51 protein-coding genes, 4 pseudogenes and 1 riboswitch (1 of these 56 running past the window's edge) are annotated in these 57,671 nt (G+C 40.1%); of the genes and pseudogenes, 43 read left to right on the forward strand and 12 right to left on the reverse strand.

Going from position 1 to position 57,671, the window contains the following annotated elements:
* The first annotated feature begins 50 nt into the window (after window positions 1-50).
* A complete protein-coding gene (locus UB51_RS04570) occupies window positions 51-1,025 on the forward strand; it encodes a phosphotransferase (RefSeq protein WP_044876278.1) in 975 nt (324 codons plus the stop codon).
* Between the two features lie 478 nt (window positions 1,026-1,503).
* Here UB51_RS04570 and UB51_RS27575 read toward each other — a convergent pair.
* The 3 genes and pseudogenes from UB51_RS27575 to UB51_RS04585 form a co-directional block, all read right to left on the reverse strand.
* Window positions 1,504-1,686, reverse strand: a pseudogene (locus tag UB51_RS27575) (IS110 family transposase); the annotation flags it as partial.
* A 585-nt stretch (window positions 1,687-2,271) separates the two neighbouring features.
* Window positions 2,272-3,162, reverse strand: a complete 891-nt coding sequence (locus UB51_RS04580; protein WP_044876279.1) for a GNAT family N-acetyltransferase — start codon at window positions 3,160-3,162, stop codon at window positions 2,272-2,274.
* Window positions 3,159-3,710 carry a GNAT family N-acetyltransferase gene (locus UB51_RS04585; RefSeq protein WP_052675756.1) on the reverse strand — a complete coding sequence of 184 codons (552 nt, stop codon included), beginning with the start codon at window positions 3,708-3,710 and terminating at the stop codon, window positions 3,159-3,161. Before UB51_RS04585 ends, UB51_RS04580 begins: the two co-directional genes overlap by 4 nt.
* A 217-nt stretch (window positions 3,711-3,927) precedes the next feature.
* On the opposite strand from UB51_RS04585, the gene UB51_RS04590 reads away from it, so the two are divergent.
* From UB51_RS04590 to UB51_RS04605, 4 genes are all read left to right on the forward strand, one after another.
* Window positions 3,928-4,305, forward strand: a complete 378-nt coding sequence (locus UB51_RS04590; RefSeq protein ID WP_044876280.1) for a YhjD family protein — start codon at window positions 3,928-3,930, stop codon at window positions 4,303-4,305.
* Complete coding sequence (locus tag UB51_RS04595) at window positions 4,302-5,570, forward strand: DNA polymerase IV (RefSeq protein WP_044876281.1); 1,269 nt, start codon at window positions 4,302-4,304, stop codon at window positions 5,568-5,570. Before UB51_RS04590 ends, UB51_RS04595 begins: the two co-directional genes overlap by 4 nt.
* On the forward strand, window positions 5,567-6,061 hold the full coding sequence (locus UB51_RS04600; RefSeq protein WP_044876282.1) for a YhjD family protein: 495 nt from the start codon (window positions 5,567-5,569) through the stop codon (window positions 6,059-6,061). Before UB51_RS04595 ends, UB51_RS04600 begins: the two co-directional genes overlap by 4 nt.
* Window positions 6,062-6,293: 232 nt before the next feature.
* Window positions 6,294-6,824 (forward strand): NAD(P)H-dependent oxidoreductase, encoded by a 531-nt coding sequence (locus UB51_RS04605; RefSeq protein WP_044876283.1) that lies wholly within the window; start codon window positions 6,294-6,296, stop codon window positions 6,822-6,824.
* An 84-nt stretch (window positions 6,825-6,908) separates the two neighbouring features.
* On the opposite strand, the gene UB51_RS04610 is transcribed toward UB51_RS04605, so the two are convergent.
* A complete protein-coding gene (locus tag UB51_RS04610) occupies window positions 6,909-7,268 on the reverse strand; it encodes a winged helix-turn-helix transcriptional regulator (RefSeq protein ID WP_044876284.1) in 360 nt (119 codons plus the stop codon).
* A gap of 367 nt (window positions 7,269-7,635) precedes the next feature.
* Here UB51_RS04610 and UB51_RS04615 point away from each other — a divergent pair, with 367 nt between their 5' ends.
* The 5 genes from UB51_RS04615 to UB51_RS04635 all read left to right on the forward strand — a co-directional run bounded on the left by UB51_RS04615 (window position 7,636) and on the right by UB51_RS04635 (window position 13,297).
* A complete protein-coding gene (locus UB51_RS04615) occupies window positions 7,636-8,553 on the forward strand; it encodes an SMI1/KNR4 family protein (RefSeq protein ID WP_044876285.1) in 918 nt (305 codons plus the stop codon).
* 262 nt (window positions 8,554-8,815) lie between these two features.
* Entirely contained in the window at window positions 8,816-9,712 is an 897-nt protein-coding gene (locus tag UB51_RS04620) for an aminoglycoside phosphotransferase family protein (RefSeq protein WP_044876286.1), read from the forward strand.
* A gap of 92 nt (window positions 9,713-9,804) precedes the next feature.
* Window positions 9,805-10,989 (forward strand): IS256 family transposase, encoded by a 1,185-nt coding sequence (locus tag UB51_RS04625; RefSeq protein WP_044876287.1) that lies wholly within the window; start codon window positions 9,805-9,807, stop codon window positions 10,987-10,989.
* A 278-nt stretch (window positions 10,990-11,267) separates the two neighbouring features.
* Window positions 11,268-12,155, forward strand: a complete 888-nt coding sequence (locus UB51_RS26855; RefSeq protein ID WP_234405544.1) for a VanZ family protein — start codon at window positions 11,268-11,270, stop codon at window positions 12,153-12,155.
* A 402-nt stretch (window positions 12,156-12,557) separates the two neighbouring features.
* Window positions 12,558-12,724, forward strand: a riboswitch (cyclic di-AMP (ydaO/yuaA leader).
* 117 nt (window positions 12,725-12,841) lie between these two features.
* Complete coding sequence (locus UB51_RS04635; protein WP_044876289.1) at window positions 12,842-13,297, forward strand: hypothetical protein; 456 nt, start codon at window positions 12,842-12,844, stop codon at window positions 13,295-13,297.
* Between the two features lie 42 nt (window positions 13,298-13,339).
* Here the strand turns inward: UB51_RS04635 and hmpA are convergent, their stop codons facing one another.
* The gene (hmpA, locus tag UB51_RS04640) at window positions 13,340-14,545 is read right to left on the reverse strand and encodes an NO-inducible flavohemoprotein (RefSeq protein WP_044876290.1); all 1,206 of its coding nucleotides are present in this window, start codon (window positions 14,543-14,545) and stop codon (window positions 13,340-13,342) included.
* Between the two features lie 321 nt (window positions 14,546-14,866).
* Between hmpA and UB51_RS04645 the strand changes: the two genes are divergently transcribed.
* The 3 genes from UB51_RS04645 to UB51_RS04655 all read left to right on the forward strand — a co-directional run bounded on the left by UB51_RS04645 (window position 14,867) and on the right by UB51_RS04655 (window position 17,559).
* Window positions 14,867-15,364: a Crp/Fnr family transcriptional regulator gene (locus UB51_RS04645; RefSeq protein ID WP_044876291.1), complete on the forward strand. Its 498-nt coding sequence runs from the start codon at window positions 14,867-14,869 to the stop codon at window positions 15,362-15,364.
* 336 nt (window positions 15,365-15,700) lie between these two features.
* Window positions 15,701-16,402 (forward strand): YitT family protein, encoded by a 702-nt coding sequence (locus tag UB51_RS04650; protein WP_044876292.1) that lies wholly within the window; start codon window positions 15,701-15,703, stop codon window positions 16,400-16,402.
* Between the two features lie 140 nt (window positions 16,403-16,542).
* Window positions 16,543-17,559: a S66 family peptidase gene (locus UB51_RS04655; RefSeq protein WP_044876293.1), complete on the forward strand. Its 1,017-nt coding sequence runs from the start codon at window positions 16,543-16,545 to the stop codon at window positions 17,557-17,559.
* Window positions 17,560-17,671: 112 nt separating this feature from the next.
* Here UB51_RS04655 and msrA read toward each other — a convergent pair whose 3' ends face one another.
* Both msrA and UB51_RS28715 read right to left on the reverse strand, forming a co-directional pair.
* Window positions 17,672-18,658: a peptide-methionine (S)-S-oxide reductase MsrA gene (gene msrA, locus UB51_RS28710; protein ID WP_044879891.1), complete on the reverse strand. Its 987-nt coding sequence runs from the start codon at window positions 18,656-18,658 to the stop codon at window positions 17,672-17,674.
* A gap of 219 nt (window positions 18,659-18,877) precedes the next feature.
* Window positions 18,878-19,402, reverse strand: a pseudogene (locus UB51_RS28715) (TVP38/TMEM64 family protein); the annotation flags it as partial.
* A gap of 64 nt (window positions 19,403-19,466) precedes the next feature.
* Here UB51_RS28715 and UB51_RS04665 point away from each other — a divergent pair.
* Both UB51_RS04665 and UB51_RS04670 read left to right on the forward strand, forming a co-directional pair.
* On the forward strand, window positions 19,467-20,402 hold the full coding sequence (locus UB51_RS04665) for a Gfo/Idh/MocA family protein (RefSeq protein ID WP_044876294.1): 936 nt from the start codon (window positions 19,467-19,469) through the stop codon (window positions 20,400-20,402).
* Between the two features lie 29 nt (window positions 20,403-20,431).
* Entirely contained in the window at window positions 20,432-20,743 is a 312-nt protein-coding gene (locus tag UB51_RS04670) for a hypothetical protein (protein WP_044876295.1), read from the forward strand.
* Between the two features lie 71 nt (window positions 20,744-20,814).
* Here the strand turns inward: UB51_RS04670 and UB51_RS04675 are convergent, their stop codons facing one another.
* Window positions 20,815-21,636 carry an AraC family transcriptional regulator gene (locus UB51_RS04675; protein ID WP_044876296.1) on the reverse strand — a complete coding sequence of 274 codons (822 nt, stop codon included), beginning with the start codon at window positions 21,634-21,636 and terminating at the stop codon, window positions 20,815-20,817.
* Window positions 21,637-21,781: 145 nt separating this feature from the next.
* Between UB51_RS04675 and UB51_RS04680 the strand changes: the two are divergent.
* The 15 genes and pseudogenes from UB51_RS04680 to UB51_RS04740 form a co-directional block, all read left to right on the forward strand.
* Window positions 21,782-22,428: pseudogene (locus UB51_RS04680) on the forward strand (Gfo/Idh/MocA family protein); the annotation flags it as partial.
* A 129-nt stretch (window positions 22,429-22,557) separates the two neighbouring features.
* Window positions 22,558-23,325, forward strand: a complete 768-nt coding sequence (locus tag UB51_RS04685) for a sugar phosphate isomerase/epimerase family protein (protein ID WP_044876297.1) — start codon at window positions 22,558-22,560, stop codon at window positions 23,323-23,325.
* Window positions 23,318-24,400 carry a Gfo/Idh/MocA family protein gene (locus UB51_RS04690; protein ID WP_044876298.1) on the forward strand — a complete coding sequence of 361 codons (1,083 nt, stop codon included), beginning with the start codon at window positions 23,318-23,320 and terminating at the stop codon, window positions 24,398-24,400. The genes UB51_RS04685 and UB51_RS04690 overlap by 8 nt, the downstream gene beginning before the upstream one ends.
* A 53-nt stretch (window positions 24,401-24,453) precedes the next feature.
* Window positions 24,454-25,422, forward strand: a complete 969-nt coding sequence (locus UB51_RS04695; RefSeq protein ID WP_044876299.1) for a sugar phosphate isomerase/epimerase family protein — start codon at window positions 24,454-24,456, stop codon at window positions 25,420-25,422.
* 191 nt (window positions 25,423-25,613) lie between these two features.
* Window positions 25,614-25,931, forward strand: coding sequence for a winged helix-turn-helix transcriptional regulator (locus UB51_RS04700; protein ID WP_044876300.1), 318 nt, complete (start codon window positions 25,614-25,616; stop codon window positions 25,929-25,931).
* A gap of 21 nt (window positions 25,932-25,952) precedes the next feature.
* Window positions 25,953-26,102, forward strand: a complete 150-nt coding sequence (locus UB51_RS28440; RefSeq protein WP_199924985.1) for a hypothetical protein — start codon at window positions 25,953-25,955, stop codon at window positions 26,100-26,102.
* Window positions 26,103-26,208: 106 nt separating this feature from the next.
* On the forward strand, window positions 26,209-26,733 hold the full coding sequence (locus tag UB51_RS04705) for a hypothetical protein (RefSeq protein ID WP_052675758.1): 525 nt from the start codon (window positions 26,209-26,211) through the stop codon (window positions 26,731-26,733).
* A gap of 80 nt (window positions 26,734-26,813) precedes the next feature.
* Window positions 26,814-27,548 carry a hypothetical protein gene (locus tag UB51_RS04710; RefSeq protein ID WP_044876301.1) on the forward strand — a complete coding sequence of 245 codons (735 nt, stop codon included), beginning with the start codon at window positions 26,814-26,816 and terminating at the stop codon, window positions 27,546-27,548.
* 142 nt (window positions 27,549-27,690) lie between these two features.
* The gene (gene ric, locus UB51_RS04715; RefSeq protein ID WP_044876302.1) at window positions 27,691-28,407 is read left to right on the forward strand and encodes an iron-sulfur cluster repair di-iron protein; all 717 of its coding nucleotides are present in this window, start codon (window positions 27,691-27,693) and stop codon (window positions 28,405-28,407) included.
* Window positions 28,408-28,581: 174 nt separating this feature from the next.
* The gene (gene nirB / locus UB51_RS04720) at window positions 28,582-31,023 is read left to right on the forward strand and encodes a nitrite reductase large subunit NirB (RefSeq protein WP_044876303.1); all 2,442 of its coding nucleotides are present in this window, start codon (window positions 28,582-28,584) and stop codon (window positions 31,021-31,023) included.
* 27 nt (window positions 31,024-31,050) lie between these two features.
* Window positions 31,051-31,365 carry a nitrite reductase (NAD(P)H) small subunit gene (locus UB51_RS04725; RefSeq protein WP_044876304.1) on the forward strand — a complete coding sequence of 105 codons (315 nt, stop codon included), beginning with the start codon at window positions 31,051-31,053 and terminating at the stop codon, window positions 31,363-31,365.
* Window positions 31,366-31,417: 52 nt separating this feature from the next.
* Window positions 31,418-32,203, forward strand: a complete 786-nt coding sequence (locus UB51_RS04730; RefSeq protein ID WP_044876305.1) for a formate/nitrite transporter family protein — start codon at window positions 31,418-31,420, stop codon at window positions 32,201-32,203.
* Window positions 32,204-32,606: 403 nt separating this feature from the next.
* A complete protein-coding gene (locus UB51_RS04735) occupies window positions 32,607-34,232 on the forward strand; it encodes a serine hydrolase domain-containing protein (RefSeq protein WP_052675759.1) in 1,626 nt (541 codons plus the stop codon).
* Between the two features lie 14 nt (window positions 34,233-34,246).
* Window positions 34,247-34,720 (forward strand): S-layer homology domain-containing protein, encoded by a 474-nt coding sequence (locus UB51_RS26225; RefSeq protein WP_052675760.1) that lies wholly within the window; start codon window positions 34,247-34,249, stop codon window positions 34,718-34,720.
* Between the two features lie 351 nt (window positions 34,721-35,071).
* Window positions 35,072-35,461, forward strand: a pseudogene (locus tag UB51_RS04740) (response regulator); the annotation flags it as partial.
* Between the two features lie 319 nt (window positions 35,462-35,780).
* Here the strand turns inward: UB51_RS04740 and UB51_RS04745 are convergent.
* The gene (locus UB51_RS04745) at window positions 35,781-36,497 is read right to left on the reverse strand and encodes a Crp/Fnr family transcriptional regulator (RefSeq protein WP_044876306.1); all 717 of its coding nucleotides are present in this window, start codon (window positions 36,495-36,497) and stop codon (window positions 35,781-35,783) included.
* Window positions 36,498-36,898: 401 nt separating this feature from the next.
* Here UB51_RS04745 and adhE point away from each other — a divergent pair, with 401 nt between their 5' ends.
* From adhE to UB51_RS04790, 9 genes are all read left to right on the forward strand, one after another.
* Window positions 36,899-39,508: a bifunctional acetaldehyde-CoA/alcohol dehydrogenase gene (adhE, locus tag UB51_RS04750; RefSeq protein ID WP_044876307.1), complete on the forward strand. Its 2,610-nt coding sequence runs from the start codon at window positions 36,899-36,901 to the stop codon at window positions 39,506-39,508.
* Between the two features lie 276 nt (window positions 39,509-39,784).
* Window positions 39,785-42,046 (forward strand): formate C-acetyltransferase, encoded by a 2,262-nt coding sequence (pflB, locus tag UB51_RS04755; RefSeq protein ID WP_044876308.1) that lies wholly within the window; start codon window positions 39,785-39,787, stop codon window positions 42,044-42,046.
* Window positions 42,047-42,103: 57 nt separating this feature from the next.
* Window positions 42,104-42,844: a pyruvate formate-lyase-activating protein gene (gene pflA / locus UB51_RS04760; RefSeq protein WP_044876309.1), complete on the forward strand. Its 741-nt coding sequence runs from the start codon at window positions 42,104-42,106 to the stop codon at window positions 42,842-42,844.
* Between the two features lie 190 nt (window positions 42,845-43,034).
* Window positions 43,035-44,675: a beta-N-acetylhexosaminidase gene (gene nagZ / locus UB51_RS04765; RefSeq protein WP_324607747.1), complete on the forward strand. Its 1,641-nt coding sequence runs from the start codon at window positions 43,035-43,037 to the stop codon at window positions 44,673-44,675.
* Between the two features lie 154 nt (window positions 44,676-44,829).
* Window positions 44,830-47,022 carry a stalk domain-containing protein gene (locus UB51_RS04770; protein ID WP_044876310.1) on the forward strand — a complete coding sequence of 731 codons (2,193 nt, stop codon included), beginning with the start codon at window positions 44,830-44,832 and terminating at the stop codon, window positions 47,020-47,022.
* A gap of 163 nt (window positions 47,023-47,185) precedes the next feature.
* Window positions 47,186-47,650, forward strand: a complete 465-nt coding sequence (locus UB51_RS04775; protein WP_044876311.1) for a Fur family transcriptional regulator — start codon at window positions 47,186-47,188, stop codon at window positions 47,648-47,650.
* A gap of 2 nt (window positions 47,651-47,652) precedes the next feature.
* On the forward strand, window positions 47,653-47,922 hold the full coding sequence (yidD, locus tag UB51_RS04780; protein WP_044876312.1) for a membrane protein insertion efficiency factor YidD: 270 nt from the start codon (window positions 47,653-47,655) through the stop codon (window positions 47,920-47,922).
* A 378-nt stretch (window positions 47,923-48,300) separates the two neighbouring features.
* A complete protein-coding gene (metG, locus tag UB51_RS04785) occupies window positions 48,301-50,274 on the forward strand; it encodes a methionine--tRNA ligase (RefSeq protein ID WP_044879895.1) in 1,974 nt (657 codons plus the stop codon).
* A 248-nt stretch (window positions 50,275-50,522) separates the two neighbouring features.
* Complete coding sequence (locus UB51_RS04790; protein ID WP_044876313.1) at window positions 50,523-51,236, forward strand: cytochrome c biogenesis CcdA family protein; 714 nt, start codon at window positions 50,523-50,525, stop codon at window positions 51,234-51,236.
* Between the two features lie 22 nt (window positions 51,237-51,258).
* On the opposite strand, the gene splB is transcribed toward UB51_RS04790, so the two are convergent.
* Window positions 51,259-52,329 carry a spore photoproduct lyase gene (gene splB / locus UB51_RS04795; RefSeq protein WP_044876314.1) on the reverse strand — a complete coding sequence of 357 codons (1,071 nt, stop codon included), beginning with the start codon at window positions 52,327-52,329 and terminating at the stop codon, window positions 51,259-51,261.
* Between the two features lie 191 nt (window positions 52,330-52,520).
* Between splB and mntR the strand changes: the two genes are divergently transcribed.
* The 3 genes from mntR to UB51_RS04810 all read left to right on the forward strand — a co-directional run bounded on the left by mntR (window position 52,521) and on the right by UB51_RS04810 (window position 55,629).
* Window positions 52,521-52,946 carry a transcriptional regulator MntR gene (gene mntR / locus UB51_RS04800; protein WP_044876315.1) on the forward strand — a complete coding sequence of 142 codons (426 nt, stop codon included), beginning with the start codon at window positions 52,521-52,523 and terminating at the stop codon, window positions 52,944-52,946.
* An 82-nt stretch (window positions 52,947-53,028) separates the two neighbouring features.
* Entirely contained in the window at window positions 53,029-54,615 is a 1,587-nt protein-coding gene (locus UB51_RS04805) for a family 10 glycosylhydrolase (RefSeq protein ID WP_044876316.1), read from the forward strand.
* Window positions 54,616-54,708: 93 nt separating this feature from the next.
* Window positions 54,709-55,629, forward strand: coding sequence for a patatin-like phospholipase family protein (locus tag UB51_RS04810; RefSeq protein ID WP_044876317.1), 921 nt, complete (start codon window positions 54,709-54,711; stop codon window positions 55,627-55,629).
* An 86-nt stretch (window positions 55,630-55,715) separates the two neighbouring features.
* On the opposite strand, the gene UB51_RS04815 is transcribed toward UB51_RS04810, so the two are convergent.
* Window positions 55,716-56,030 (reverse strand): hypothetical protein, encoded by a 315-nt coding sequence (locus tag UB51_RS04815; RefSeq protein ID WP_044876318.1) that lies wholly within the window; start codon window positions 56,028-56,030, stop codon window positions 55,716-55,718.
* Window positions 56,031-56,037: 7 nt separating this feature from the next.
* The gene (locus UB51_RS04820) at window positions 56,038-57,030 is read right to left on the reverse strand and encodes a DUF1385 domain-containing protein (RefSeq protein WP_044876319.1); all 993 of its coding nucleotides are present in this window, start codon (window positions 57,028-57,030) and stop codon (window positions 56,038-56,040) included.
* A gap of 191 nt (window positions 57,031-57,221) precedes the next feature.
* Here UB51_RS04820 and UB51_RS04825 point away from each other — a divergent pair, with 191 nt between their 5' ends.
* A protein-coding gene (locus UB51_RS04825; RefSeq protein ID WP_044876320.1) for a YqhR family membrane protein crosses the window boundary here: on the forward strand, window positions 57,222-57,671 show its 5' portion. 42 nt of this gene lie beyond the right edge of the window; the window shows 450 of its 492 coding nt (coding positions 1-450); its start codon is at window positions 57,222-57,224; the stop codon falls past the right edge of the window.

Below are 57,671 nucleotides of genomic sequence, written 5' to 3' on the forward strand. Positions count from 1 at the left end.
TTATATGTGGTAAAGTTACTCACAATAATTTCCTGAGTCGAGGTGAAAACATGGAACATCGTATTCCTCCAATATTATTAGAATTGCAGAAAAACTCCCAACAATTGTTTGGGTTTAAGCTATATTCTTGGGAACCAATCTCGCTTGGTTGGCTTAATTTAAAGTGGAAGCTCGTGACAGACCGAGGGAAGTTTTTGCTTAAGGTTTATCATACACAAAGATTTAGTAATATTGATGTACTTAGTAGAGCCTTGCAACAACAGCAGAGATTACATAATACAGGATTTCCATGTCCTGAATTGTTGACTGTAAAAGAGGAAGTTCTTCATCGATTTCACGACGAAAAGTTTATTATTATGCGGTTTTGTCCTGGAAAGATTGTTAAACCTAAATATATGAACAAACAACAAATGTATGAGCTTGGTACTGTTACTGGTAAGATGCATCGGATATTGAATGATTCTTCGATTAGTGTGGAAAGCAACCCACAATTCATACCACAGAGTCGTAATGAACGACTATTTCATTGGAATAATGTTATCGAAGATGCAAAAAACAATGATAAAGCACATTTAATAAGCAATATAGAACTACAATTGAGATTAACTGAAACAATAGATGTTGATTCTTTTGGTAAGAGTACAGCAGGATGGACTCACAGAGACTTATGGGTTGATAATCTATTGTTTTATGATAATAAGGTTTCAGCTGTTCTTGATTTTGACAGACTGAATTTTGATTATCCAGAATTAGATGTAGCAAGAGCCATAATGTCTTGGGCATTTTATGATGGTATTTTACGTACCGATTTTGCTTCTGCCTATCTGGCTGGTTATCGCAAGGAAAATGAGTATCGTAATGGTATGTTAGTTGATTCCTTAAGAATGCTATGGTATTTGGAATCAGTATGGTGGATTAATTCGCAAATGGATTTACATAATGATATACAGGTAAGATTCGCCGAAGAAATGATTTGGTTAGCTCAAAATGATGAAAAGCTTCAGAAGGCTGTGGGGGGCTTATAAATGTTACGGTTAGAAACCGTAACATTGGACGATTAAGCTAACGGGACACGTTTGCTCAATAAACACCTTCGAGGCTGCCAGTAGATCGGTAGCCTTTTCTCACCTAACGGGCAGTATAATTTAATCTTTTTATCCATTAATATCGTACTATAAATGAAAAAGATTGGAGCTGATGATGTGAGATTTTTTTATGAACAAGAGAAAAATATTACTCAAAAGTACAGACTTTATGTGATTCTATCTTGGCTAACGTGGCATAAATTCAGGAAAATTGAAGAGAAAAAATTGTATTATAAAGAGCTGTCTAAATCCCCTTTAAACAGTCCTAAAAATATACGTTTATTAAACTAAAACCAACTAATATCTTGTCAATATTTTTCTCTTAATTTCTTTGAACTCTAGCCTTATACTATAATGGGCATGCGTAATAGCCTTCCTATCATTGGAAGGCATTTCTTCCAGAAGAAAGTTCTGGATTCTAGACGATATCTATAAAGGCTTCTTTTCGTGTTAAAACGGCAAATATCCAATGAAGCAGCTTGTTTATGCAAGCCACGACTGCCACTCGGTATGGTCTTCCCTCACTACGTTTCTTATCATAGAATGCTCTTAACTTCTTGCTTCCAGAACGTCTAATCCCGCACAAAACAGCAAGATAAACGAAGAGAATGGGGAAAAACCCGATCTTTAGGTGCATTTTCATCCATAATACTCACAGCAGATGGTCAGATTACTCAGGGAAATTTGGAGAAACAAGCTCAAGAAAATGGTTTAGAACTAGAATGGATCCGACATAATTTTGATTCCATCCGACTTGACCATGGGTTCTGCATCAAGAGTCCTAAAGCTCCCTGTGATTACCTTACACAAACAATAGAGCTACCATGGATTAAGAACATTGCAAGTCCTTTCATGTTGACCAAACTTTTCAATCGTATTATAAAGATCAGGTCTTAATGGAGGACGATATAATACTATATCAAAAAGCAGGACGAACTAGGTCCATTGAATTAACTCAAGTTAAATTAGAACGATATAAAAAAATATTGATAGAATTAGAAAATACAAACGGTATCTTTGGCTTAAGTAAAGATAGAAGAGAATATAAATAATAAGTCTGATGATTCCCCTAATATCCACCTGAACAAAAAACAACTGAGTTCCCCCAACTCAGTTGTTTTACATGATTTCTATTAACTCTATTGAAATATATTATTGTCATTTGTGATATTTCCCATCAGAAATTCTATGCATGCGATGTTAACGGAAATAAAAAATGCTTCACTCCATCTTTCAATAATGGACGAACAAACAATGTATCATCCGTCTCTGTGATCAACCCTGACTGAATGTTCTCATTGTCACTATCAGGCACAAAGTAGAAATGGATCATCTCCGTGGCATCAGAAATTATATGTTTGACAACTACCTCTAAATCGATTGTCTTTTTACTCACAATATCAAAAACATGCAACTGATTCTCTGCTTCTTTAAATAGAACAATCACATCCTCCTCTTCGACATAATAAATCGCATCATTAAAGACTAGAATAAAGTAAAACATCAATAGATCCTCATTACCCTTTATACCTAATCTCGACGATACAGGAATTCTTTCAGTCGCAAATTCCTTTAGTACCTCGAAATCAATCTGGTTATTGACATCTAGCTTGCGTAGAGCGGACTTTGGAGTCACTTGTTTTTTTAAATCTGAAACCATCAAGCTGAAACTGCTTTCCTGAACCTTCTCAAACCCGAACCTAGGATAAAAATCTAGCACTGTATCATTAGCAAATAAATAGATGAAATCATAATCCTTTTCATACTTTTCAATGATATGGTTCATCAGCTTAACTGCCAATCCTTGGTGACGATAATCTGGATGTGTCATCACCGTTCCCAATTGAATCGCCTTATATTCCTTACCATTGGACGTCACGATCATTTTATTGACAGAAGCATTCGCAATAATCTGATCCCCATTTACGTATGAATAACATATGTAGTTATCGTTCCAGCAGCCCTTGCTGTACCAGTCCTTAAAATTGATCTCAAATATCATCTTTGCAAGCTCATTAAAGCTTTCCTTATATTTTTCGATGTGCTTGTAGTCACTAATTAATTGATATTCACTCATGATACATCCCCATTCCAACTTCTTTTCCATTTCATCAGATCATGCGATTTTCCTGAAAAGTCTCCTTCATCCGGGATGAAGGTACTTACTTTATTGAACCCAGCTTTTTCGTATACATGAATAGCTTTTGAATTATTACTTTCTGGGTCAATTAGTAAAGCAGATATTTGATCGTTTAGAAAGTTCTGAAATTCATTAATGGTTGGATACGACAAACCTTTTTCTAGATATTTTTTATTACCAATCAAGAAGTCAAGGGTAAGGGTTAGTCCGTCAGGTTCAAGGAAGGGCACAAGATGCTCTGGCGTGTCCTCACTAGCATCAGAAGTCATGATAAGTGAAAAGGGTTCATTATCGTAAGATGCTACCCAATAATCAAACAACTCCTTTGTACCATTCACAATATTGTTGGTAAAGTTATTCCGAGTATAATCACCTGTTCCCCAAAACTCTTGAACATGCGGGCTATTAAACCATTCTATTACTATTTCTAAGTGACTCATATCAGCTTTAATAAATGTGATTTTGTTAGTATTTGTGGTGGTCATATTATCTCCTCATAAGAATGTTATGTGTTCTCTTATTGTAACATCTTGAATATTCCGATTCAAAATGGAGGATTAATTACTACTGGACTATTCCTTGTTCACACTGCCAGATCGATTCATTATTTTATATTCCAGAAATTTCATTTGGATAAAGAACGTACGTTCGGTATATAATATGAAAAACAGGAATATACGTTCGTATTTCGGAGATGAGATTATGAGTGTTACTGCTAATCCAAGTATTGAAACAAAAGAGGATATTGAAATGATCAAGGAATACACCTTGCTCCCCATTTTGCTGGATATGTTGACAAGAGATATGGAAGAACTAAAAATCTATAAAGATAAAATTGTGTACAATCAAGTCCTTTTCTATCTTAAAGAAGTTGAAAACTCAATTTATCCGCAATTGCACACCTTGAAAATTAAAATGAAGAAACAAAATATTAAAGTTCTGAATACCGAATTGAATGTATTAGGTATCGATATTGAATACAAAGTTCGTGGCTATATCCACCACTTCACTATGTTGAGAGGTTTAGTAAAAGCAGAGTTAATGACCATGCTGATGAATATACAGGGGCGGTTAAGATGAGTGAATCCCGCGAAAAGGTTATTTTTCTAGTGGATTGCCAGAGTTTTTACGCTAGCGTTGAAAAGGCAGAGCACCCAGGATACAAGAATAAGCCGGTTGCTGTGGCTGGATCTGTATTAAAAAGATCAGGAATAATTCTAGCCGCTTGTCCAATTGCAAAAAGTTTTGGAGTAACTACAGCGGATCGTCTAGGAGAGGCTCTAAATAAGTGCCCTGATCTCGTAGTAATGCGTCCTCGCATGCAGCATTATATTGATGTCTCACTGATGATTACAAAGATTTATGAGGAGTTTACGGATCTAATCGAGGTTTTTAGTATTGACGAGCAATTTTTAGACGTTTCTGCAAGCCTGCACATCTTTGGGGGGCCTGTAACGATCGCTAAAGCTATTCAGCAAAAAGTTCTAAGTCAAACAGGAGTATGGGTTAGAGTCGGTATAAGTTCTAATAAAATACTTGCTAAAATTGCGACTGATATATGGGCAAAGAAAAATGAAGAGGGTATCTTCACTTTGTCAAAAGCAGAAATTGAAACCTTACTTTGGCCACAACCAGTAAATAAGATGTTTGGTGTCGGTTCACGTATGACCTCTCACTTTGCTCGCCTTGGCATGAATACAATCGGAGATATTGCCAGAACACCGTTGCCACGTCTTAAAGAAAAATTTCGTGCTCGCTTTGGCAAACAATCGGATATTCATGCAGAGGTAATGTGGCGAACAGCAAATGGCTTGGATGATAGTCCTGTTACACCTAGAACATTCGACACGCCGCCAAAGTCAGTTAGCCATATGATGACATTGCCTAGAGATTATATAGAACCATGGGAAGTGGATACCATTTTACTAGAGCTCACAGAAGAGGTTTGCCGCGATTGCCGTCGTAAAGGATATATGGGCTCTGTAGTCACAGTTAGTTGTATGTGCAGCCCTTATGAAGCACCAACTGGGTTCTCGCGCCAAATGAAACTGCAGGATCCTGCTAACCACACAAATACCGTATTTGAAGCAGTAAAAGTGCTTTTTTATAAATTTTGGGATCGAATGCCCGTACGTCGTATCGGTGTAACTTTAAGTCAATTAAAGGATGATCAAGATTATCAACTCACCCTTTTTGAAGATCAGGTAAAGGCTAGAGCATTGGATAAGACCACTGATTATATTAAAGATCGATATGGAAGCGCAGCAATCGTAAGAGCTTCATCGCTTACTACTGCTGGGCAATCAGCGGATAGGTCGTTGAAAATTGGAGGGCATTATAAGTGAGTAAAAAACTTGAAAAGAATGGGCTCTGGGAATCTAGCCGGATGATGTTGCCACAACATAAAGAAGCATTTCAAAATAGACTCAGCGATAAAGCTGTTCATCCTAGTTGCCCAACAACAGAAGAAATCAATATGATGAAGGACTTTGTTTTATTACCGATTATGCACTCGATTATCATGAGAAAAGCTCGTGAAATTGAGCGATCCTCCGAAATGCTAAGAGTACTCTACACGAAAGTAGCACAACTTCTTGCTAAAAACATGTATACAGATTTATCTAAAGTTAAAAGATCTCTATTGGAAAAAAATATTCGCGTGTTTGAAGAGGAAAAAGATGATCAAATGGTTCGTTACCGATATATCTACCGTAATTATGAAGATAGTTTTGTAATCACTAGAAGCTATATGCGTGCTGAAGTAAGTATGAGGATCGGACGATATGCTGATGTTCTTATAACCAACATATGCAATAAGAAAAAGCCAGACAATTAAAAAATATAACTTGCGAAGTGTCCAAAGAAAATAAAGTCTTAGACTGGAGTTGTTGATTGTAACGGTCACTCTAAATGAATTGTATTGATTACACCATACATGACCGGGAAGCGAGTGCTACTGAATTGACACTAACCTTTATGTAAGTACCTGTACTAAAAGTGCATACTTACTTATTTGTAGTGCGTACTTTATACTCTAGAAGTAAATAATATTTAAGGAGGTCAAATCTTTGAAAACTCTTATTATCGTATCGCACCCAAGCATAGAAAAATCTGTTATTAATAAGCGATGGGTAGAAGAACTCAAAAAATATCCTGAAAAGTATACTGTACACGAATTGTATAAGATTTACCCAGACGGAAACATTGATGTGGAAAAAGAACAGAAATTAATTGAATCACATGATAATCTTATTTTGCAGTTCCCTATATATTGGTTTAATTGTCCGCCTATCCTTAAAAAATGGCTTGACGATGTTTTTGCTTATGGTTGGGCTTATGGTTCAAATGGAGGCGATAAATTAAAGAATCGCAAAGCTGCTTTAGTTGTATCTGCCGGAATTGAAAAAGAAGATTATAGTGAAGAGGGAAGATATCGCTATACACTTGAACATTTATTATCTCCTTTTGAAACGACCTTCCTATACTGCAATGCAGATTATCGTTCATTCTTTGCGTTTTATGGTACAGAAAATGGGCGGTCTGCAAATGAATTGGAAAAAAGCGCACAAGATTATTTGAATTTTGTTGACAACCTGTAATAGGGAGCTTTATTAAAGCTATAAAAAAGAAGTATTTCCTTGTTCAGGAGATACTTCTTTTGATTTTAAACAAAATAGCTATGCCTACCGCTGTACAGCCTCCAGAGCTGACAAACTGTTTTTCTCTCCCCACTCGCACATCATATTTAACACTGGAATGAGAGAAAGACCACGTTCAGATAAAGAATATTCAACTTTTGGAGGTATTTGGGGAAATTCCTTGCGTATGATAAGGTCATCTGCCTCCAGCTCTTTTAACATGATGCTTAGCGTTTTAAAGGAAATGGTACCGATACATCGCTTCAGCTCATTATGCCGCATAACCTTATTTTCAGACAGCCAATACATAATGGTCATTTTATATTTACCGCCTATTAAGGACAACGTATATCCAAAGCCAGTGTCTTTTAGCGTCACACCAGTAGGAACACAGCTTTCACTCATAGTTACACTCTCCTTTAGGTGGGTATATGATATAAATATACATACTTTATATTTTACAGTGTTACTGAAAGGAGGTAAAGTAAGATCGCTATAATACTTGTTATATCCTTAATTTGAATAAATTAAGAAAATGGTATACCTTTGACGGCACCGTTGCAACTAAACCTTTTAGGTACATAATTTAGCCGTTATAGCGTGTGTGGAGAACCGTATCACAAGTAAGCTTATGCTCACTTTGACAAATATCATCTTCATCATCTCGGTGGTAAAAATGATAATGTAGGCGCTGCTAGCTCTGCCGTGCTGGAGAGGACTATGCTGGGAATGGTATAATTTCAAAAAGAGTATAAAGTGGGAGGCATACATGATGAGTGATGATCTTTTGGTAAAGCTAGATGCGTTGCATGGAGAAGATGAGTTTGAAGAAATCGTAGATACAATTATGGAGATTCCTGCGGAGGATAGAGATTATGTACTGATCAGTCATTTGGGCAGAGCGATGAGTAATCTTGAACGTTACGAAGAGGCGATTGAACAGTTCTTAATCATTGCGGAAGAGGGCAAAGATGATCCGCTTTGGCACTACCGTATGGGACTTGCCTATTACTATCTGGAACAATATGATGATGCCTTGAGGGAATTTAACGTAGCAGACAAGTTAGACCCCGGAGATGAGGATACCTTGGAGTTCCTGGACTGGATTCGGAGTAAAACCGTCCAGAAACCTGTAGAAGAGTCCTCTGCAGAGTTGAATATCAAGTTTGATACCGATTCCGATCTTGATCTCACAAACTTTTGGGAAGACAGTGAGTTTGCACTTGAGAAATATGTTTTGAATTTGCCCACAGACGATTTAATTTCTTCCGTAGAAGAAGAACTGGTCTTCAGGTTACCAGCTTTTTATATTCAGATGATGAAGTTACACAACGGGGGTATTCCCCAAAACCAGTGTTTTCCTACAGGGAAAGCCATCTCTGGGGCAAAAGGCCATGTTACGATTCCCGCTATCTTGGGAATTGGGCGAGAGAAAAGAAACTCGCTGTGCGGAGATTCAGGCAGCCGGTTTGTGATTGAGAATGGTGGTTATCCTGAAATTGGTGTGGCAATTTTTGAATGTCCTTCTGAGTCTGGGGTGGTGATGCTAGATTACCGTTCATCAGGAAATGACGGCGAACCAGAGGTTGTTCATGTGGACAAAGAGAATAATTACAAGATTACCAGGTTGGCTCCAAACTTTGAGGCCTTTATTCGCGGATTGGTGAATGAGGAGCTTTATGTTTTGTAGTTGTCTGTAGCGGCAAGTTGCATCAGATAATAAATATACTCCAATAATAAAGGCACTCATCAGGTGCCTTTTGTTTTCGTAGCATGGATGATACGGTGAGCCGTACTACAAGCGATGTTAAACAAAATTAGGAAAGAGATATTACTTGATCGAAGCTACATTGAAAGAGTACAGGAAATGTGGCTTTGAAATAAAGTTGTACCGTTTAATCATTTGGATATGATTATCTAAAGGGTTGTTTTTATGTAGAGGGAGGTATCTAATGAATCATATTAACGTCGATTTAGTTGTAAGATTAATAAATGAACAATTTCCCGAATGGTCTGATTTAGATATCAGACCTGTAAAATTTAGTGGGCATGATAATAGAACTTTTCATTTAGGTGAGCATATGAGTGTAAGATTACCAAGTGCAGCATCCTATGTTCCTCAAGTGGAGAAAGAACAAATATGGTTACCCATATTAAACAAAGAACTTTCTTTACCAGTTTCTACACCATTAGCTAAAGGCAAACCTAGTGATGAATATCCATGGCCTTGGTCTATCAATAAGTGGTTAGAGGGAGAGACATTGTCTCAAAAAAGTATTAATGATCTTAATCAATTTGCAAGAGACTTGGGGACATTTTTAATTGAGTTACAATCTATTGATGCTAGTGGAGGTCCTTTAGCTGGGAAGCATAATTTTTATAGAGGTGGATCTATAGCTGTATACGATGAAGAGTCTAGATATGCAATTGAAAATAATAAAGATACTCTTAATGAAGACTTATTGAAAAAAATTTGGGAACTGGCATTAGATTCTAAATGGGATTCAGAACCTGTTTGGGTTCATGGTGATATAGCACCAGGAAATATACTAGTTAAAGATGGAAGGCTTTGTGCAGTCATTGATTTCGGAATATTGGGTGTGGGAGATCCTGCTTGTGATGCTGCAATGGCATGGACATTTTTTGATAAAAATAGTAGAAAGATATTTAAGAATGTATTAAATATGGATGAAGACACTTGGAACAGAGCAAGAGGATGGGCTCTATGGAAGGCTTTAATAACATACAATGGTAATAAAAATTCTAACAAAGCAATAGCAGAAGAATCATTTAATGTTATTAATATAATAGTAGATGATTACGAATCAGAGAAAATACAGAGAGCGTAAAATATTTTGTGTAAATAGATAAATAGAAAAAGGAAGACCTTTTCTTGTAGAATTGAGTTACCACACAAAATTCACAGAGAGAGGTCTTCCCTATGAATCATTTTACAACAGATTTAGTTCAAGCTCTAGTCACAAAAAAAGATGTGACGGAGGTTTTTCGTAATCACTTAGAAGCTGCCATGAATCATCTGCTAGAGACGGAACTTACTGCATTTCTAGACTATGAAAAATATGACCGTATAGGCGTAAATTCAGGTAATTCTCGAAACGGTGGCTACTGTCGAACGCTTCATACCGAGTATGGGGACCTGCAGTTAAACATTCCTCGAGATCGTAATGGAGAGTTTAAGCAACAGACCGTAGCACCGTATAAACGCTCAAATGACACGCTAGAATCTTTCGTTATTCACATGTTTCAAAAGGGTGTCACGATGACGGAGATTGCCGACCTAATCGAGAAAATGTATGGTCACCACTACACGCCGCAAACCGTATCGAACATGACCAAAGTAATGGTCGAACATGTCGATGCTTTTATGAAACGACCACTTGAGAAGCGCTATGTGTGCGTCTATATCGATGCTACCTATATCGCGGTTAAGCGTAAAACCGTATCTAAGGAAGCGGTCTATATTGCCGTAGGAATTCGTGAGGATGGCACCAAGGAAGTACTCACGTACGCCGTTGCACCGACCGAATCAGCTTACATCTGGAAAGAACTGCTCCAGGACGTGAAAGAGCGTGGTACCGAACAAATCCTTCTGTTTATCTCCGATGGACTCACAGGCATTGTGAATGCGATTCAGGAGATCTATCCGCATGCGAAGTACCAAACATGCTGTGTTCATTTAGTTCGTAATATTGCCCATAAAGTTCGAGTCTCAGATCGAGCAGAAGTCTGTGAGGACTTCAAATCCGTCTATCGATCCGACGATGAACAAGCTGGTAAAGAAGCGCTAAAAGCCTTCTGTGACAAGTGGAAAACCGCTTATCCTAAGGTCATTAAATCCCTACGAGAAAACCCCTATATCTTTACGTTTTACAGTTTTCCTAAGCCGATATGGAGAAGCATTTATTCGACGAATTTAATCGAGTCGTTTAACAAACAGATTAAGAAATACACGAATCGTAAGGAGCAATTCCCCCATGAAGAAGCACTAGAAAAATTCTTGGTTGCACAGTTTGAAAGCTATAACCAACGCTTTGCTACCCGTTGTCACATTGGTTTTGATAAAGCTCGTTCAGAACTGCTAGCTATGTTCTCCACCAAAGACTAACCCTAGTTCTACAAGATAAGGTTATTTTCATTTACACATAATTCTTGACGCTGCCAAAATACAATAATGATTTCAATCTTCAATTATTTAAATTATGGTAAGACAGTCAGCCTTATTGTTATGCTACTGGAGAACGATAGTTAAACATAAAGGGTTCCACATATTAGTTATGTACAATATGTAGAACCCTTTATTTTATTTGACTTTCTTAAGTTTAGGTCTTGATAATCTTACTTCATTTAGGTTTTAACAGAGCTTCTATTAGTCAAGACACTAGCTTGAGATATAGCCTAATACCTGAAGGGATTCCTTTACATTATCCAATGGGGAGAGACTTTCAAAATTGGGTTTTTGAGTTGGGGAACTTTGTAGCATTTATACCTTTTGGGATTGTCATCCCACTTCTGTTTCGTTCTAGTTTTATTCGATTTATAATCTTATTTATTCTGTTTATTACGTTTCTTGAGACCTTACAAATGCATTCCCATTTAGGATCCTTTGATATTGACGATATCATCATTAATACATTAGGGGCTGCGGTAGGATTTTGTGCACAACGTTTAGTACCCCGTGATCGAGATAAATTTAAAGGGATCTGTAAAATTATCTTAACAGCAATTATACTTTCGATTGGAGTCACTGCCATTGTTGGTGGCATCAATAATTATTTAGAAAAAGGGGGTGACGAAGTCGTAGCCCTAAATGAACTTACATTAAAAGATGGGTCTGTACTGTGGGATGAAAGCATTTCCAGTTTTACAGCGGTCGAAACAAAGTTTGAGCCTCAAATTAATATGTACAGCAGAGAAAATACAAGAACTAACGAGTTTACGTATCTTTTAAATAGCAAATATACAAAAATATCAGGCTATATCGCTATACCAGATGATTTAATCAACAGTGCAAGCAAAGGGAATAGCAACATAATTTTTAGTGCAGATGGAACAGAAATTTATTCACTGGGTTTATCAGCTAAAAGTAGTGAGAATTCGCTCCTGTCTTTTGAAACCCCTTTAAACGGAGCAAATGAACTTACCATAAAAATTATTAACGATGTTCCAAATCCGATTACAAATGCCGTGATGTGGGACATTACTCTTACAGAAGTTAACACAGGACAAAAGATTATAAACAGCATTAAAGAAAAATTAAGATCACTGTTCTAACAAGTGCCTCATCCAGTTAATGAAAGAAATGAAATAAGCTTTCCTCCCATGGGAAGCTTATTTCATTATTATTCGTGTCTTGTATTGATGAGTTGTATCATATCCCTGGAAATTATTTCTGTAAAGAAAGACGCGGTTCAAATTTAGTTATATTTTACATTTCGGAATATATATTCAGCATCTATCTTCGATTTACTCTATCCAACTCTTTATTTCTCTTTATATCTTACAAATGATGAGAAGACTAGCATGACGTAGGATTTATGCGGAGAATCAATGACTATTCAATATGTATTCGCTTCCACATGCATTTTTACTCTAAATACGCAGAATAACCCTCTTATTAGCGTTTTACTTTTGAATACGATAGAGCGTATGATTCATTTCAATAACTTGACATTTTCATTTCAAACGCTGAATTCCCGAATAGGGAAATGGGGGAACCAACCGAGCCACGAAAAATGTGGTTTCATGGGGTGAATCCTTATGCTTGCAACACAAGCACTTAGGTAGGGCACTCTCAAGCCCGAATCCGACAGCTAACCTCGTAAGCGTAGTTGAGAGAGAACCGCGACCGTAGCCTCTACAGTACCGTCTATTTACTGTGGAAGAAGCCCAGGAGCCGAGTTTCTCTGCTCTAGGGCTTCTTTGTGTTTTTATTCTTTGTAGATGAGGAGAATCCTATCATGTTGCAATTAACTGAGTATTTCCCTTGCTTGGGAGAGAAGGAACGGTCTGAATTAAAAGTAAGCCATATGGAAATATTCCGATTTGATTCCAAATTAATAGAAACACGTAATCCGTGGGACAGCGAACTTTGCATCTGTGGATTGTTAAAAGTTTTCAGCCATGGCGTAGCTGGATATGCAGAGTACGTCATGCCGGACACAAGAAAAAATATCGACCTCGTTCAATGGGCTTCCGTCTTCATCCATTTAAAGGGCCTTTCCATTACGGAAAGTATGCGTTACGTACAAGATAAAAATGAAGCATGGGGATCCATTAGGAAGACATTAGTGGAATCCGCATTGAGCGATCTGATTTCGAATCTAAACAATCCTATTCAACAACTAGAAAGGGTCAGTCATTCTCGGGAACGTTCTTTTTTATTTGATCGTTCCCAAGCATACTTTGCGTTTTAGAGGTCTATTCTAATTAGAAGGCCCAGATAGACCCTCCTTGTATTATTCTTCCAAGCTACCTGCTGGGCCAAAGAATTCAAAGTGAATTCTTTCCTTGGGCACTTTCCATTCCAGTAGAGCCTTAAATATGGTGCTCATAAAAGGAGTAGGTCCGCAGAAATAGAAATCGGCGTTCGGATCTGCGACCTCTTGAAGCCATGGTAGATCGATGTAACCTGATTTATCGCAGTCTTCCCTTTCAGCTGGAGATTCATAGCACACATAGGATTTCAGATGAGGATGGTATTGAGTCAGTTCTTCTATTAATCCCTTCATGGCGTGAAGTCTTCCATGGATAGCAGCATGAATATAAGTTACCTCACGTTGAGGCTGTTCAGCAGTTAACGTCTCTAGCATACTCACCATTGGAGTTAGCCCAACGCCTCCACTGATAAGAACTACCGGGATATCACGATTTAGATCCAGTGTGAAGTCCCCAGCTGGGGCGCTCACTTCCAATACAGTGCCAACATCAACGGCTTCATGTAGGTAAGTAGATACAACGCCTGCCGGCTTATCCACGGCTGCGTCTTCTCGTTTAACGGTGATGCGGTAATAAGGCTGCCCTGATGCTGTTGATAGACTGTAGTGACGAATGTGGGTGTATTGTTCACCTTCAGGTTGAACACGGACGGTGATATATTGTCCCGGTAAATAAGAGGATATAGCGCCTCCGTCCTGAGGGGAGAGGTAGAAGGAAGTAATGAGTTCACTTTCTTTGATTTTTTGGCTTACGACAAAGTTTCTGAATCCACGCCAACCCCCAGGTACCTCCGCAGCTTCACGATACATATCTACTTCAACACCGATAAAAGTATCGGCGATTACGCCATAGGCCTTGGCCCAAGCACCGATAATTTCTGGAGTCGCTGCATCGCCAAGCACCTGCTGAATAGCAGATAATAGCGTTTCACCTACAATGGGGTAATGTTCTGGTAATACACCTAATGCACGGTGTTTCTCCGCAATTTGTTTTACTACAGGTAGAATGTTCTCTAATTGGTCAATATTAGCAGCAGCGGCGATCACGGCATTAGCAAGAGCAGTTTGCTGTTTACCTTGACGTTGATTGGCATGATTGAATATATTTAACAATTCGGGATGGTTCTCGAATAGCATGCTGTAGAAAGTGGTAGTGATGTTCTTTCCATGAACTTGTAACACGGGCACGGTTGATTTAATAATTTCAATAGTACGTGGGTCTAACATTATACATGACCTCTTTTCTGCAATCGGATAGTTGCTACTTATAAATCGTATAGAACGGAGGAAAGAGAAAGTGTGTTCTTCGTCACAGGAAAAGTTAATAAAATGTGAACAAAATAATACTGCAATGATATTATTCACAATAAATCATAGAAATATAAATAAACTGATGTTGAAATTATCCTATATCTAGAAAGGGGATTGAATTATCCTTGTGGCAAGTCCAAATTTATGGTAAGAGAATGTTATCCTTCTGTTATAATAACAAGATAAGGTAGAATATATTTCCGTTAACCCTATTAAACAATGGAGGAACATAACATAATGCTTTTACATAAGGGAGAAGTTTTATTTCATCAAGGTGATAGTGGGGAGTATTTGTACCACATCAAAAGTGGATTGTTTAAGGTAACACGATTACATGAAAATGGAAATATCGTGCTATTTAACATTCTATATTCAGGTGAAACGGTACCACACCATTCTCTGATTACACCTAAAGATACACACGGCACTGCTATAGCACTTATGCGCAGTGAGGTGGAAGCTATACCTGCCAAAGAATGGTATCGTCAATTGCAGGAGGACCATAATAAACCGATGGAAATTGCCCTATTATTGCAGGAAAAATTACGCTTTATGCAGCAACGTCTTGATCACTTGACGGTCGGTACGCCAATGGAACGATTAGAGCTTTTAACGAAGTGGCTGGAGGACCATTCACATGGAGTGAATTTCACGGATATGCTTACACAAGAGGAAATTGGACAGTTGATTGGTGTACGGAGAGAAACGGTAAATCGGTTGCTTAGAGGTCAATAAATTATTGTGCGAAGTTATTACCAATATTATATTCGTGGTAGCTGTTTAGCATTTGTGGTGATGGTGTTATAATGATATATAGAAACTTATTCAAATAGAGAAAGGATCAGGATACCATGTGTCCCCGAAGGAACATTCCCCAAAGGACGATCTGGAAACGTTATGATCTCTCATACACTTAGCGCCTTTCGTAGAGCAATGTCGGATAATTGATGACACAACAACCTCTACGAAAGAAGGAAGCTAAGGATGCGAAGGACCACATCATCCAAGTTTGTTCCTCGTAGATGGTTGTATTGTTTATGACCAATATTCTACGATTAGAGGGAAACTTGTATGAGGAAAAAAGAACAATTGATTTCAACGATACAACAAATCGCCGTAATGCTGTTAGGAACATGTTTACTGTCTTTTACTTATTATCATATTAATTTTCAGAATCATTTATCCGAGGGTGGATTTGTGGGCCTTGCATTATTAGGCAAATACGTCTTAGATCTACCGCCAGCGCTTAGCATGATTATACTAGATATTCCTGTGCTTTTGGTTGCGCTATTTATCAAAGGTCGCAAATTTTTAATGAACACGATCATTGCGACGGTATCCTTTTCTATCTTTTATGAAGGAATGGAGCGTTACTCTACGTTGGTTATTGATATGCAGCAGAATTTATTTCTCGCTGCTTTGCTATCCGGGGTAATGACAGGATTTGCGACTGGACTGGTAGTACGTTTTGGAGGAGCCACTGGCGGAGACGATATCCTATCGCTTCTCATTAGCCGTTGGACAGGAATGAAGCTTGGAAGTGTCTTTTTTTTACTGGACGCGATTGTTCTTCTGCTCTCTATATTTTACTTACCCCTTAGGGAAACGTTGTATACGATTCTAGCTGTAAGTGTTGCAGGTAAGGTCATTACGTTAACGGTGACCTATCAAAGACGGAGAACTCCACGTAAGGTTAGGGTAGCCACATCTGTATCCGTACCTAATAAGACGGTTACTTCTAAACCGATACATGCAATACACAATGGAAACTAACATAAGATAACCGCTCTGTTCTTTTTATAGAACTGAGCGGTTTTTTATTGCAATCAAGATAATGGGGAGGTATTGGAGTATAATGGGGAAATAAATATTTACATCGACTCAGATATTCAGAAAAGAGGAATCAGCACATAATGATCAAATATCCGTTTTTGGCAAAGGGTGCAACCCTAGGTGTGACCGCACCTTCATCTGGTATAGAAGCTGACTTACATAAGATGTTTACACAAGCTTGTAGCCGTATGGAAGCGAAAGGATTTAGCATTGTTTGTGGAGAAACGGTGTGGACTCAAAATAAGGCGAAATCCGCGCCAGCCAAACAGCGTGCTCAAGAGTTCAATGAAATGATGCGAGACGATCGTATTGATGCTATCATCCCCCCTTGGGGTGGCGAACTACTCATTGAGATTCTTGAAGACATTGATTTTGACCATATAGAGAATAAGTGGATCATGGGTTATTCAGATATAAGCCTGTTGTTGCTGGCGATAACCTTAAAGACAGGGATAGCAACTGCTCATGGAACGAACTTTGTAGATTTAAGAGGGGAAATCACAGATGAGACGACAGCGATGTGGCAGTCGGTCTTAACGACATCAACAGGAGAATCGATCCTCCAACATTCATCTGCTCAATATCAAAAAGAATGGCCGCATGATAACCTCTCACCCAGTGTATTTCATTTATCAGAACCAACCTATTGGCGAACGACTACAAATCATAATGTGACCATCCAAGGACGTTTACTAGGTGGCTGTATAGATGTGATACGACATTTAATTGGCACACCATACGGTGATGTACACCATTTCAGAAATCATATGATCCATGGTGAATCTGTATTGTGGTATCTTGAGAATTGTGAATTAACAACAGTGGATTTACGTAGATCACTTGTTCAAATGAAGTTGGCAGGTTGGTTTGAGAATTGTTCGGGTATTATGTTTGGTAGAAGTAATGCGAATCAACCTGTCAACGATTACACTGCAGAAGATGTATATCAAGAACTTTCCGATGAGTTTGGGTTTCCTATTATTTATGATGTAGATTGTGGTCATGTGCCTCCACAAATCACCTTGATTAATGGAGCCTATGCAGAAGTTAAAGTGACTGAAGGTAAGGGAACCGTCATGCAATATTTCAATGAATAGCAGGTTGATAAGAATATGGCGTATGCTAAAAATGACGTATCCCAACAGCTTGTTGGGATACGTCATTTCTGTTAATTCAGGGATTCTTTAACTTGTGAGAGGATGAAGTCGTTTATCCTTGATTCTCGTTATTCTCAAATAGAACGCGATACTCTGAATAACCTTCCTGCTCCAAGTTCTCTTTGGATACAAAGCGGAGGGCAGCAGAATTAATACAGTAGCGTAGACCCGTAGGTCCTGGCCCATCGTTAAATACGTGTCCTAGATGCGAATCGGCATCTTTACTACGTACTTCCGTACGAATCATAAAGTGAGTAGCATCTGTTTTCTCCTTAATCACATACTCTTGAAGTGGACGGGTGAAGCTTGGCCAGCCACAACCAGAGTCATACTTGTCAACAGAACTAAACAAAGGTTCACCCGAAACGATATCAACATAGATGCCTTCGCCATGATGGTCCCAGAATTCATTCTGGAATGCTGGTTCAGTCCCATTCTTTTGCGTAACAGCATATTGAATTGGAGTTAAGCGTTGTTCCAGATCTTCTTTATCTATGGACGGTGACCAATGAGTCTCAATATAGGCATCTCGCCCAGACCCTTTGCGGTAACGTTTGTAATGAGCTGGATTTTTCTTGTGGTAGCCTTGGTGATATTCCTCTGCCTCATAGAAAGGTTTAGCTGGAAGAATGGGCGTTACCACCGGTTTATCGAAACGTTTGCTCTGTTCTAGTGTTTGTTTAGAAGTTTCAGCTTTAACACGTTGCTCATCCGTATGATAGAAAATGGCTGTGGCATAAGAACTACCTCGGTCATAGAACTGCCCGCCTTCATCGGTAGGATCAATTTGTTGCCAGAATAGCTCTAGCAATTTCTCATATGGGAACACAACAGGGTTGTAAGTAATCTGAATCGCTTCCACATGTCCAGTTGTATGCGTACATACTTCTTCATAAGTTGGATTCTCGGTATGTCCACCGGTATACCCAGAAACGACCTTTAATATCCCAGGAAGTTCCTCGAACGGGCTTACCATGCACCAGAAGCATCCGCCCGCAAAAGTAGCTTTTTCGCTCGTGGTCGGTTGTAAATCCGTCATAATATCACTCCGTTTCCTTAATTGTAAATGATTTAAGTCACTTTCATTATAATTCATATTATCGCTAGAACCAAGAACAGGGATAAAGTTGCTCCGAATAGCGCGTCGCTTCAAAGTTGTTTTATATAAATTTAATAATATGCCAAGTAGTAATAGATAAACAGCTAAAATGGATAAAGTGGTATAAGGACTAGAGACTAGGTTCCCACCCAGATAAGCATAGAGTACAATACCAGGGATTTTACCGATACCTGAGGCAAGGGTATAACGCCATAAAGAAATAGATGCAACGCCTGCATAAATGTTCACTGCCATCTGGGGTACAATGGGGAGCAGGCGTGCAATGATGATAGCCATGAAGGGATGTGTCTCAATCGTTGTAGTAAATGATTGAATCCATGGTTTCTTGGCGAGGTAACGTCGTCCCTGTTCACGGAAGGCATATCTTACGATACCGTAAACGATAACTGCAGCTAGCGTAGTACCTAACCAAGAGATAATAGAAGCCCATGCTACACCATAGCTATATCCTAAAGTAGCAATGACCAATTTGTATGGAACGATGGGGAAGCAAGCTAGGAGAGTAGACATAATAATGAGAATAGTCAGGGAATCGTTATCGTTCATCCAGTCCCAAATAACTGTTTTATTTATAATGGCTGTTCCCAATAGGAGCACATAGAGGAGCAGCGGTAACCATTTCTTCATTTTATAAGCACCTCTATTTTCAATTACTATTAACATTATATATAATGTTAATCAATAGTTTTGTAAATACTAGTATCTAAATAAAGGTGGAAACCGATGTATGAAGAATAGAACCGCTAAGCGGGTTGCTTTAATTGGAATTGGAAATATTGCTCGTAAAGTTTATTTGCCACTTTTGTCCCACCATAAGGGGGCAGAGATTGTAGGGATCATGAGTCGTTCTGCCGCAACTGTTGAAGAAACAATGAACTCTTATCGTATATTACAAGGGACAACGGATCTGTCGACTTTGTTGTCTTGGGATATAGATGCAGTGTTTGTACATAGTCCAACGGAAATGCATTATGAGATTGTGATGGCCTGTTTACGGCATGGATTATCAGTGTATGTGGATAAGCCACTGTCCTACGATCTAAAGGAAGCCGAAGAGATGGCTAACTTTGCTAAATCCAAGGGATTATTGCTGGCTGTAGGGTTTAATCGGCGTTTTGCTCCAATGTATATGGAAGCTAAGACATGGATGGATGAAGTGGGTGGGTTTGAACAGTGTTTTGCATCGAAGCATCGTACACGGACACAGCAAGCGACTAGTCGTGTGACCGTGTTTGATGACTTGATTCATATGCTCGATACACTGTTATGGCTCGGTGATGATCAAGCTTATCAACTTCTTCAACATCAACTTATTAGTAATGATGAGGGGAAGATGAGACATGCTTCTGGTGTCCTTGGTTTAGGTGAAGGGAAGACAAGCTCGTATAGTATGGTTCGAAGTGCCGGGAATGACCTCGAGAAGCTTGAACTTCATGGACACGGGCGTTCGGTCGAAATTGTGAACATGGAGGACGGCCTTTTTTATCAAAAAGAAAGTGCGCCCACGACGCGTTCATTTGGTAACTGGGATACGATTCTTCATCGTCGTGGTTTCAGCGACATCGTGAACCATTTCCTTGAACATATAGATACTCCGGAAGATTGTACGGTTTCGGCGGATAAAGTACTTGGCAGTCATGTATTAGCAACGGAGCTTGTATAAGTATATTTCTAGAAGAAAGGAAGAGAAGAATGGACGATGAGCAAAAGCTAGCCCTCGAGGAGCAAATTAAGCAAAGTTACCGTCAAGATGAAGATATGATGATCCTTGTATTCGCACAATGGTGTATTAACAACGATCTAGATCCAGTGCAATTGTATAGTGAGGCCTATCCACATCAGCTTCATAATGAACAGTTATTGAAGGTAATGGAGCTTACCGTATCTAAAGAAGAAGCTGGAGATATTCCAGATGACACAGTACTCGGTGTCCTTTCCATGTTTGGCAATGATGATCTTGCCTTTGTTGTTACAGAAGCAATTCAGTCGAAGACAAGCTTGTAATGAAGCCATAATGACTAAATAAGCGGCGCTCCTGCATGCAGGGGCGCCGCTTATTTGAAGTCTATAGTGTGTCACATCAACTGCTCTCGATTAGCTAATCGAAATTGTTTGGGTGACATGCCGTATCGAGAACGAAAAACGCGGTGAAAATAAGTGTAGTTCGCAAACCCAGATGTCTCTGCTACGTTCTCCAAGGACATAGGACTGAATATAATTCGTTCCCTAGCCATGTCGAGCTTTACATCTAATGTATACTGCATGATGCTTGTTCCGAATGCTTCTTTAAAAAGATGAACTGCACGTGAGACACTGATCCCAACATGGGCCGCTACATCTTCTAATTTGAACATATAAGAAGCATTCTCCTCAACATAATGCTTGATTTGATATGCTAAGTAAGTCTTATGCGTCTTGATGGGCCGTTCTTTTAGCAAGCGATCTATGTCTAAGCATAGAATTCTCAGGTAGTAGCCTGGTATTTCAGGGTATGGATTCTCCATTCGACGTTGTTCGAGTGCGATCTGCCGAAACAAGTTCAAGAATCCTTCATTCAGGGGAAGACTCATGCGTGTAGGCCGATCTTGTCGGTTCCACCATTCATCAACCCAAGTACCCCCGAAGAAAATATGGTAATCACCACTCTCTACCATTAATTCACCAAGTGAATTTACTTCTTGGTCAATCTTTAGTTCGTAAGGTTCACCTGGAGAGTAGAGTAGTAAGTCCCCTGCTTCAATCATGCCTAACTTACCGTCATATCGAGCGCGGCAACGGCCATCTGTTTGGAGACGCATCAGGTACGTTTTGACTCCATCCGTTTCTGTGCTGTGGAAAGGTTTGTGATGGAATGAGAATCCTGCTATATACACTTGACACGAATCTAGGGTGGACATTTACCTGTCTCCTTCTATAAATAAAAAATAATGACCAGATTGTTCATGTTTGAATCATATTATTCATTTTAATATAAAAGAATTCGGAATACTATGGTACTAAGATCAATAAGTCACCTTTGGCAGTCCTAGGAGTGAGATAGAGTTGAAGAAAATGAAAGTGGGTATTATAGGTTGTGGTAATATCAGTGCTATTTATTTAGCTAATCTTAAGAACAGCCCGGTTGTAGAAGTTATTGCATGTGCAGATTTAATCTCAGAGCGAGCAAGAGCGCGTGCCGAAGAGTACGGTATTGCAAACGTATTCACAGTAGATGAAATACTTGCATGCCCTGACATTGAACTTATTGTTAATTTAACTCTACCTAGTACCCATGCTGCAATTGATAAAGCTGTATTGGAAGCAGGTAAACATGTATACGGCGAGAAGCCGTTAGCTACTTCTTTAGAAGATGGCAAACGAGTCTTAAATATAGCAGATGACCGTGGGCTCCGTGTAGGGTCAGCTCCAGATACATTTCTAGGATCAGGAATTCAGACGGTGAAAGCTGCAATTGATGCTGGAATGATCGGTAAACCTATTGGAGCTACTTGTTTCCAAATGGGTGCAGGTCCAGAGGGATGGCATCCAGATCCTGAATTTTTCTATGAGCCTGGTGGTGGTCCAATGTTGGATCTGGCCCCAAAAAAGGGAAGCAAATTCCTGTTCAGACAGCCACGCTTTTTGCCGGTACGATGGATTTCGAGAATGGTGCAATGGTTACGATGATTACAAGCTTCGATATTAGAGGGTAAGCACATCATAATGGACAGCACATATGAATTCGGGCAACAGCCACAAATGACAACTCAACTTATGTACTAAATCTTCACAATATAAACTAATTTTATGATCAACCAATTTAATCAGAGGTGATATTTATGTTGAAATTAGGATTGCAATTGTACACAGTACGTGAGGAAATGGAGCAAGATTTCGAAGGAACTCTGAAAAAAGCAGCTGAGCTTGGGTATCAAGGCGTGGAATTTCATACTTTCTTTGGACGTAGCAGTGCTGAGGTCAAGAGATTACTTGATGAGAATGGTCTTGTTGCTTTAGGAACACATACGCAATATACAAGTTTACTGGATGATCTCGATTCAGAGATTACGTATAATAAAGAAATTGGGAATAATAATATAATCGTTCCTTACTTAGGAACAGAGCAACGTAATTGGGCTGAAGTATTTACGAATCTAAAGCAAATCGGTGAGAAATGTCGTGAACAAGGAATGGTATTGCTGTATCATAATCATGAATTTGAATTTACAGAATCCTTTGATGATCAGACTGTATTCGATGCCATGTATGCGGAAGTTCCAGCTTCATTACTTCAAGTGGAATTAGACACCTGTTGGGTTCATTTTGCAGGATACGATCCAGTGGAATACATTCATAATTATGCTGGAAGATTGCCAATAGTTCACTGGAAAGATATGAAGAAGCTTGAAGATGGCTCTCCTCTGACTGTGGAGCTTGGACAAGGTGAAGTGAATCTTGGTGCCATTGCTGAAGCTGCTGACAAGGCTGGCGTAGAGTGGATTGTTGTAGAGCAAGACTTATGTCAGAACCCACCACTTGAGAGTATTGCATCAAGTATGGAATGGGTAAAAAATTACAAAAATAACGGGGGACCCATACATGTCTAAAATATTAAAAGTTGCAATTATAGGTTGTGGAGGTATTGCCAACGGCAAGCATATGCAGAGCCTTTCGAAACAAACGACGGGAGAAATGGTAGCATTCTGTGATATTGTCCAAGAACGCGCTGAAGAAGCAGCTGCAAAATTTGGTGCTGAAGGTGCTAAAGTATATACAGATTATAAGGAATTACTTAAGGACGAAAGTATTGACGTGATCCATGTATGTACGCCGAATGATTCACATGCCGAGATTACGGTAGCTTCTTTAGAATCAGGCAAACACGTTATGTGTGAGAAGCCGATGGCCAAAACTGCGGCACAAGCTAAAGAGATGCTAGCAGCAGCTAAACGCACGGGCAAAAAGTTAACTATAGGATATCAAAACCGTTTCCGTGACGATAGTTTATATCTTAAAGATATGTGTAAGAATGGCGAGTTAGGAGATATATACTATGGTAAAGCTCTAGCTATTCGTCGTCGTGCAGTGCCAACATGGGGTGTATTTCTGGATGAAGAGAAACAAGGTGGAGGTCCACTGATCGATATCGGTACGCATGCGCTTGATTTAACATTGTGGTTAATGGATAATTACAAGCCTAAGAGTGTTATGGGTTCAACCTTCCACAAACTTGGAAGCCGTGAGAATGCAGCTAACGCATTTGGTCCTTGGGACCCTGAACAATTTAAAGTAGAAGATTCTGCTTTCGGATTTATTACGATGGAGAATGGCGCTACAATCGTCTTGGAATCCAGTTGGGCACTAAATGTCGTTGAAACTGGCGAAGCAAAAACAATTCTAGCGGGTACAGAAGCTGGAGCAGATATGACGGACGGCTTGCGCATTAATGGTGAGAAGATGAGTCGATTATACGAAACTAAGATTGCGCTAGAAGAAGGCGGAGTAGCTTTCTACTCAGGTACAACAGAAACCGACGCGGATCGCGAATGCAGACTATGGCTCGATGCAGTTATTAATGATACAGATCCTATCGTAAGTCCAGAACAAGCATTGGTTGTAACTGAAATTCTGGAAGCCATCTATGAATCGGCTAAGACAGGTAAAGCGGTTTATTTTGACTAATATAAACGCATGCAAATGAACTGAATTTATATATGACATAAGGAGGAATAACATTGAAATTAGGCGTATTTATGGTACTATTCGGTGGGCGTAAATTAGAGGATGCTCTGGACTATGTAGCTTCCAAGGGACTCAAGGCTGTTGAGATCGGTACAGGAGGCAATCCAGGTAATGAACACTGTAAACCTGAAGAGCTTTTAAAGGATGCAACAGCACTCAAGAACTTTAAACATGCAGTAGAGTCACGTGGACTTACAATTAGTGCACTGAGCTGTCATGGTAATCCACTTCATCCTCAGAAGCATCTAGCACAAGCGGATCATGATGATTTCATCAAGACAGTGGAACTTGCTGAGAAGCTTGAGGTGCCAGTTGTTAATACATTCTCAGGATGTCCTGGAGATCACGAGGATGCTAAATATCCGAACTGGCCTGTAGCTCCATGGCCGAATGATTTTCAAGAGGTATTGAAATGGCAATGGGAGAACAAGGTTATTCCTTATTGGACAGAACAAGCTAAATTTGCAGCTGACCATCATGTCAAAATCGGTCTAGAGCTTCATGGCGGTTTCTCTGTGCATACACCAGCTACCTTACTTCGTTTACGTGAAGCAGCTGGCGAAACGATCGGTGCGAACCTTGACCCGAGTCATATGTGGTGGCAAGGCATTGATCCTGTGCAGGCGATCCATATCCTAGGACGTGCTGGAGCAATTCACCACTTCCATGCTAAGGATACTTCTATTGATCCAATTAACGTAAATAGATATGGCCTTACGGATATGCAATCCTATGGAAATATGCTGGATCGCGCTTGGCAGTTCCGCAGCGTAGGCTACGGACACGACAACAAGACGTGGGCAGATATTATTAGTGCATTGCGCTTAGTAGGATATGACTATGTTGTGAGTATTGAACACGAGGATGCCCTTATGTCTGTTGAAGAAGGATTCTCCAAAGCGGTTCAGAATCTTCAACAAGTACTTATTGAAGAACCTATTGGAGATATCTGGTGGGTATAGATTATTGATAAAGAAAGACGGTTACCTATTAAGGTAGCCGTTTTTCTTTATTGATTTTTGTTTAATTAAACTTTAGTTTAATTTATATATTTTGAATTGAATGTTTAAAAACACTATGAAATGTAGTAAAATGAAATATACTAACTAAACGAAAGTTGTTATTAAGCAAAATACAATGAGGTGAAGGTTTTATGGAAAGCAAACCAATGCATTTATGTCCACGTTTTGAGACTGCCTTTTCTTTTCTTGGTAAGCGCTGGAACGGACTTATTATTCAGACATTGATGGATGGACCTAAACGATTTAAAGATATTTCTAATCTTATCCCTTCAATGAGTGATAAGATGCTCTCTGAGCGGATGAAAGATCTTGAAGGTGGAGGTATTCTTGTTCGTCATGTATATCCCGAGACACCTGTTCGTATTGAGTATGAATTAACGGATAAAGGTAGAGGTCTTAGAGCGGTTATGCAAGAAGTCCAATTGTGGGCTGAAAGCTGGGTAGAATAAACGGAAGAGAGGCTGATTTCAATGACAGATATCATCATTATTGGTGCCGGACCCGCAGAAGGCAGCGCAGCTATTTTTAGTGCCAAAGCAGAGAAGTTCGGAGCAGTATTTGTAGAAGATAAGGTCATTGGAATGACTAGCTTGCTAGAAGGTCCCTTCACGGTTTTGTGATGCGGGGCCTTTTTTGTTTAAAGTGCATATCTATATGTATCTGCGAAATTAAGTTGTAGTATAATTTGAAGAAATGTGATATTTGGACTAAAGGAGAGTGAAGAAATTGCGAAAAATTGTACTTTCCCAAGAAACCACTTATGGCATTAGACATATCAAAGAACTTGAAAGTGCTTCGGTTAAAGTTCAGACTATATATGACAAAGCTTCTGATATGCTACGCCTTTATGTACCCGTATCGAGTGCGTGGAACAGTTCGCTCATAGATGATGATAGCATTATTTATCAAAAATGGATTTATGGTTCCCAAGGATGGAAGTGTGTAGGAAGTGAGCATCAAAAGACGGATGAGTCGGGTTCGCTACAAGTGAAGTTACCTCATGCAAAATTACAGAGTTTAATCTTACAAATGATGATTTGGTCACAATATGAGAAAATCATTTTATTTCACCCCTTACTGGGTCAAGAAGCTTTTTATAGTGGTGAAGAATTAGAGACTATTTCATCTTATTTCGTACCTACTTATATGAGTGAGACGCCACTTGTTAAAGGCGGGAAACCTTTTAAGAAGGTTAAAATGTCTTTTCCTGTTTATCAAGAGTGGATATCTACGCCAACTTATTCCATTTAATCTGAAGGTAATGAATGAGATGCTCTTTGTTCTCTTTTAAGGTAGAATAAAGAGAGTCTTATTTTCAAGGTGGTGTGCAGATGAGGAAATCATACAAACGGTGTTCTGCTATGTTCTCTTTCATTTTAGTCTTTACTATAGTGTCAGGATGTAGCCCAGATAAGGGTACTGATGTGGTTATTCCAATTGTTCGATCGGCAAGTAACTCGTCCGGTATTTCAATTAATATGGAAGGTAATCTTATACCGCCGAATGCAATTAAACAATTGGAACAGAGTTTAATACCAGGCGTGTCCATAAAGGATGCCTTAACTGCTAGTGGCGTGGTGACTATCTCATCTGAAGGTCATCATATTGAATCGGTTATTGATGTGTCGCTTGATCCTGGATTAGAGTGGTCTGTGGAGGTTAACGGTAACAATCTTGACAAGGAAAATTGGGATAATAGGCTTCAAGCAGAGGATAACATTAGAATTGCTGTTCAATTTATAGATGGATCTAAGAGCGGGGATACTCGTTCTGTCGTGATCTTTACAGTAAATGGTGGCATAGTACAGCCCAATATTTCACACTCTTATATTAATCCATATTTAGAAGAGCAAAGTATCCGAGAATTGCTGAGAACAACAGGAATAGTAGTGCTTAGTGATAATGGCAAAATCATTCTTATGGTGAACGGTTATAGTCCAAAGGCTAGTGAAAAATGGATTGTGAAAGTTAATAATAAGACATTGTTGGAGAATGGACTTGATATGAAGCTTCAACCGCAGGATGAAGTCAAAATTGAGTTAGTAAATAGAGATGATTCTTTGTAAGACTACCGCTAGGGGTAGTCTTTTTTGTTCTTGTGACATCAAATTGTTTTATTCTTTGTGATTGGAATCACAATGGGTAATTGTATACAGGTGTAATTTGTTAAGTATAGATAGAGCAGGAACACTAGGAGGAATATACGATATGAGTACACTTTTATTTGATAAAGAAGATAAGGTCAGTGAGATTGTGATCAAATTTCCGAAGGCAAGTGACTATTTCCGGGATCATAAGATTGATTTCTGCTGCGGTGGAAATCGTCCTCTACAAGAGGCGCTTGAAGAACGGGGTTTAGAGTTGAACAGAGTGCTTGATGAACTTCATCATTTAGCAGATAACCATGCCGGTCTTGATCATAACCAAGGAGAGTCCAATGTTTATGTCGAAATGGACTCAGCGACATTGATACATTATATCGTAAGTAAGCATCATGATTATTTAAGAGAAGAACTTCCTGAGATTCAGAAAAATGTGACTAAGGTAAATCGAGTTCATGGGCATCATGATCTTCACCTAGTCGAGGTGGAAGAGTTATACACAGCATTGAAGAGTGAATTGCTTGAACATACGACCAAGGAAGAAATTGAAATTTTCCCTCAGATGATGACTTGGGACGAGACTCAGGATTCCTCAAGCGGGAATAAATTAAGAAAGGCTATTTCAGGACTGGAGGGTGAGCATGATGAAGCTGGAAACATACTGAAGAAATTACGTGAAATTACGAATGATTTCACACCTCCAGTTAACGCCTGCACAACCTATCGATTGACGTATGAGCGTCTTGCTGAGTTAGAACGAATGACGTATGAACATGTTCATTTAGAGAACAACATTCTATTCCCACGTTATCCTCAAGCTTAGGGAAAATAGGTAAGAATAGTTTCCTTTATTTACGGATCTATTCTTACCTATTTTATAAATTCACATTAATTGTGATTATATTCACAATTAATGTGAAATAGATCACAATCTAAGATTTTAAATTTGATATAATCATATTATAAGGTTTAGGTAAGAAAGGAAGGAGAACTTCTTATGATACAAACAAAAAGAGAAAAACTAGTAGTGATTGGGAATGGTATGGCGGGCATTAGTGCGGTGGAGCAAATTTTGAAACTAAACCGTTCTTTTGATATTACGGTGTTCGGTAGTGAGCCTCATCCTAACTACAATCGGATTATGTTATCTTATGTGCTAGAAGGTAGTAAAACAATCGATGATATCGTTCTTAACGACTGGAATTGGTATGAAGACAATCAAATTACGCTACACACAGATACTACTGTACTCAAGATCGATGAGGTAAATAAGCAAGTTGTTACAGAAGATGGATTAAGAGTCTCTTACGATAAAGTGATTATCGCAACAGGCTCGAATCCTTTTATTCTTCCCGTACCGGGGAGTGATAAGAAGGGTGTAGTTGGCTTCCGGGATATTAATGATTGTAATCAAATGCTCCTAGCTGCTCAGAAGTATAAGAAAGCTGCAGTTATTGGTGGGGGATTGTTAGGACTAGAAGCAGCTAAGGGTCTTGTGAATCTAGGTATGGATGTAACGGTTGTTCATTTAATGGAAGATTTGATGGAACGTCAATTAGATCATAGTGCATCGTTGATGCTAAAGAATGAATTGGAACGCCAAGGAATTAAGTTTGCTATGGGCAAACAAACAGTTGAAGTTATGGGTGAAGAACACGTAAGCGGATTACGCTTCAGTGATGAGAGTACACTTGAGGCACAGCTCGTCGTGATGGCTGTAGGGATTAAACCTAACGTAGCTATGGCTAAAGAGAGTGGTATTGATGTAGGCAGAGGTATTCTAGTAGATGATTATATGCTTACATCTATGGATGGCGTATATTCAGTTGGAGAATGTACTGAACATAGAGGCGTATGCTACGGGCTGGTAGCCCCACTCTTTGAACAAGGGAACGTGTTAGCTAAACACTTATGTGGTGTGGATACTCTTCCATATGAAGGGTCGGTAGTGTCGACCAAGCTTAAAATTTCTGGGGTTGATGTATTCTCGGCAGGGGAATTTATTGAAGGACCGCAACATACGGTGATTGCTGCAAAGGACGACTGGAAGAGAACCTATAAGAAAATCCTTCTTCATGATCATGTAATTGTCGGCGCTGTCTTGTTCGGAGATGTGACGGAATCTTCTAATTTACAGAAATTAATTAAACAGCAAACACAGATGACAGACGATATTTATGCCACGGTTATGGGTACAGGGTGTTGTGGTGGTGGAGCTAAGAAACAATCCTCAGTTGAAACGATGGCAGATGATGAGATTGTGTGTGGTTGTAATGGTGTTACCAAGAAAACGATCGTAGACGTTATTACAGATCAGGGATTAACGACTGTAGACGAAATTAAAGCCTGCACAGGTGCAACTCGCTCTTGCGGGGGATGTAAGCCCGTTGTAGAGCAGATATTGCAATACGTGCTTGGAGATGGTTTCAAAGTAGCAGCTAAACAAGGGATTTGTGGCTGTACAACAATGGATCGTGATGAGGTCGTAGCGGAAATAAAGGATAAAGGCTTAAGTACGACTCGGGAAGTTATGAATGTACTTGGTTGGGATAATCCTGAAGGTTGCTCTAAGTGTCGTCCAGCGATCAACTATTATCTAGGAATGATATATCCTGAAACCCATGAGGATGAGAGAGAATCCCGGTTTGTTAATGAACGTATGAATGCCAACATTCAGAAGGATGGAACCTACACAGTTGTTCCAAGAATGTACGGGGGGGTAACTACGCCGGAGGACCTCAAAATAATTGCGGATGTTTCGTTGAAATATAATGTGAAAGTGATCAAAGTTACTGGAGGAACACGCCTCGCTTTAATCGGAGTACAGAAAGAAGATCTTCCTAAAGTGTGGGAAGAGTTAGATATGCCTTCGGGTTATGCCTATGCCAAATCACTGCGTACGGTTAAAACATGTGTCGGTAATCAATTTTGCCGATTCGGTACACAGGATTCCATGGGAATGGGGGCTCTACTAGAACGTAAATTTGAGCGTCTCGATCTACCGGCGAAGTTCAAATATGGCGTGAATGGTTGTCCTCGAAACTGTGCAGAATCATGTACGAAAGATATCGGTATCGTCGGAAATGATGGGGGCTGGGAAATCTTTATCGGGGGTAACGGTGGAATTAAATCTCGGATTGCGGATTTGCTCTGTAAAGTGAAAAGTGATGAAGAGTTGATTGAAATCTGCGCTGCTGTCATGCAATACTACCGTGAGACAGGGAAGTATCTTGAGAGAACATCGGAATGGGTAGAACGAATGGGCTTAGAGCAGATTCAAGCTGCCATCTTAACTGATCTGGATAACCGTGCAGCTCTTGTTGAACGAATTGAAATTGCATTGGAGCAGGTAGAAGAACCGTGGAGAAAAATGTTGAATGATGATAAAACACGGGTTGCTCTTTTTGAGAATAGGAATTCTGTCACAGCAGGTAAATAACTGGAGACTTAGGAAAGGAGATTAGATATGACTATGAACTATTATTTGATCGGATCCGTAGACGAATATTTGATACAGTTAGGTCAGGTAGTGACCGTTGAGAATCATGAGATAGCCGTCTTTCATACGTCAGATGGAGGGATTTATGCCTTAGAGAACAAGAGCCCTCATCCGAAGGGAGGCCCTTTGGCGGAAGCGATTGTATCAGGCCATTATATCTATGATCCACTCTATGATTGGAAGATTGATCTTGTAAGTGGGTTGGTTCAAGCGCCTGATAGCGGCAAAGTAGATACTTATCCTATTATTGTTAATGAACAGGGAGTTCACATTGGTCTCTAGCTAGATAGGATGAACCAAACGACTACTAAACAGAATCCAGGAGGTGGCCCTCTTGTATACACAAGGTGTAGAAGCCATAGTGGAAGCGGCGGTCAAAAAGAAAGACAAAATGAATGAGAGTTTAATTCGATATACGATTGCAGCTGCATTAGCAGGAGCTTATATTGGAATAGGTATCATCTTAATATTTTCCTTGGGAGCCCCACTAGCAGCCATTAAATCACCGTTTCAACCACTGGTAATGGGGGGCTCCTTTGGAATTGCCTTGACGCTAGTTATTTTCGCCGGTTCAGAATTATTTACGGGAAACAATATGTTTTTTACCATGAGTACTTTAGCAGGGCGAACGAGTGTTAAGGATACGGCTAAGAACTGGACAATTGTTTTCTTTGGAAATTTACTTGGGGCTGTACTACTTAGTTTACTCATTCTCGGAACAGGATTGTTCAAGGATATTTCAGCGGACCATTTGCTATTTGCGGCAACCGCTAAGAAAATGCATTTACCAATGTCTGAATTGTTCTTTCGGGGTATTCTTTGTAACTGGTTAGTATGTTTAGCAATTTGGATGTCTTCTCGGGCTAAGGACGAAATGGCCAAAATCGCCCTGATCTGGTGGTGTCTATTCGCCTTTATTGCTAGCGGATATGAACATAGTGTTGCGAATATGACATTACTCAGTGTAGCGACTTTACTTCCTAATCATCCAGAAACTATTTCCATTGCGGGTTGGTTGCATAATATGATTCCGGTGACATTAGGTAATATTGTAGGTGGAGGATTATTTGTCGGGATGGCCTATTGGGTTATCTCGCCAGTCCGCAGTAAGAAGAAATAAAACATCATTGAAATGACCAACCAATAAATAATAAGTGATTGAATACGATGTATTCTATTAATGGATGAGTAATGCAAGTGGGGATATCCCCATTTGCATTACTCATCCTCTTTTGTTTTGTAAAGGTGAGGGTTCATCACCACCAAGGTAGCTACTATCCACCATACCCGTTGATCAATGCTAATCCAATCCTAACGTGACAAGAATGTAACATTCCCCTCCTGCCTGTCATCTGAATCGAACGACAGTGCCAGATGTAAACAATACAATAAGTGTATACGAATTGCCTGTTCAATCTGGCTTGGTTAACCCTGTCTTAGGTCTGAATACAGCTGCAGTTCTTCGAATATGATTGTTGGTTTTACCAAGTTACAATTAAACGAAAGCAAGGAGAGGATTTTAGTTGAACAAAAATAAGAAGCGAACTCGCCGCGCGAGCGGCATTTTGACGGTTCTACTGACGCTTAGCCTTGCAGCAGAAACAAGCACGTACGCTCAGCAGCCGCCTGAATCGAATCCGACGGCTGCCGTCAAACATCTGGCCTCATTCGGCAGCACCGCCCTTCCGCTATTGGATAATGCGGCCTCGAAAGATAATATGAGCGGGCCACGTGAAGCCAAGGAAGTTGAGGCGTTCCTGGACGCTTTTTTTGCCAAAGATGCCATCAAGAAAAAGGCTAAGGCCGTTACGGTATCCGTCGTTCAGGACGGGAAGGTGCTCGCTTCTAAAGGCTACGGTGTTACCGACCAAACGTCGAAATCACCAGTAGATGCAACCCAAACCACCTTTCGTATCGCCTCCGTCTCCAAAGTGTTCACGGCGGTTGCAGTTATGCAGCTCGTCGATCAAGGGGAAATTTCGCTTCAGGACAACATTGAAAAGTACCTGGACGGTTACAAAGTAACCAATTCCTTCGATACACCGGTCACGATAGAGAACCTATTGACGCATACGACCGGTTTTGAAGTGCGCGAACCTACAGACGCCAGCTATTTGACCGATGCTTCCCAGAAGCCAATCTCGCTAAAAGAAAGCATCTTCGATCAGTTCCCGCCGGTCGTTCGCAAGCCCGGAACGTCATACATGTACGATAATTTCGCATCGAGGCTGCAAGGATACATCGTCCAGCAGGTAAGCGGAGAGCCTTTCGGGAGCTATATGCAAAAGCATCTGTTGGGGCCGCTTGGCATGACCTCAAGCAGCTTTAGACTGACTAAGGAGTTGGCCCGTCGGCTCGTAACTTCTTACGATGTAGCGAGTAGCGCCATTCCTGTGTACGATTTTTCGCCGAGCGAGTGGCCGGAGGGGAGCATGATATCGACAGCCTCCGATATGGCGCTGTTTATGAAAGCTTTCCTGAACGATGGTCGGGCGGCTGACGGTACTGTTATCCTGTCGCCCAAATCGTTAAAGGCGATGTCTACCTACCACATAGCCATTCATCCGGATTTGCCAGATATGACATACGGCTTTGAATCGCCTGTTGATCCGTCAAAAACGAACGGGGAAGACGTGATCTCCAAAGGTGGCGACATTCTTGGCTTCAGTTCGTTGCTATGGCTTCTGCCCGACCGCAAAGTGGGTGTCTTCGTTTCTTACAATGCGAATCAGGATTTGCGTGACGATTTATTTATCGCGTTTATGGATCATTATTATGCCAGTCGTAAATCAATATTTGGGCCAGAGGATTTCAAGCCGCAGTCCGAGGACGTTCTCGCCAAGTTCGAAGGTCTGTATTCCGATTTACGGATTAAATTACTGACCAGAGTCGAAGTGGGAGGAGACGGCACCCTGATTGTGAGCGACGTTTCGGCCCGTCACCAGCTGAAGCAGGTCGACGATCTGCTGTTCGTGGATGAACAGGGCAAGCCGCTTGCATTTAAGACGGAAGCCGATGGGCGCATTATCTATATGAAATACTCTAATTTATTCAGCTATGCGGCCAAAATGCCGGATGATCCGGCCGGATTCCCGGACGTATCGGCCGATCATCCGATCATCCGTATGCCAGCTACATACTTGGCCTGAAGTCACTTGGGCTTTTGACGGATGATCCGTCAAAGCCGTTTCAACCGCTGCAAGCCGTCACCCGCGGAGCGTTTATCCATGCTTTTAACGCGATGTGGAGCATCTCGGAATCCGCAAGCCCGTCCTCATTTAAGGACGTTGAGAATTCTCCGTATCGAAAGGATATTCAAGCCGCTGTCGAGTCCGGCTTGCTACAGGGGACGGGGGAAGGCTTGTTCAATCCAGACCGTCCGATCCGCCGCGAAGAATCAGCGGCTATCGTATTTCGTTTATTGGCGGGATCGGGGATTAGGGTGCCGGATTCCACGGCTGTGCTTGCGCTAGGCACTTCGAAATGGGCTGTCGATGCGGTCAGCTCTGCTGTGATCTGGAAGCTTCATGGGCCGGAAGTGACTGAATCGAATGGCATGTTCGACTACGGCTCGCAGCGGGCGTTGAAGAAGCAGGAGTTGGCGGCGCTGCTGTTCACGATGATTCTTCCAGATTAAGGGACTATATATCATCACTGCCGCGTGGTATGCCCGGAACTTGTGTAATGACTTGATCGTTTTGTAAAAAAGTAACTGTAAATGCGACAAGGGAGAATAATAATACACAGTTCAGAACAAGTATGATCTGAGGGGGCGGTTATTTGCCTCTTCTTTTTGTTTTGAAGTGAAACCAAGGAGAATACCAAGAGCAGACCGATTGAAATGATCGGAAGAACATTGTAAATTGGTCTTTTATCGTGGGAATATCGGTGGAAATGCCAAGCTGGAGTGGTATGATGGAGAAAGCTTTGGATGGATTTCTTTATTATCGGAATCTGCGTAGCAATCACGGGAAGGGACTTTACCGTTATGGATATGAACATTTTTATTATCGAAGATGATGATGTCATTTTTCGTTCCTTGAAGGAAAGATTGGAGCAATGGTCGTTTCACGTCACGGGACCGGAGCGATATGATGATGTGATGAACACCTATATTAAATTACAGCCCCAACTGGTCATCATTGATATCCAGCTCCCGATGTATGACGGTTTTCACTGGTGCCGGGAGATTCGGGCGGTGTCGAAAGTGCCGATTCTATTTCTGTCATCGCGTGATCATCCTCTGGATATGGTGATGGCGATGAATATGGGGGCGGACGATTATATTCAAAAGCCGTTCCATATGGACGTGCTGTTGGCCCAAATACAGGCGATTCTCCGCCGGACGTATGCTTACAGAGAGGAAGCGGCCGATCTTAACGCTGACGTTGTCCGACATCAGCTTCCCGACGGCTATTGTCTGACGGTATACACGCTCATTTACTTCATGTTTGCTGTTCTAACCGTTGGTCATTATCACCGTATTGTGAAGGCGGCGCTGTAGCGGTTTGGTTGATGACAGGCTATTTGCATATAGATATTAAAAAGAGTCATATCAAATGAGAGATATGGCTCTTCTTGTTCGTTCAGTATGAGATCTAGCAATAGATCGGGAGAAAACTGCCGTTGCTTGTAAGTGAAGCGAGTACGAGCACAATAAGAATGTTGGTTATAAGTGTGGAGAGCAGTCTTTATTTCTAAATTCTGCATATTTCTTTGGAACACATTTCACAGTGACATATCTCTTGTAGCATAGTGAGGTTTTTAATAACGATCATTCCATTCTCATATTCTACAGCATCTTTCTTACGTAGATCACTTAGCATGCGGTTAACACTTTCACGAGTAGCACCAATCATATTGGAAAGATCGGTATGGGTAATTTTTTTGTTAATTAGCGTGTTTCCATCCCGTTCTTCACCATAGGTATTTCCAAGACGTATCAAGGTAGAGCTGAGAGCGCCAGGTTTGCCATATAGCATTAAATCACGGAATTTAGTTTGCGTAAGTCGGTGGTGAATACCCATCCATTTCATGAAATCAATTGCAAATTCACAATGTTGACAGATTAGAATTTCTAGATCCTTCTGTTCGATAACACCGATCTCACTTTCTTCAATTACTTCAGCATTAAAGCTATGCTTGGAGCTAAAGAAAGGATCAGCTTGACCGACCATATCTCCTGTTTGATACATATAGAGGATGAGTTCTTTACCTTCATCTGTCGACTTCGTTAATTTAATCCGTCCACGTTTAATATAGAAGAGTTTATCAGATAAATCTCCTTCCCAGAAAAGATGTGATCCTTCTGGAAGGATTCTGTCTTTCATACTAACGAGTAGATGGTTAAAGTTTTGTTCAGAAAAGCAACTGGTATTTCCGCGAGCTTGGGTATCATTCAAATGTTCTTTCATAGTTGTTATCCCCTTATCTTTAATTTTCGATAAATTTTAAACTAATTATACCGTTAAAAATCACTTTTGTGGGGGTGTCAATGCCCTTAAAAGTGGCGAATTTTTAAACATTGTGATATATTTCACTTTTATTACGCTAAATCTAGTGACAAGAATGATATTATCAAGAATACTTTCTTTATTTTCCCAATTCAACCAAAGTGAATTATGGTTCATGAATATTACAGGTGATCGTTCGTAATAACCTGTTATATATTCAATCGACGAAATGTAAGCGCTATGAAATAAAAAAAGAAAATAAATTAAAGTTTGTGAAAGTTTTCACTTTAATTCTTAAACGAGGTATGCTATGATGAATTCATGAAAGAGATAACGAACTTCACCTAGGAGGATGAGAGAAGATGGCAGTCAAAAATGAAGTTGTCCAAGAGAAGAAACAAGGAGCAGAGGAGTATATTCAGTCCTTAATCGACAAAGCCAACAAAGCCCAAGCAGAATTCATGAAGATGGATCAGGAACAAGTAGATAACGTTGTGCAAGCAATGGCTCTTGCTGGTCTAGACAAACATATGTATCTGGCAAAACTAGCGGTTGAAGAAACAGGTCGAGGTATTTATGAAGATAAAATAACCAAGAATATGTTCTCAACGGAGTACATCTACCACAGTATTAAATATGATAAAACGGTAGGCGTCGTTGAAGATAATCAATATGAAAACTTCCAAAAAATTGCTGAACCTGTCGGAATCATCATGGGAATCACTCCAGTAACTAATCCGACTTCAACAACGATGTTTAAATCTCTCATATCCATAAAAACACGTAATCCAATTATATTCGGTTTTCATCCATCTGCACAAGAGTGTAGTAAGGAAGCAGCTAGAATCTTATTGGAAGCAGCGGTTAAAAATGGCGCACCTGCAAACTGTATCCAATGGATTGAACTTCCTTCGATGGACAAAACGAATGTACTGATGAACCATCCGGATGTGGCTCTTATATTAGCAACAGGTGGATCAGGTATGGTAAAAGCAGCATATAGCTGTGGTAAACCAGCTCTCGGCGTAGGACCAGGTAACGTTCCTTGCTTCATTGAGAAGAGTGCGGATATCGATCAAGCTGTAACAGACCTTATTCTTTCTAAATCGTTTGATAATGGTATGATTTGCGCTTCTGAGCAAGCCGTTATTATAGAAGAGTCAATCTTTGACCAAGTGAAGAAAAAAATGATAGCAAATGGCTGTTATTTTGTAAATAAAGAAGAAGCAGCTAAATTAACTGCTGGTGCAATGAATACAGATAAATGTGCAGTTAATCCTGCAATTGTAGGTCAATCAGCTGTTAAGATTGCAGAATTATCGGGTATTCAAGTTCCTGCTGGAACTAAAATTCTAGTTGCTGAACTTGAAGGCGTAGGTACGAAATTCCCACTTTCAGCTGAGAAATTGAGTCCGGTACTTGCTTGCTATAAAGTGAAGAACGCAGATCAAGGGATTGCACGCGCAGCTGAGATTGTTGAATTTGGTGGCATGGGTCACTCATCCGTTATTCACTCTCATAATGAAGAAGTTATTATGAAGTTCTCTGATCGTCTGCAAACAGGCCGGATTATCGTAAATTCTCCTTCCACACACGGTGCGATCGGAGATATCTATAATACTAATTTACCATCATTGACATTAGGTTGCGGATCATATGGTCGTAACTCGACATCTTCCAATGTAGGTGCAGTCAATTTGGTCAATATTAAAAGGGTGGCTCGTCGTACTGTGAATATGCAATGGTTCAAAGTTCCTAACAAAATTTATTTTGAAAAAGGCGCAACACAGTATTTGACTAAAATGCCTGACATCACTCGTGTAGCAATAATTACAGATCCAATGATGGTCAAGCTAGGTTATGTTGAAAGAGTAGAACATTATCTTCGTCAACGCCAGTCACCTGTTGTTATTGAAGTATTCTCTGAAGTAGAGCCAGATCCTTCGACGTCTACAGTAAGTCGTGGTACAGAAATGATGAACAGATTTCAGCCAGACTGTATTATCGCGCTAGGCGGTGGATCTCCAATGGATGCTGCCAAAGCAATGTGGTTATTCTATGAATATCCTGATACTGATTTTGAAGGCTTGAAACAGAAATTTATGGATATCCGCAAACGGATATACAAATACCCTCGTCTGGGACAAAAAGCACAATTTGTTGCGATTCCAACGACATCGGGAACAGGCTCTGAAGTCACTTCTTTCGCAGTTATCACAGATAAGGACCAAGGAAATACGAAGTATCCATTAGCTGATTATGAATTGACTCCAGACGTAGCGATTGTAGACCCAGAGTTCGTATACTCGCTTCCTAAGGTAGCAGTAGCGGATACAGGTATGGACGTATTAACACATGCGATTGAAGCTTATGTATCTGTTATGGCTAACGATTTCACAGATGGTCTGGCTATCAAAGCTATCCAACTCGTATTCCAATATTTAGAGAAGTCAGCTCTACATGCAGATCCTTTAGCTCGTGAGAAAATGCATAATGCTTCGACCATTGCAGGTATGGCTTTTGCCAATGCATTCTTAGGAATCAATCACAGCTTGGCACATAAATGGGGTGGAGAATTCCATACGGCACACGGACGTACGAATGCTATCTTGATGCCTTATGTTATTCGTTATAACGCTAAGAAACCAACCAAATTTGCTTCATTCCCTAAATATTCTCACTTCATAGCTGATGAGCGTTATGCTGAGATTGCGCGCATTCTAGGCCTTCCAGCTCGTACAACTGAAGAAGGGGTAAACAGTTTGATTAAAGCTATTCGCGACCTTAATAAGGTTCTAGGAATAGAGGAATCTTTCCAACAGCTTGGATTCGATCCGAAGGTCTTTGAATCTCGTGTAGATTACTTGGCTGATCGTGCGTTTGAGGATCAATGTACAACAGCAAACCCTAAATTGCCATTAGTAACAGAACTAGCTGATGTATATCGTGACGCTTTCTACGGAAGAGTCTAATAAAAAATTATAACGGAATATCATTGAACTAAAAGTGACAAATATCACCTCGAAAGTGATGTTTGTCACAGTTATTTCCCTTGATTTGAAGTATGCTGAATATGGATAAAGGTTCTGGAGTGATAAAGAATAGACATCCATTCTCACAACATTGAACATAATGGAAATGATAATGTGAAAAAAGTCACAATTTATTTTTCCGGGATTGAAGAGACCCTGAGATAACCTTCAAGCTCATGATCTCTATAATATAAATATATAGATGGAGGGATTAAGATGTCGGTAATTGAAAAAGAAATGAAAGACATGCAATCTGGTTGGAGAAGCTTTAAGAAGGGTAAATGGGAAAGAAAGATTAATGTTAATGATTTTATTCTAACTAACATTAATCCTTATCTAGGTGATGAATCATTCTTGGTAGGTCCCACACAGAATACAACTGAATTATGGAAGATTGTATCTGATCTAACGAAGCAAGAAAGAGATAACGGCGGCGTCTTAGATGTCGATGTCAACACGCCAGCTACTATTGTCTCTCATGACCCAGGATATTTGGACAAAGACAAAGAACAAATTGTTGGTGTCCAAACGGATGAGCCATTCAAACGTTCTATTCAACCTCTAGGTGGCATTCGTATGATGATCGACGCTTGCGAGGCATATGGCTTTAAACTTTCTGATGATGTTGTGAAGACATTTACAGACTTCCGTAAAACGCATAACCAAGGTGTGTTTGATGCTTATACCTCGGATATGAGAGCAGCTCGTAAAGCGGGTATCATTACAGGTCTTCCAGATGCTTATGGTCGCGGTCGTATTATTGGTGACTATCGTCGTGTTGCACTCTATGGTATTAAATTTCTAATTCAGGATAAGAAACGTGAATTAAATGATCTGGAAGTTGACCTAATTGATGAAGATGTGATTCGTCTACGTGAAGAGTTATCAGAACAAATACGTGCTCTTGCTGAATTGAAGAAGATGGCTGAAATGCATGGTTTTGATATTTCAGAACCAGCTAAAACGGCTAAAGAAGCATTCCAATGGGTATATTTCGGATACTTGGCTGCAATTAAAGAACAAAATGGTGCTGCGATGTCTCTTGGTCGTGTATCCTCTTTCCTTGACATTTACGTACAACGTGATGTGGAAGAAGGTACGTTAACAGAAGAACAAGCGCAAGAATTAGTTGACCATTTTGTAATGAAATTACGTATCGTTAAGTTCCTTCGTACACCAGATTACAATGAATTATTCAGTGGAGACCCTACTTGGGTTACAGAATCCATTGGGGGTATGTCCATCAATGGTAAAACTCGTGTAACTAAGAACAGTTTCCGTTTCCTTCATACACTATATAACTTGGGTGCGGCACCGGAACCTAACTTGACTGTATTGTGGTCAGAACAACTTCCAGAAGCCTTCAAGAAATATTGTTCTAAAGTATCTATAGAAACAAGTGCTATCCAGTATGAGAATGATGATCTGATGCGCCCAATCTATGGCGATGATTATGGTATTGCTTGTTGCGTATCCGCTATGCGTATCGGTAAGCAAATGCAATTCTTTGGCGCTCGCGCTAACCTAGCTAAATGTTTGCTGTATGCCATCAATGGTGGTGTGGATGAAAAATCTGGCGCACAAGTCGGTCCAGAGTATCAACCTATTACGGATGAGGTACTGAATTATGATGAAGTACTGAAACGTTTCAAACCAATGATGAAATGGCTTGCTAAGCTTTATATGAACTCACTAAATGTCATTCATTATATGCATGATAAATATGCTTACGAAAGAATTGAAATGGCGCTTCATGACCGTGATATTCTTCGTACTATGGCATGTGGAATTGCAGGACTTTCCGTAGCAGCTGATTCACTAAGTGCTATTAAATATGCAACGGTTAAACCAATCCGTAATGAGCAAGGTATTGCCGTTGATTTCATCATTGAAGGTGAATACCCTTGCTACGGTAACAACGATGATCGTGTAGATAATATCGCTATTGAACTGGTTGAAACGTTCATGGGCATGATCCGTAACAATAAAGCTTACCGTAATGCTTTGCCTACACAGTCTATCTTGACAATTACTTCTAATGTAGTTTATGGTAAGAAAACAGGTACAACTCCTGATGGACGTAAAGCAGGGGAACCATTTGCACCAGGTGCTAACCCAATGCACGGACGTGATAAGAAAGGCGCTTTGGCTTCCTTGAGTTCTGTTGCCAAATTGCCGTATGAAGATAGCTTAGATGGTATCTCCAATACATTCTCCATCGTACCGAAAGCACTGGGTAAAGAAGAAGATACACGCAAATCTAATCTCGTTGCTATGATGGATGGATACTTTGGTAGTGGTGCTCATCATCTCAACGTCAACGTATTCAACCGGGAGCAACTAATGGATGCGATGGATCACCCAGAAGAATATCCACAATTGACGATTCGTGTATCTGGTTATGCAGTTAACTTCATTAAACTTACTCGCGAGCAACAGTTGGATGTTATTAATCGTACATTCCATGGTTCGATGTAAGTCAGGTAAACAACAACTATACTTTTAAGACAGCGGATGCGGAGAGGGTGACTTCATATGATTAAAGGACGTATTCACTCAATGGAGACCTTTGGGACAGTTGATGGACCGGGCATCCGCTTTGTCCTTTTCATGCAGGGATGTCTAATGAAATGTCAATACTGCCATAACCCAGATACATGGGCGCTGAATGAGGGCAAAGAGATGACGGTCGAAGATGTACTGTCTGAGATTGAGCCGTACATCAACTATTATCGTTCTTCTGGTGGAGGCCTTACAGTCTCTGGAGGCGAACCTACATTGCAGGCTCATTTCGTTGCTGAGGTGTTCAAGGAAGCTAAGCGTCGATGGAACCTTCATACAACACTAGATAGTAACGGGTTTAATGATGCCAACAAGATTCATGAATTATTGGATGTTACTGATTTGGTACTTCTAGATATTAAGCATATTGATGACGAGAAACACATCAAGCTGACAGCAAGAAGTAACGAACGAACACTCAAGACAGCAAATTGGTTATCAGAACATGGTCATGCGATGTGGATCCGTCACGTATATGTTCCAGGAATTCATGATCAAGAAGAAGATTTGATTCATTTAGGTCAGTTTATTGGTACGCTAAATGGAGTAGAGAAATTCGAAATTCTACCTTATCATCAAATGGGGATTTATAAATGGGAAGCACTTGGCAGAGAATACCCGTTACAAGGTGTTCCTTCACCTTCTGATGAAGAAGTGCAGCGAGCTTACCGCCTTATTGAAGAGGGACGTAGACAAACAAGTACAGTTAGATAGATTGAACTAAAGTTTTCACCCCAGAGTTCTATAAATTCTAAAGTAATCAATAATAAGGTTGCTCTTTAGTTCATTCTATATGAATACATTAATATCAAGGGCATTCTTTCGTATAGAAAGAGTGTCCCTTTTCACAATGATATGATATTATTAGAATAATAATCTCTTTTATTTGAAAGGATGGTAATAATTGTTGTTACATACCTCTAGCATGTCTTTAGAACAAAAGATTGGACAAATGTTTATTTGTGGATTTCCAACTGAACAACCTGATGAGAATATTCAAACCTTAATTGAAGACTATCATCTTGGTGGAATTATTTATTTTAGACGTAACGTTAAGAGTTTAACTCAAATGAAAGCGTTGTCAGATTCGCTTCAAAGCCTAGCCCTTCGTGATGAGCAACCTCCGTTGTGGATTGCAATAGATCAAGAGGGTGGAATGGTTGCTCGAATTGATGTGGAGGAAATGAGCTCCATTCCTGGTAACATGGCACTTGGAGCAACAGCTAATACTGAATATAGTTTCAAGGCAGGTTCGGTAAATGCTTCTGAATTATTGTCGCTTGGAATTAATATGAATTTGGCACCTTGTCTAGATATAAATAATAATCCAATGAATCCTATTATTGGAATTCGCTCCTTTGGAGAAGATCCAGATCAGGTAAGTGAGCACGGCGAAGCCGTTATTCGAGCATATCAGGAACAAGGTTTATCAGCTGTTGGTAAGCATTTTCCAGGTCATGGGGACACGATGTCCGACTCACATTTTGGAGTTGCGATAATACCTCATGATATGGATAGATTGAGAAAAATCGAATTAAAACCTTTTGTAAAAGCTATTGAATATGGTATTGATGCTATAATGACTGCTCACGTCATATTTCCAGCAATCGAACCGAATCAAATTCCAGCTACACTATCATCTGCAGTGCTTACCGATTTGCTTAGAAAAGAATTAGGATTTCAAGGATTGATTATGACAGATTGTTTAGAAATGCATGCTATTTCTCAGACATGCGGTATATCTGAAGGCGCGATCAGAGCGATTAACGCAGGAGCTGATTGTATATTGGTATCGCATACTTACAGTGAACAGGTTGCGGCTCTAGAGGCTGTGAAGAAAGCTGTAGAGACGGGCGTCATTAAGGAAAGCACCATCGATGATGCAGTTACCCGAATTTTAGCTATGAAAGATAAACGACTGGGATCTAGATATTGTGAAGATGGTAGTCATACAAATGTTATAGAAAATCAAGTTGAGATAAGTGGGTCACATCAGAGCTTACTCACTGAAATCACAGACAGCGTGATAACGCTTGTTAAGGATGAAGGCCAGTTACCACTAAAAGGTAACGAGCCGGTGTTGGTGATTTGGCCAAAGGTTGATAGTAATGACCAAATGGATCAACCATGGACTCATCAGATTACTTTAGGTTCTGTACTTAACGAACGGAGAAATGATGTAAAAGAAATGGACATGAGTCTCGATCCATCGCTAGATGAGATTGAGAATATACTCTTAGCGTCCCAGAGTTATAAACAAATCGTTATGGCTACTTACACAGCAGGAGATAAGCTTTCTAATGGACAGCGTATTCTGGCAGAGAAGTTAATTAGTCGAAATCATAAGTCATTAATAGTGACCTCAATGCGTAATCCTTATGATTATAAATATATCACGGATGTACCAGCGTATATATGTTGCTATGAGAATACACCCTTAATATTGCAATCATTAGCTTCTGTTCTAACAGGATCCATTACTCCCAAGGGAAAACTTCCTGTAACATTAAGTGACCAATATCCTATAGGTTGGGGAATAGAATAAGCTATAAATGAGGGATTATAACAAGGTTCTCTTTAGATAGAGATACCTTGTTTTTTTTGTTATATTTATTTTTCAGAAACTTTTCCCGTTTAGTTGCGTCTATTAGTATGTGAAAAGAGAGAGTTAGATATAAATTGGGTAGAGGAGATTACGAATGAATTTCAAGAAGATCACATTAATTGCGTTATTTGTAGCAACTCAGACAGTTATGTTAGCGATTCCAGTTAGCGCGGATGGTGCCGTATCCGCTCAACCAATTCAACCAAATATGGCTATTGAATCAGTAAAAGAGGGCGATGTCAGTGATTCAGATATGATTGAACCCGAAATTGGCGAGTCAAATAATGACGATGTGGAGTCTGTTGACGATATTGAGTCCGTTGACGATAATAAGCCCATTGACGATAATAAGCCAGTTGATCCTGAGGGAAAAGAACCAACTAGCAAAGATGTAGAAACACAAAACGTATCTACAGGTGCTGGTGAATTGATTCTTATGATGAACAGTGACAAGATGTATCAGAATAATCAGTTGTATTTAGCCGGACGACCGATGACAGTGAAGAACGGAATATCTTATGTTGCTGTTCGGGCTTTGGTAGATCGTGTAGGTCTAAAGCTTACATATGATGGTAAGACAAAGGAAACCATTATTATAAGTGGCGGCAATGAATTAAGGTTCACGACTAACAGTAAGAGTTATAAGGTTAACGGTGTAGTAAAGGCTATGAAAGGACCGGCATTTCAAGAGAAGAGTGTATTCATGGTTCCTTTAACTTCTATTACTCAAGCCCTTAATATTCCTTACACAGTAGACGCTGTAGGAAAAAGAGTCATTCTAAGTCTTTCTAGCAAACCTGTGGCTTCGTTTACAGTGAAGGAGAAGGAAATTTTTGCAGGACAGACGAAAATTACTTATCAAACAAAGAGCTCGTCTCCATCAGGATTAAAAATCGTTGATGAACGATGGGATGGCCGTCAAGAAACGTTTGAAGAGTCTGGATCCCACGTCGTAACGTATTCTGTTCAGGATTCGGACGGTGAATGGAGCGAGCCTTACTCCCTAACCATTCAAGTTAAAGCTCCCAATCTTCCTCCTGTAGCTATGTTCGCTACAGATAAAGAAGAGTATAAGATGGGTGAGTATATAACAATCACAGATCAAAGCACGGATGATGAGAACCAAATTACTAAGCATGACTGGGCCAATAAAGAGCTAGCCTTCTTTAGACCAGGACCGGTAACTATTGGACTAACCGTGACGGATAACCAAGGTCAAAAGGATTACTTTGAGAAGACGATTACCATCACGGAGGATTCCTTATATAGTGAGTCTGACTTTAATCAATTGTTTAAACCAATAGGAGACAGCTATGCTTTTGATGGATCTTCGGTTCCTTCACTCCCTCAGATTCCATTCTCTATATCTTCCGAGCCATCAACTCTAATTCGTAGTAACAGTCCGGAAACTGTGTATTCTGAAGGTATTGTGTACCGCGAGACTGCATTAGGAGACGCTCGATTCATGGTGCATCATCAGAATTCGTTGAAAAAAGATGTGAAGATGTATGTTATAGCTACGAATAAGAATTCACAGGCAACTAAGATTGATATCAAGGATTCTGGATTTGCTGGACCGAGTCCTTTTGCAACAGCTGCGGGTAATTTATCTGTTGATCGTTATTTCCAATCGATGCAGAATTTCTATGCTAAGCAAAGTGTTACTATTGCACCAGGAGAAAGTCAGATTATTCTAACTGATTTGAATAAAACAGCCATGAAGCCTGGCTCCATTATTTCATTATTTGCTGATGTATATAGTGATTTACCGATAGAGTATAACGTTATTATGATTGATGCTGTTAAAGAGCCCATTACGACTTTACCTACCTTGCGTTTCTTGGAAGAGGATATTCATAACAGAGGAACTTACCTTGATTCTACAAGATTGATATTCTCGGGTGACGTTATTGGCGAAACGGCTTCACGTCTATCTATAGGAGATAATAATGCAGATCCGAACCTTCTTGGCGCTGACGGTGTAACAGGTGCCGAGAAATCAAATGCAGGTAACTTTGGTGTTCTTTACAAAATTACCCTAGATCGCGTTGCTCCAAATACGTTAGTCACTTTTAACGGCCGTGGTGGTAAATACGCTGGTGTTATGCTCGTGAATGGAGATCTTGTCAAGGTTCCAAACACGGGATCGTTATCGAATTCTAGCCAGTCTAGTGTCTTACACCGTACAGGAGATTACGAACAGAAGTTAGAAATGTGGTTTACAGCAGCACCAGGTAGTAATCTACCTGTTAATCTATTGTTTATCCCATTACCTGTAAGCAAATAACGAACTTATTTATTCATTCTGAAGAGGACCTCAATAGAGGTTCTCTTTTACTTTTTACAGGCGTATAAGTGAATAGAACGGGAGGGCTTCATTGACGATGCTCTCTTTTTATTGCATTATTAAGGTATAAAAGTAATTAAGGATGTTTCAGGAGGATGAGCGTATGCTATCGACAGAACAGATCATTCAGGTGATGTCGGAACAAGGGCTTCGTATTACCGATCAACGTAAAACGCTCGCTAATTTATTTGGTGAAAGTTCCGGTTTTTTATCAGCCAAGGACGTTTATGATCATATGGGAAAAAAGTATAGCGGTCTTAGCTTTGATACGGTCTATCGAAACCTACGTGTCATGCAGGAGCTAGGTGTACTAGAACAGGTTGTGTTTGAAGATGGAGTGAAGTTTAAAGCTCATTGTGCAGAACATATGCACCATCATCATATGATTTGTCTACAGTGTCAGAAGACATATCCAATTGCATTCTGTCCTATGAATATGACGGATGCACCAGACCAGTTCCAAGTGGTTAAGCATAAATTTGAAGTGTTTGGATATTGTAAGGACTGTCAGGAGATTGTGGGAGAGGAAGAAGCACTTCCAACGGCTGAAATGAACGGAGTTCGTTAATCATGGCTATTGTGCGCAAACTGGTGAAGGGACCAATTGTGGTCTATCGTAAGTTTATATCACCCTTAAAGCCGCCTACTTGCCGATTCTATCCCACGTGCTCTGCCTATGCTTTAGAAGCCATTGAGGTCCATGGAGCAGTCAAGGGAACATGGCTTGCCGCGAAAAGGATAGCCAAATGTCAACCTTTTCATCCTGGGGGAATTGATCTAGTACCACCACGTAAGGGTGAGCAGAATAATGTATTGAGTGAACCGGGAGAGCTGACCTAAGCACGGGTCATGGGTCTTAACTTGACAAATAGTGACTCTCTTCAGTATATTATGGAATATATGTTGATTTCCAAGGAACGGATAAGTACGAGAATTGCTTAGTGTCAGAGAGCCGGAGAATTGCTGCAATCCGGTCTAAGCTGATTCTTGGAATATGGTCCGGGAGGAACTGCCTTCAAGCGACAGAGATTGTTTTCTTTGCGTAAGGGGACGGCGTGTGCCAGCGTTAATGGACGGTTCTCGTTAATAACGAAACCGATGGAGCCTACAATCTGTGAGGATGTAGGGAAATTGGGTGGTAACACGTGAGATAACTCTCGTCCCATATGGGGATGGGAGTTTTTTGTGTATTTATAATTTGAGAGGATGAGATGAATGATGACAGAGAAGAAAACGTTTTATTTAACAACCCCTATATACTACCCTAGTGACAAGCTACATATTGGTCATGCATACACAACCGTAGCTGGAGACGCTCTAGTGCGTTACAAGAAGCTTCGTGGCTACGATGTGCGTTATTTAACAGGGACAGATGAGCATGGTCAGAAGATTGAACGTAAAGCCGCTGAGGCGGGTAAAACACCACAGAAATTTGTTGACGATATTGTCGCTGGAATTCAAGATTTGTGGCGGAAGCTAGATATCTCTAATCATGATTTTATCCGCACGACAGAAGAACGTCACACGAAAGTTGTACAAGATGTATTTGAACGTCTATTGAAGCAAGGTGATATTTATAAGGGTGAATATGAAGGTTGGTATTGTACACCCGATGAATCCTTTTTCCTAGAGCGTCAGCTGGTCAATGGGAATTGTCCAGATTGTGGACGGCCCGTGGAACGAGTGAAGGAAGAAAGTTATTTCTTCAAAATGAGTAAATATGTTGATCGACTTCTCAAGTATTACGAGGAACATCCAGATTTCATTCAGCCTGTATCTCGTAAGAATGAGATGATTAATAACTTTATTAAGCCAGGACTTGAAGATTTGGCTGTGTCACGTACGACATATGATTGGGGAATTAAAATAAAGAGTGATCCGAAACATGTGATTTATGTATGGATTGATGCTTTACTCAACTATATAACAGCACTGGGCTATGGTTCTGAGGATACTACATTATTTGACAAGTATTGGCCTGCTGACGTTCATCTAATGAGTAAGGAGATCGTGCGGTTCCATACAATCTATTGGCCAATTATATTGATGGCTCTAGATTTGCCGTTGCCGAAGAAAGTATTTGCACACGGCTGGTTATTAATGAAAGATGGCAAGATGTCTAAATCCAAAGGGAACGTTGTTGACCCTGTGACATTGATTGATCGTTATGGTCTCGATTCACTACGTTACTATCTTCTTCGCGAAGTTCCTTTTGGTTCAGATGGTACATTTACACCAGAAAGTTTTGTTGAACGTGTGAATTCAGATTTAGCGAATGACCTTGGTAACTTGTTAAATCGTACCGTGGCCATGGTGGATAAATATGTTGACGGGCAAGTACCAGCCTATCAGGCGAATGTGACAGCGTTTGATAACTCTCTAGTAGAAGCGGCTCAGGCAGCATATGATAAAGTGGAATCATCCATGGAGAACATGGAGTTCTCTGTTGCTCTTACAGCCATTAGTCAGTTCGTAAGCCGAAGCAATAAATATATTGATGAGACACAACCTTGGACGCTTGCGAAAGATGAATCTAAAGTGAATGAGCTGGCTTCTGTGATGACTCATCTTGTGGAAAGCTTGAGAATTGCCTCCATCTTGCTGCAGCCTTTCTTGACTCAAGCACCGACAAAAATGTGGGAGCAGCTTGGATTAGAAGAAGGTGAGTTCACTTCGTGGGATAGTGGTAAAACGTTTGGACTATTTCCAGAAGGCACGAAACTGGTAAAAGGAAGCCCAATTTTCCCACGTCTTGATCCTGAACAGGAAATTGCTTATATAGCAGAAGCTATGACTGGTGGAATGAAGGCGGCAGAAGCTCTAGCTAAAGCGGAAGTGAATCATGATGATGAGCCGATAGAACACAAAGAAGAAATCGGCATTGAGGACTTCACTAAGGTTGAACTTCGTGTGGCTCAAGTGCTCGCTGCTGAACCCGTTAAAAAAGCAGATAAGTTATTGAAGCTTCAACTTGATCTAGGATTTGAGCAACGTCAAGTGGTATCGGGCATTGCGAAATTCTACACACCAGAAGAGTTGGTAGGTCGTAAAGTGATTTGTGTAGTGAACCTGAAGCCTGTGAAATTGCGTGGGGAGTTGTCTCAAGGTATGATTCTTGCTGCTTCGCATGGAGATCAGCTTACATTGGCAACTGTTCCTGAGAACATGCCTAATGGTGCTATTGTCAAATAAAGTGTTGTATTAAGGATTAGTAGAATAAGATAAGTAACGATATACAGTATTGATTGATCTGAAGGAAAAGTATAAACTTCAGCTCAATCAATACCCTATAGAATGAACTAAAGACGAACCCTCATATTTTTGTTTTTTACTAAAACTCTTTAGAAATTGGGGAGTGTAAACTTTAGTTCAATCTATACTTTAAAGAGTATATCGTTATTTATAGTTACTACACGAAGACTTAATTGGAGGTGAAGTCATTGTCAGATATTAATGTAGGACTTGCCTTTGTAGCCGGATTTGCTTCATTTATTTCTCCATGCTGTTTGCCGTTATACCCATCTTATTTGTCTTACATTACGGGAATGTCGGTTCAACAGCTCAAGACTGAGCAGAATAAAAAAGACGTCCGATTTCGGACACTCACACACACATTGGCGTTTATTCTAGGATTCTCTGTTGTATTCTATACACTGGGTATAGGAGCAGGATTATTTGGTCAATTTTTTACGGATAACAGAGGTCTAATTAGGCAATTGTCAGCGATCTTAATTATATTGATGGGCTTATTTTTATTGGGTATTTTCCAGCCGCGCTTTCTGATGAAGGAACGTAAAATGGATATGAAATTTAAACCTGCTGGATATCTGGGTTCGTTTATATTCGGTATAGGCTTCTCTGCAGGGTGGTCTCCATGTATTGGACCTATCTTGACTGCTATTATCGCAATGGCTGTAAGCGAGCCAGGAACATGGTTTAAATTGATTACAGCGTATACTGTAGGCTTCGCCTTGCCTTTCTTCATTCTTGCCTTTTTCATCGGGTCCACGAAATGGATATTGAAGTATTCTAATCTTATGATGAAAATAGGCGGAGTTCTAATGTTGCTGATGGGTATATTATTGTTTACAGACCAAATGTACAAAATAACGATTTGGCTTCAGCAAATTACACCGGATTGGTTAATTTTTTAAGAGGATGAGAAGTAATCCCTTATTAAGTGAAATAATCAATTTTAGCTTCAGGAAAATGTTCAAAAATCCGCTCTGTGATAAATTCACGCAGGGCGGTTTGTTGTTCTGCGGGATATACATATTTGTATTGTCCCCAGCGCCCCCATTTCATGGTTCGTTTAGCGATGTCCATCTCCAGCTTGGATTTGGGATAGCGCTGCTCAATAAGCGTTTTAGCTGTTTTTGTAAAACGGTGTTGAATTAATTCAAAAGTTAGTTCATCAGTTGCATCTTTAGGTAAAGTATCAGCGAGGCGTTGCAATAGATCTGCATATCCTTCTTGCCAGCCCTCATACCAGATAATAGGTGCAATAATGAAACCAAGAGGATAGCCTGCATGTGCTATTTTTCCAGCAGCTTCAATTCTTTCAGCGAAATGTGAAGTGGCAGGTTCGAATTGGCGAATCACATAATCAGAGTTAATGCTGAAACGAATCCTTGTATGACCATTGTGTTCAAGATACAGGAGGGGATCAACATGATGAAATTTAGTGACGAAGCGCAGACGCCCCAATTCTTCTTTTGCCATAAAAGTAATAAGTTCAGCTAATGATCCTGTAATGTGTTCAAGTCCAACAGGGTCTGAGGTACAGGCTGCTTCAAAGCGAGTAATCTCAGGTGCTCTTTCATCAATATATTGTTTAGCGGCTTGTACAACGTCACCTGTATTAACATATATACGAATGTAAGGCTTAGCACCCAGTGTAGTCTGTAAGTAGCAATAATGGCAGTGTCCCATGCAACCTGTAGAGATAGGAATGGCATATTCGGCTGAGGGTTTTGATTGATCAAATTTGAGTGTTTTACGCACACCTACAACGAGGGTTCTTTTAGCATTTTTGTACTTTTCTTGATCGGTTTCACCCGGTAAATTAGTAATACGATTATGGGAAGAGGTCATACGATAAGGAATATCTCTTTCCTTTACCCACGCCATAATGGATACCCCTTTAGGATAATCAAGTGCACCTGGCTCAAAATATACGAGGTCTGGGAGGAATGGCTTGGTTGCTTTGAGTTGTTTCAGTGGTCGTATTCGTGTTTCAGTAGTCATAACAGCGCGCCCCCCTGATTCGGTATAAGGCTATTCTGCATAAAAATTTACGAGTACACTCGTGGCAAAAATGGTCAATTTCAAAAGCCTATATCCTATAGGGCTTGCAAAGAGACTTCACAAACATGTATCATTAACAGAAGGTTATAAATGGTTGAGATTCGTGTTATCAAGAGAAATGAGGGAAGAAGATGCCAACGCCTAGTATGGAGGATTATTTAGAGCGCATCTACAAATTGATCGATGAGAAAGGTTATGCACGTGTCTCTGATATTGCCGAAGGCTTAGAGGTTCATCCGTCATCCGTTACTAAAATGATCCAGAAATTGGACAAGGATGAATATCTTATTTATGAGAAATACCGTGGATTGATTCTAACTGCTAAAGGAAAAAAAATCGGCAAACGACTTGTAGATCGCCATCAACTACTGGAGCAATTTCTGACAATAATCGGTGTTCAGGAAGAAAATATTTATGCAGATGTTGAAGGTATAGAGCATCATCTGAGCTGGGATTCCATTACACAAATTGAGATGCTTATAGAATATTTCAAGAGGGATGAACAGCGTGTTCAAGAATTACGAGATGTACACAATGAACTCGTTCGTGATTCGTAAGTAAGGCATCTGTCCCCATTCCAAGAGACAGGTGCCTTTTTCAGTTGTAACTTAGGAAATCTAAAATCTCGGAGGTAACAAAATGAAGTTTAATAGATGGGTCATTCTAGCTCTAGTATTCTTAGTAGTGTTCCCAATAACGAATCGTTCGTCGCAGGCACAGTCAGCCAAGCCCATTAGCATCATTCTAGACGGAGCTCAGCTAGCAAGCGATGCTCCACCTTATATTGTTCCCAAGGCTAATGTAACGATGGTACCGCTACGTGTCATCAGCGAAGGGCTGGGAGCATCTGTTGGTTGGTCGCAAATCACGAAGACGGTTACTGTAGACAATATGGATGCTTCTATTAAGTTAACAAGTGGGAAGACGACAGGGCTTGTGAATGGAGCGTCAGTGCCATTAGATGCTTCTGTACAGATCAGACAAGGGCGTGTCATGGTTCCTCTTCGCTTCATTGGTGAATCTCTTGGATTACAGGTAGTGTGGAATCAGACCGCGCAAAGTGTAACGTTGATCAGTGGAGCATTACCTGATGATGGTGGAACGGATAATAACAATGGCGGTAACGTAGATACTAGTTCTCTTCGGGGAGTGTGGATCTCGAGTGTATTCAACCTTGACTGGCCTTCTTCTACTTCTTATGGAAAAATAGATCAACAAAAGCAAGATTTCAGCAATTTATTAGATAGTTTACAAGCTATCGGATTAAATGCGGTCTTCGTACAGGTTCGTCCATCAGGAGATGCCTTATATCCATCTTCGTTGGTACCTTGGTCCAAGACGTTAACAGGGATACAGGGAAAAGATCCTGGTTACGACCCTCTTCAATATATGATTGATGAGGCGCATAGTAGAGGCATGCAATTCCATGCATGGTTTAATCCATTCCGGGCTAACACAGATACGTCTACAGCTAAGCTTGCTAGCAATCATGTGGCGATAACAAACCCAGAATGGATTGTGAATACAAAGAGTCAACTCATTATAAATCCAGGAATACCTGAGGCTCGCAGCCATGTTATCGATGTCATTATGGAAGTCGTGAATAATTACGATGTTGATGGCGTACATTTGGACGATTATTTCTATCCAACAGGTGTGACTTTTAATGATACTAGCACTTATACAAATTATAATTCTAAAAATATTGCCAAAAAAGAAGACTGGCGCCGGGATAACGTGAATCAATTTATTCAGCAGCTAGATCAATCCATTCATGCGGTGAAGCCTTCGGTTTCTTTCGGGGTCAGCCCATTCGGTGTATGGCGTAATAAATCATCTGACATTACGGGATCAGATAGTAAAGCGGGAATCACTGCTTATGACGATTATTATGCCGATGTTAGAGCTTGGATTCAGAACGGTTGGGTTGATTATGTATCCCCACAAATTTATTGGAGTCTTTCGAACAAAAATGTACAGTATGATACTCTAGTTAAATGGTGGTCTACTGAGGTTAAAGGCACTGATGTTAAGTTATATATTGGTCATGCACCTTATAAATTAGGGACACCTGAAATAGGCTGGCAAAGTGCTGATGAGATCATTAATCAATTGAAGTACAATGAGAATGATGCCAATGTGGAAGGTAGTATCTTTTTTAGTGCCAAGAATATTTTAAAAAATCCACTAGGACTGATTCCAGTACTGTCGGATTACTATAAGTAGTATAAGCCTATAAATCAATTATAGTCATAATGTTTCCCCCCGCTCTCATACATACATAACACGATGTGTGAATGGCGGGGGGTTGTCTTATTTATGCTTATTAATGGCGTATTTGAAGGTGGAGGCGTGAAAGGCATTTCTCTTGCGGGTGCCGTTAGATCAGCGGAGCAGGCAAGGATGTCTTTCCATCGCGTAGCTGGAACGTCCTCAGGCGCGATTGTAGCCTCTTTATTAGCTGCAGGGTATTCCGCAACGGAGATGAGTGATATCGTCCAGCAGATGCCATTTGCATCTTTTCTCAAAAGATCACCTATTTTTAATGCGAAGCTAGTAGGACCTGCCGTACGTGTTTTAATTAAAAAAGGGTTGTATTCAGGAGATGCGCTGGAACAATGGATTCGTGACATCTTATTGGCTAAGGGAGTTAAAACATTCTCTGATCTGCCGAAAGGGAAATTGCTTATTATTGCTTCAGACATTACGAACGGAAAAATATTAATTCTGCCCGATGGTCTCTCTAAATTAGGAATAGATCCTGCTAAGTTTGAGGTCGCTAAAGCTGTTAGGATGAGCACGAGTATCCCGTATTTTTTTGATCCTGTGATGTTAAGGTTGAGTGGGGATGCATCGAGAGGGAAATCTTTCACAGAGCAATTCGTATATATCGTGGATGGTGCGTTGCTGAGTAACTTTCCACTATGGTTGTTTGATGAACCAGCTTTAAATAGCCTGGGATTGCCTATTCCAACCATTGGTTTCCAAATGGTGGGGAAGCAAGAAGGGAAGCCGCATCGTATTCGGGGGCCCTTTAGTATGCTTCAGGCTATGTTTGAGACGATGCTGTCTGCTCATGATGAAAGATACATCGAGCAAGATAAAATCTATCGTACGGTTAAGATTCCTACACTAGGGGTTAGTAACACAAATTTTCATATTTCGGCAGAAGAAAGTATGAAGTTATATGAATCAGGACTTGAAGCAGGAAATAAGTTTTTTGGTACATGGAAGCCCTGAAGGAACATCTTATCTGAATCAAAGTATAATAATAAGGCCGCTGCTATCATCACAATCGCGATGATAGTAGCGGCCTTTGTCAACTCTTAATGATATTTAGGTGTTTGATCGTCATTTTTGCCTTTTTGGCCTTCGATCACTTGGAAAGGATAATTTTTATGTTTCTTACCTACTGATCCTGAATTGCTTTTCCGAGCTGTTGAGGCCATTTTTTCCATCGTTTTTTTAGAGGGTTTAACTTTGGGCCTGCTCTGTCTTGTTTGTTGTTTCGGCAGATACTTATTCAGCAGGAATAGTACACCGATAACGAGTACAGGGATCAATAGTTTACTGGAACTAATAAACGCTCCAATCACGGCTAAAGAAATAGCTGTCCAAAAAATGATAAAGTGTCTTGTCATCTTATCCTCATCCTTTCACGGTGTCTAAAACTCCGTTTCTGAGGGGCTCATTAACCTCTGCGTTGCCTAGCTGCTCATCCAATTCAAGCATCCGATTAAAAGAAGCGATGGAAACTTCTACTTGGGCATCCAAAGGTTCCTTCGTTGTAAGAAGTTGAAGCCAAAGACCTGGATAACCAAGATAACGAAGGACAGGCACTTCTCTAAGTGAATTCGTAAGTTTCAAGAATTCAAATGATACGGCAATGACAACAGGGAGAAGGATGACCCGCTGCAGTACTCTCTCCAGCATATTATCCCAAGGAACGACCGAATATATGACAACTCCTAGAATAATCGTTAGCATCATGAAGCTACTTCCGCAGCGATAATGAAGACGAGTATGTTTCTGCACGTTGGCAACCGTTAATTCTTCGCCTGCTTCATACGTACTGATAACCTTATGCTCTGCTCCATGATATTGGAACAAGCGTTTAACTACGGGAGTTAATGTGATAGCCCATAGATAGACCAGCAATAGAATAAGCTTGATAACACCTTCAATTAAATTATGAACAATATAATTTTCAAACATTTTCCCGAACAGAAAGCTCTCAACAAATACGGGAACTAAAGTAAATATGAGTTTACCAATGATAAAAGAAAGAATACCAACGGCTGCAACACCTAGCATCATGGTCAAGCTCATGCCAGATTCTTCTTTTTTCTTTTGTTTAGCGCGCTCTTCGGGTTCTATCTCGTCATCGGCGTAAGCGTCAGCTGAATAGTTTAGATGCTTAGAACCTTTGGCACTGGAATCTATAATACCTACAATGCCGCGAATGAATGGGATTTTACGAATTTTTTGAAGCCATGATTTATCTTGACGCGGTACCTCCAGAAATGTAATCTCTTGATTTTTACGCCGTACAGCCGTTACGTTAATATGCTTCCCGCCAAACATAACGCCTTCAATGACGGCTTGGCCTCCGTAACTGACAGGTTTAGACTCTTGAGGCAACGTTATTCACCATCCCTAAGTTTATTTTATTCTATTGTAGCGAATTTTCACTACAATATCTAGTTTCCATGGCGTGTAGGCTAAATAACGATATTCCTTATTTATGGGGACTGACTCTTCCAATAATTGAACATACTACGAAAGATGAAAAAGTGGAAATCTATCCATTAAATAAGGGGTGTCGTAAATTCATGAAGCAACAACAACAGCATCACTATCGTACGAATGCTTTTACATTTGCACTTGAATTAGGTTTTTTTGCAGGTATCATATGGGGGGCTGTTCATTGGTTGTGTTATTCACTTAAATTCACGATGATTATACCGGCATTTCTAGCGGAACCATTCTTCAAGCATGCTTTCTTGAGAACAGGACCGGGGCATTTAATAGGTTGGTTATTCTTCATACTCCTGTCCATCATCGTGTCTCTGATTTATGTACTTATTTTTCGGAAGAGGAAAGGAGCTTGGCCTGGGATAACCTATGGGGTATTTTGGTGGATCATTCTTTTTGTCATGGTAGGTCCATTTATCGATATGGTGAAGCCAATCACTGTTCAGACAATAGATACTATTATTACTGAATTTTGTTTATTTATGTTATGGGGACTGTTCATTGGATATACCATAGCTATGGAATTC

Source organism: Paenibacillus sp. IHBB 10380, assembly GCF_000949425.1.
In the GTDB taxonomy this organism is placed as follows: domain Bacteria; phylum Bacillota; class Bacilli; order Paenibacillales; family Paenibacillaceae; genus Paenibacillus_AQ.

Bases quoted from the DNA above. Each gene is read 5' to 3' on its own strand.
- UB51_RS04570 (WP_044876278.1), top strand. From the start codon at position 51: ATGGAACATCGTATTCCTCCAATATTATTAGAATTGCAGAAAAACTCC.
- UB51_RS04580 (WP_044876279.1), bottom strand. From the start codon at position 3,162: ATGAGTGAATATCAATTAATTAGTGACTACAAGCACATCGAAAAATAT.
- UB51_RS04585 (WP_052675756.1), bottom strand. From the start codon at position 3,710: ATGACCACCACAAATACTAACAAAATCACATTTATTAAAGCTGATATG.
- UB51_RS04590 (WP_044876280.1), top strand. From the start codon at position 3,928: ATGAGTGTTACTGCTAATCCAAGTATTGAAACAAAAGAGGATATTGAA.
- UB51_RS04595 (WP_044876281.1), top strand. From the start codon at position 4,302: ATGAGTGAATCCCGCGAAAAGGTTATTTTTCTAGTGGATTGCCAGAGT.
- UB51_RS04610 (WP_044876284.1), bottom strand. From the start codon at position 7,268: ATGAGTGAAAGCTGTGTTCCTACTGGTGTGACGCTAAAAGACACTGGC.
- UB51_RS04615 (WP_044876285.1), top strand. From the start codon at position 7,636: ATGAGTGATGATCTTTTGGTAAAGCTAGATGCGTTGCATGGAGAAGAT.
- UB51_RS04620 (WP_044876286.1), top strand. From the start codon at position 8,816: ATGAATCATATTAACGTCGATTTAGTTGTAAGATTAATAAATGAACAA.
- UB51_RS04625 (WP_044876287.1), top strand. From the start codon at position 9,805: ATGAATCATTTTACAACAGATTTAGTTCAAGCTCTAGTCACAAAAAAA.
- UB51_RS04635 (WP_044876289.1), top strand. From the start codon at position 12,842: ATGTTGCAATTAACTGAGTATTTCCCTTGCTTGGGAGAGAAGGAACGG.
- hmpA (WP_044876290.1), bottom strand. From the start codon at position 14,545: ATGTTAGACCCACGTACTATTGAAATTATTAAATCAACCGTGCCCGTG.
- UB51_RS04645 (WP_044876291.1), top strand. From the start codon at position 14,867: ATGCTTTTACATAAGGGAGAAGTTTTATTTCATCAAGGTGATAGTGGG.
- UB51_RS04650 (WP_044876292.1), top strand. From the start codon at position 15,701: ATGAGGAAAAAAGAACAATTGATTTCAACGATACAACAAATCGCCGTA.
- UB51_RS04655 (WP_044876293.1), top strand. From the start codon at position 16,543: ATGATCAAATATCCGTTTTTGGCAAAGGGTGCAACCCTAGGTGTGACC.
- msrA (WP_044879891.1), bottom strand. From the start codon at position 18,658: ATGACGGATTTACAACCGACCACGAGCGAAAAAGCTACTTTTGCGGGC.
- UB51_RS04665 (WP_044876294.1), top strand. From the start codon at position 19,467: ATGAAGAATAGAACCGCTAAGCGGGTTGCTTTAATTGGAATTGGAAAT.
- UB51_RS04670 (WP_044876295.1), top strand. From the start codon at position 20,432: ATGGACGATGAGCAAAAGCTAGCCCTCGAGGAGCAAATTAAGCAAAGT.
- UB51_RS04675 (WP_044876296.1), bottom strand. From the start codon at position 21,636: ATGTCCACCCTAGATTCGTGTCAAGTGTATATAGCAGGATTCTCATTC.
- UB51_RS04685 (WP_044876297.1), top strand. From the start codon at position 22,558: ATGTTGAAATTAGGATTGCAATTGTACACAGTACGTGAGGAAATGGAG.
- UB51_RS04690 (WP_044876298.1), top strand. From the start codon at position 23,318: ATGTCTAAAATATTAAAAGTTGCAATTATAGGTTGTGGAGGTATTGCC.
- UB51_RS04700 (WP_044876300.1), top strand. From the start codon at position 25,614: ATGGAAAGCAAACCAATGCATTTATGTCCACGTTTTGAGACTGCCTTT.
- UB51_RS28440 (WP_199924985.1), top strand. From the start codon at position 25,953: ATGACAGATATCATCATTATTGGTGCCGGACCCGCAGAAGGCAGCGCA.
- UB51_RS04710 (WP_044876301.1), top strand. From the start codon at position 26,814: ATGAGGAAATCATACAAACGGTGTTCTGCTATGTTCTCTTTCATTTTA.
- ric (WP_044876302.1), top strand. From the start codon at position 27,691: ATGAGTACACTTTTATTTGATAAAGAAGATAAGGTCAGTGAGATTGTG.
- nirB (WP_044876303.1), top strand. From the start codon at position 28,582: ATGATACAAACAAAAAGAGAAAAACTAGTAGTGATTGGGAATGGTATG.
- UB51_RS04725 (WP_044876304.1), top strand. From the start codon at position 31,051: ATGACTATGAACTATTATTTGATCGGATCCGTAGACGAATATTTGATA.
- UB51_RS04745 (WP_044876306.1), bottom strand. From the start codon at position 36,497: ATGAAAGAACATTTGAATGATACCCAAGCTCGCGGAAATACCAGTTGC.
- adhE (WP_044876307.1), top strand. From the start codon at position 36,899: ATGGCAGTCAAAAATGAAGTTGTCCAAGAGAAGAAACAAGGAGCAGAG.
- pflB (WP_044876308.1), top strand. From the start codon at position 39,785: ATGTCGGTAATTGAAAAAGAAATGAAAGACATGCAATCTGGTTGGAGA.
- pflA (WP_044876309.1), top strand. From the start codon at position 42,104: ATGATTAAAGGACGTATTCACTCAATGGAGACCTTTGGGACAGTTGAT.
- UB51_RS04770 (WP_044876310.1), top strand. From the start codon at position 44,830: ATGAATTTCAAGAAGATCACATTAATTGCGTTATTTGTAGCAACTCAG.
- UB51_RS04775 (WP_044876311.1), top strand. From the start codon at position 47,186: ATGCTATCGACAGAACAGATCATTCAGGTGATGTCGGAACAAGGGCTT.
- yidD (WP_044876312.1), top strand. From the start codon at position 47,653: ATGGCTATTGTGCGCAAACTGGTGAAGGGACCAATTGTGGTCTATCGT.
- metG (WP_044879895.1), top strand. From the start codon at position 48,301: ATGACAGAGAAGAAAACGTTTTATTTAACAACCCCTATATACTACCCT.
- splB (WP_044876314.1), bottom strand. From the start codon at position 52,329: ATGACTACTGAAACACGAATACGACCACTGAAACAACTCAAAGCAACC.
- mntR (WP_044876315.1), top strand. From the start codon at position 52,521: ATGCCAACGCCTAGTATGGAGGATTATTTAGAGCGCATCTACAAATTG.
- UB51_RS04805 (WP_044876316.1), top strand. From the start codon at position 53,029: ATGAAGTTTAATAGATGGGTCATTCTAGCTCTAGTATTCTTAGTAGTG.
- UB51_RS04810 (WP_044876317.1), top strand. From the start codon at position 54,709: ATGCTTATTAATGGCGTATTTGAAGGTGGAGGCGTGAAAGGCATTTCT.
- UB51_RS04815 (WP_044876318.1), bottom strand. From the start codon at position 56,030: ATGACAAGACACTTTATCATTTTTTGGACAGCTATTTCTTTAGCCGTG.